Origin of the sequence: Streptomyces endocoffeicus, from assembly GCF_016741935.1 — a bacterium.
Classification (GTDB): Bacteria; Actinomycetota; Actinomycetes; order Streptomycetales; family Streptomycetaceae; genus Streptomyces; species Streptomyces endocoffeicus.
The window spans coordinates 1-52976 of the sequence record NZ_JAERRG010000048.1 but is presented as its reverse complement, the minus strand read 5'-3'; the positions used below and the strand labels follow the sequence as shown (position 1 = coordinate 52976).

49 protein-coding genes are annotated in these 52976 nt (G+C 72.0%); 39 read left to right on the top strand and 10 right to left on the bottom strand.

Annotation, left to right across the window (positions count from 1 at the left end; genetic code table 11):
- Window positions 1-54: 54 nt before the first annotated feature.
- The gene (locus tag JK364_RS49870) at window positions 55-744 is read right to left on the bottom strand and encodes a hypothetical protein (RefSeq protein WP_201858111.1); all 690 of its coding nucleotides are present in this window, start codon (window positions 742-744) and stop codon (window positions 55-57) included.
- Between the two features lie 185 nt (window positions 745-929).
- Here JK364_RS49870 and JK364_RS49865 point away from each other — a divergent pair, with 185 nt between their 5' ends.
- The 11 genes from JK364_RS49865 to nirD all read left to right on the top strand — a co-directional run bounded on the left by JK364_RS49865 (window position 930) and on the right by nirD (window position 13476).
- Window positions 930-1607, top strand: a complete 678-nt coding sequence (locus JK364_RS49865; protein WP_020871501.1) for a response regulator transcription factor — start codon at window positions 930-932, stop codon at window positions 1605-1607.
- 4 nt (window positions 1608-1611) lie between these two features.
- Window positions 1612-3078 carry a sensor histidine kinase gene (locus JK364_RS49860; RefSeq protein WP_307841657.1) on the top strand — a complete coding sequence of 489 codons (1467 nt, stop codon included), beginning with the start codon at window positions 1612-1614 and terminating at the stop codon, window positions 3076-3078.
- A 128-nt stretch (window positions 3079-3206) separates the two neighbouring features.
- On the top strand, window positions 3207-4631 hold the full coding sequence (locus tag JK364_RS49855) for an ATP-binding protein (protein ID WP_201858116.1): 1425 nt from the start codon (window positions 3207-3209) through the stop codon (window positions 4629-4631).
- Window positions 4631-5080 carry a roadblock/LC7 domain-containing protein gene (locus JK364_RS49850; RefSeq protein ID WP_121824213.1) on the top strand — a complete coding sequence of 150 codons (450 nt, stop codon included), beginning with the start codon at window positions 4631-4633 and terminating at the stop codon, window positions 5078-5080. The genes JK364_RS49855 and JK364_RS49850 overlap by 1 nt, the downstream gene beginning before the upstream one ends.
- Window positions 5077-5442, top strand: a complete 366-nt coding sequence (locus JK364_RS49845) for a DUF742 domain-containing protein (protein ID WP_201858109.1) — start codon at window positions 5077-5079, stop codon at window positions 5440-5442. The genes JK364_RS49850 and JK364_RS49845 overlap by 4 nt, the downstream gene beginning before the upstream one ends.
- Entirely contained in the window at window positions 5426-6169 is a 744-nt protein-coding gene (locus tag JK364_RS49840) for a GTP-binding protein (RefSeq protein WP_230993762.1), read from the top strand. The genes JK364_RS49845 and JK364_RS49840 overlap by 17 nt, the downstream gene beginning before the upstream one ends.
- Window positions 6166-7521 carry a cytochrome P450 gene (locus JK364_RS49835; protein ID WP_307841656.1) on the top strand — a complete coding sequence of 452 codons (1356 nt, stop codon included), beginning with the start codon at window positions 6166-6168 and terminating at the stop codon, window positions 7519-7521. The genes JK364_RS49840 and JK364_RS49835 overlap by 4 nt, the downstream gene beginning before the upstream one ends.
- 41 nt (window positions 7522-7562) lie before the next feature.
- On the top strand, window positions 7563-8834 hold the full coding sequence (locus JK364_RS49830) for a cytochrome P450 family protein (RefSeq protein ID WP_201858108.1): 1272 nt from the start codon (window positions 7563-7565) through the stop codon (window positions 8832-8834).
- 144 nt (window positions 8835-8978) lie between these two features.
- Window positions 8979-10415 (top strand): NAD(P)/FAD-dependent oxidoreductase, encoded by a 1437-nt coding sequence (locus tag JK364_RS49825; RefSeq protein WP_443732278.1) that lies wholly within the window; start codon window positions 8979-8981, stop codon window positions 10413-10415.
- 2 nt (window positions 10416-10417) lie between these two features.
- Complete coding sequence (nirB, locus tag JK364_RS49820) at window positions 10418-13066, top strand: nitrite reductase large subunit NirB (protein ID WP_201858106.1); 2649 nt, start codon at window positions 10418-10420, stop codon at window positions 13064-13066.
- Window positions 13067-13077: 11 nt separating this feature from the next.
- A complete protein-coding gene (gene nirD / locus JK364_RS49815) occupies window positions 13078-13476 on the top strand; it encodes a nitrite reductase small subunit NirD (protein WP_372462089.1) in 399 nt (132 codons plus the stop codon).
- Here the strand turns inward: nirD and JK364_RS49810 are convergent.
- The gene (locus tag JK364_RS49810) at window positions 13459-14427 is read right to left on the bottom strand and encodes a hypothetical protein (protein WP_201858104.1); all 969 of its coding nucleotides are present in this window, start codon (window positions 14425-14427) and stop codon (window positions 13459-13461) included. The two genes, nirD and JK364_RS49810, sit on opposite strands and share 18 nt — an antisense overlap.
- A 392-nt stretch (window positions 14428-14819) precedes the next feature.
- Window positions 14820-15176, bottom strand: a complete 357-nt coding sequence (locus JK364_RS49805; RefSeq protein WP_201858103.1) for a hypothetical protein — start codon at window positions 15174-15176, stop codon at window positions 14820-14822.
- 11 nt (window positions 15177-15187) lie between these two features.
- On the opposite strand from JK364_RS49805, the gene JK364_RS49800 reads away from it, so the two are divergent.
- From JK364_RS49800 to JK364_RS49775, 6 genes are all read left to right on the top strand, one after another.
- A complete protein-coding gene (locus tag JK364_RS49800; protein WP_201858102.1) occupies window positions 15188-15505 on the top strand; it encodes a hypothetical protein in 318 nt (105 codons plus the stop codon).
- Between the two features lie 259 nt (window positions 15506-15764).
- Window positions 15765-16808: a LacI family DNA-binding transcriptional regulator gene (locus JK364_RS49795; protein WP_201858101.1), complete on the top strand. Its 1044-nt coding sequence runs from the start codon at window positions 15765-15767 to the stop codon at window positions 16806-16808.
- Window positions 16809-17126: 318 nt separating this feature from the next.
- Window positions 17127-18434 carry an extracellular solute-binding protein gene (locus tag JK364_RS49790; protein WP_201858100.1) on the top strand — a complete coding sequence of 436 codons (1308 nt, stop codon included), beginning with the start codon at window positions 17127-17129 and terminating at the stop codon, window positions 18432-18434.
- Window positions 18434-19375, top strand: coding sequence for a carbohydrate ABC transporter permease (locus tag JK364_RS49785; protein WP_201858099.1), 942 nt, complete (start codon window positions 18434-18436; stop codon window positions 19373-19375). The genes JK364_RS49790 and JK364_RS49785 overlap by 1 nt, the downstream gene beginning before the upstream one ends.
- Window positions 19376-19419: 44 nt before the next feature.
- The gene (locus JK364_RS49780) at window positions 19420-20301 is read left to right on the top strand and encodes a carbohydrate ABC transporter permease (RefSeq protein WP_372462090.1); all 882 of its coding nucleotides are present in this window, start codon (window positions 19420-19422) and stop codon (window positions 20299-20301) included.
- Between the two features lie 103 nt (window positions 20302-20404).
- Window positions 20405-22798, top strand: coding sequence for a beta-xylosidase/alpha-l-arabinosidase (locus JK364_RS49775; protein WP_201858098.1), 2394 nt, complete (start codon window positions 20405-20407; stop codon window positions 22796-22798).
- A 67-nt stretch (window positions 22799-22865) separates the two neighbouring features.
- Here the strand turns inward: JK364_RS49775 and JK364_RS49770 are convergent, their stop codons facing one another.
- Entirely contained in the window at window positions 22866-24860 is a 1995-nt protein-coding gene (locus JK364_RS49770; protein WP_201858097.1) for a hypothetical protein, read from the bottom strand.
- Between the two features lie 576 nt (window positions 24861-25436).
- Between JK364_RS49770 and JK364_RS49765 the strand changes: the two genes are divergently transcribed.
- Entirely contained in the window at window positions 25437-25631 is a 195-nt protein-coding gene (locus JK364_RS49765) for a hypothetical protein (RefSeq protein ID WP_201858096.1), read from the top strand.
- Between the two features lie 207 nt (window positions 25632-25838).
- Here JK364_RS49765 and JK364_RS49760 read toward each other — a convergent pair whose 3' ends face one another.
- Entirely contained in the window at window positions 25839-26582 is a 744-nt protein-coding gene (locus tag JK364_RS49760; RefSeq protein ID WP_201858095.1) for an SDR family oxidoreductase, read from the bottom strand.
- A 99-nt stretch (window positions 26583-26681) separates the two neighbouring features.
- Between JK364_RS49760 and JK364_RS49755 the strand changes: the two genes are divergently transcribed.
- Window positions 26682-27620 (top strand): LysR family transcriptional regulator, encoded by a 939-nt coding sequence (locus tag JK364_RS49755; protein ID WP_201858094.1) that lies wholly within the window; start codon window positions 26682-26684, stop codon window positions 27618-27620.
- A gap of 42 nt (window positions 27621-27662) precedes the next feature.
- On the top strand, window positions 27663-28595 hold the full coding sequence (locus tag JK364_RS49750) for an oxidoreductase (RefSeq protein WP_201858093.1): 933 nt from the start codon (window positions 27663-27665) through the stop codon (window positions 28593-28595).
- 15 nt (window positions 28596-28610) lie between these two features.
- Here JK364_RS49750 and JK364_RS49745 read toward each other — a convergent pair whose 3' ends face one another.
- Window positions 28611-29654 carry an NADP-dependent oxidoreductase gene (locus tag JK364_RS49745; RefSeq protein ID WP_230993761.1) on the bottom strand — a complete coding sequence of 348 codons (1044 nt, stop codon included), beginning with the start codon at window positions 29652-29654 and terminating at the stop codon, window positions 28611-28613.
- A gap of 70 nt (window positions 29655-29724) precedes the next feature.
- Here JK364_RS49745 and JK364_RS49740 point away from each other — a divergent pair, with 70 nt between their 5' ends.
- On the top strand, window positions 29725-30708 hold the full coding sequence (locus tag JK364_RS49740; RefSeq protein ID WP_201858092.1) for a GlxA family transcriptional regulator: 984 nt from the start codon (window positions 29725-29727) through the stop codon (window positions 30706-30708).
- A gap of 184 nt (window positions 30709-30892) precedes the next feature.
- Window positions 30893-31681, top strand: a complete 789-nt coding sequence (locus tag JK364_RS49735) for a putative protein N(5)-glutamine methyltransferase (RefSeq protein WP_201858091.1) — start codon at window positions 30893-30895, stop codon at window positions 31679-31681.
- Between the two features lie 80 nt (window positions 31682-31761).
- On the opposite strand, the gene JK364_RS49730 is transcribed toward JK364_RS49735, so the two are convergent.
- Window positions 31762-32124: a hypothetical protein gene (locus JK364_RS49730; protein WP_201858090.1), complete on the bottom strand. Its 363-nt coding sequence runs from the start codon at window positions 32122-32124 to the stop codon at window positions 31762-31764.
- 219 nt (window positions 32125-32343) lie between these two features.
- On the opposite strand from JK364_RS49730, the gene JK364_RS49725 reads away from it, so the two are divergent.
- The 3 genes from JK364_RS49725 to JK364_RS49715 all read left to right on the top strand — a co-directional run bounded on the left by JK364_RS49725 (window position 32344) and on the right by JK364_RS49715 (window position 34073).
- Window positions 32344-32706 (top strand): hypothetical protein, encoded by a 363-nt coding sequence (locus JK364_RS49725; protein WP_201858089.1) that lies wholly within the window; start codon window positions 32344-32346, stop codon window positions 32704-32706.
- A complete protein-coding gene (locus JK364_RS49720; protein WP_201858088.1) occupies window positions 32703-33581 on the top strand; it encodes a hypothetical protein in 879 nt (292 codons plus the stop codon). Before JK364_RS49725 ends, JK364_RS49720 begins: the two co-directional genes overlap by 4 nt.
- Window positions 33582-33695: 114 nt before the next feature.
- The gene (locus JK364_RS49715) at window positions 33696-34073 is read left to right on the top strand and encodes a roadblock/LC7 domain-containing protein (RefSeq protein ID WP_201858087.1); all 378 of its coding nucleotides are present in this window, start codon (window positions 33696-33698) and stop codon (window positions 34071-34073) included.
- A 91-nt stretch (window positions 34074-34164) separates the two neighbouring features.
- On the opposite strand, the gene JK364_RS49710 is transcribed toward JK364_RS49715, so the two are convergent.
- Window positions 34165-34605, bottom strand: a complete 441-nt coding sequence (locus JK364_RS49710; protein WP_201858086.1) for a MarR family winged helix-turn-helix transcriptional regulator — start codon at window positions 34603-34605, stop codon at window positions 34165-34167.
- Between the two features lie 205 nt (window positions 34606-34810).
- Here JK364_RS49710 and JK364_RS49705 point away from each other — a divergent pair, with 205 nt between their 5' ends.
- From JK364_RS49705 to JK364_RS49660, 10 genes are all read left to right on the top strand, one after another.
- Window positions 34811-35635: a CoA transferase subunit A gene (locus JK364_RS49705; protein ID WP_201858085.1), complete on the top strand. Its 825-nt coding sequence runs from the start codon at window positions 34811-34813 to the stop codon at window positions 35633-35635.
- The gene (locus JK364_RS49700; protein WP_201858084.1) at window positions 35632-36453 is read left to right on the top strand and encodes a CoA-transferase subunit beta; all 822 of its coding nucleotides are present in this window, start codon (window positions 35632-35634) and stop codon (window positions 36451-36453) included. The genes JK364_RS49705 and JK364_RS49700 overlap by 4 nt, the downstream gene beginning before the upstream one ends.
- A complete protein-coding gene (locus JK364_RS49695; protein WP_201858083.1) occupies window positions 36450-37688 on the top strand; it encodes a thiolase family protein in 1239 nt (412 codons plus the stop codon). The genes JK364_RS49700 and JK364_RS49695 overlap by 4 nt, the downstream gene beginning before the upstream one ends.
- A 71-nt stretch (window positions 37689-37759) precedes the next feature.
- Window positions 37760-38527: a protocatechuate 3,4-dioxygenase subunit beta gene (gene pcaH, locus JK364_RS49690; protein ID WP_201858082.1), complete on the top strand. Its 768-nt coding sequence runs from the start codon at window positions 37760-37762 to the stop codon at window positions 38525-38527.
- On the top strand, window positions 38527-39171 hold the full coding sequence (gene pcaG / locus JK364_RS49685) for a protocatechuate 3,4-dioxygenase subunit alpha (RefSeq protein ID WP_201858081.1): 645 nt from the start codon (window positions 38527-38529) through the stop codon (window positions 39169-39171). Before pcaH ends, pcaG begins: the two co-directional genes overlap by 1 nt.
- 88 nt (window positions 39172-39259) lie before the next feature.
- Entirely contained in the window at window positions 39260-40510 is a 1251-nt protein-coding gene (gene pcaB, locus JK364_RS49680; RefSeq protein WP_307841655.1) for a 3-carboxy-cis,cis-muconate cycloisomerase, read from the top strand.
- 288 nt (window positions 40511-40798) lie between these two features.
- Window positions 40799-42040: a bifunctional 3-oxoadipate enol-lactonase/4-carboxymuconolactone decarboxylase PcaDC gene (gene pcaDC, locus JK364_RS49675; protein WP_230993760.1), complete on the top strand. Its 1242-nt coding sequence runs from the start codon at window positions 40799-40801 to the stop codon at window positions 42038-42040.
- Between the two features lie 88 nt (window positions 42041-42128).
- Window positions 42129-43394: an ABC transporter substrate-binding protein gene (locus JK364_RS49670; RefSeq protein ID WP_201858079.1), complete on the top strand. Its 1266-nt coding sequence runs from the start codon at window positions 42129-42131 to the stop codon at window positions 43392-43394.
- Window positions 43394-44320 carry a carbohydrate ABC transporter permease gene (locus tag JK364_RS49665; RefSeq protein ID WP_201858078.1) on the top strand — a complete coding sequence of 309 codons (927 nt, stop codon included), beginning with the start codon at window positions 43394-43396 and terminating at the stop codon, window positions 44318-44320. Before JK364_RS49670 ends, JK364_RS49665 begins: the two co-directional genes overlap by 1 nt.
- Window positions 44320-45186, top strand: a complete 867-nt coding sequence (locus JK364_RS49660) for a carbohydrate ABC transporter permease (RefSeq protein WP_201858077.1) — start codon at window positions 44320-44322, stop codon at window positions 45184-45186. Before JK364_RS49665 ends, JK364_RS49660 begins: the two co-directional genes overlap by 1 nt.
- Before the next feature lie 146 nt (window positions 45187-45332).
- Here the strand turns inward: JK364_RS49660 and JK364_RS49655 are convergent, their stop codons facing one another.
- Together JK364_RS49655 and JK364_RS49650 are read right to left on the bottom strand one after the other, a co-directional pair.
- Entirely contained in the window at window positions 45333-46454 is a 1122-nt protein-coding gene (locus JK364_RS49655) for an ArsR/SmtB family transcription factor (RefSeq protein ID WP_201858076.1), read from the bottom strand.
- Between the two features lie 418 nt (window positions 46455-46872).
- Complete coding sequence (locus JK364_RS49650; protein WP_201858075.1) at window positions 46873-47811, bottom strand: LysR family transcriptional regulator; 939 nt, start codon at window positions 47809-47811, stop codon at window positions 46873-46875.
- Window positions 47812-47925: 114 nt separating this feature from the next.
- On the opposite strand from JK364_RS49650, the gene JK364_RS49645 reads away from it, so the two are divergent.
- The 4 genes from JK364_RS49645 to JK364_RS49630 all read left to right on the top strand — a co-directional run bounded on the left by JK364_RS49645 (window position 47926) and on the right by JK364_RS49630 (window position 52597).
- Window positions 47926-49122 carry a serine hydrolase domain-containing protein gene (locus JK364_RS49645; RefSeq protein ID WP_201858074.1) on the top strand — a complete coding sequence of 399 codons (1197 nt, stop codon included), beginning with the start codon at window positions 47926-47928 and terminating at the stop codon, window positions 49120-49122.
- On the top strand, window positions 49119-50576 hold the full coding sequence (locus JK364_RS49640) for a purine-cytosine permease family protein (RefSeq protein ID WP_201858073.1): 1458 nt from the start codon (window positions 49119-49121) through the stop codon (window positions 50574-50576). The genes JK364_RS49645 and JK364_RS49640 overlap by 4 nt, the downstream gene beginning before the upstream one ends.
- Before the next feature lie 12 nt (window positions 50577-50588).
- Window positions 50589-51848, top strand: a complete 1260-nt coding sequence (locus tag JK364_RS49635) for a helix-turn-helix domain-containing protein (protein WP_307841654.1) — start codon at window positions 50589-50591, stop codon at window positions 51846-51848.
- Window positions 51849-52036: 188 nt separating this feature from the next.
- A complete protein-coding gene (locus JK364_RS49630) occupies window positions 52037-52597 on the top strand; it encodes a hypothetical protein (protein WP_201858072.1) in 561 nt (186 codons plus the stop codon).
- Window positions 52598-52976 lie beyond the last annotated feature (379 nt).

Sequence of the window (52976 nt, the reverse complement as noted above, 5' to 3'; positions counted from 1 at the left end):
GCCGTGCGCGCCGGGCCTTTTGACGGCCGACCCCCCACTTGGCCGGCCGGTGGATCAGGAGCGGGTCGCGCGGGTCGCCTTGACCGCCGTGGTCTTCGCGTCCGCGGACGACTTGGTGGCCCCGTGCGCGTCCTTGGGCAGGACGATCACGCAGACCTTGCCCGGCTTACCCGGCTTGCCGGGCTTGGTGGGCAGGGGCTTCCCGGGCTTGCCCGGCTTGCTGGGCGTGGTGGGCGTGGTGGGCGTGGTGGGGGTGGTGGGCTTGCCCGGCTTCGCGGGGAGCGCGGGGACGGAGTCCGTCTTCCCGGAGCCACGCTTGATCACCACGACCTTGCAGGTCTTCCCGGGCTCAGCCGGGAAGGCGGGGATGACGACACAGGTGTCGTCATCCCAACGGGAGCGGTCCTTCGACACCGCGGTGGCCTTCTTACCGGCCGCCTTGCCCGCATCGGTCAGCTTGACCGCCTTGGCATGGTCGACCACCTTGCCCGGCTCGGTCGGCGTAGTCGGCTTGCCCGGCTTGGTCGGCGTGGTCGGCGTGGCGCTGTCGTCGTCGGACGGGATCGCGCAGACGGCCGGACCGTGGGACGTCTTCCCCTTGGCGGCGGAGGCCGACGCCGAGGAGGCCTGGGAGGCCGAGGCCGAGGCGGGGGCCGAGGCCCCCAGCGCCAGGGCGCCGGCCGCCACGGCGAGCACGACACCGCGACGCTTCGCGGCCGAGGCACGGAGCAGGGAACGAGACATGGGCACAGCTCTCCTTGACTCAGGGGGTTGCACTGGCTGCCGAAGAACCCTTGATCCGTCGGCGCACTCACCGTGGCGCACCGATGCTGAGTCCTCGCTGAAACACCTGAGGCCCCGCTGAAACCGGTGCCGGAACCGGTGCCGGTTTCAGCGGGGCCTCAGCTTGCCCGTGCCATCCTGACCGCGTGCGCATACTGGTGGTGGAAGATGACGCCCGGCTCCGCGAGCTGCTCACCGAGGGTCTGGAGCAGGAGGGTTTCACCATCGAGACGGCGGCCGACGGGCTGAGCGGCCTGGCGCTCGCCCGGTCCGGCGAGTACGCGGCGATCGTGCTGGATGTGATGCTCCCCGGGTGCTCCGGCTATCAGCTGTGCTCGCGGCTGCGCGAAGAGGGCGACTGGACGCCGATCCTGATGCTCACCGCCAAGGACGGCGAGTACGACGAGGCCGATGGGCTCGACGTGGGCGCGGACGACTATCTGACCAAGCCGTTCTCCTTCGTCGTGCTCATCGCCCGGGTGCGCGCCCTGGTGCGGCGCGGCGGGCTGGACCGGCCCGAGGTGCTGGAGCTGGGCGATCTGCGGCTGGAGCCCGCGGCGCTGGCCTGCGCGCGCGGGACGGACGAGGTCACGCTCACGGCCAAGGAGTTCGCCGTGCTGGAGTACCTCGCCCGGCGCGCCGGGCAGGTGGTCTCCAAGTCCGAGATCGTGCAGAGCGTGTGGGACGCCGCGTACGACGGCGGGGCGAATCTCGTCGAGGTCTACATCCGCAGTCTGCGCCGCAAGATCGATGTGCCGTACGGACGGCGGTCGATCCGCACGATACGGGGCGCGGGCTATCTGCTGGCCCGCGACGGAGGGTGAGACAGTGGGGCACACAGCGGACTCGATACGCGTCGCGGACGCGGAGCACAGGGCGCACGGGCAGCGGGAGTCGGAGGACACGCGGGCCCACCGCCCGCACCTGACCTCCGGGTTGAGCGTGCGCGCCAAGGCCGTGCTGGCGGCAGCCGGGACCGTGGCCTTCGCGATCGCGCTGTGCATGCTGGCGCTGGTGCTCGCCCTCCAGCACAACCTCCGTGCCAGCGCCGACCTGGACGCCAGGAACGCCGCCGTGGCGATCAAGGGTCAGCTGGGGAAGACCCGGGCCATGCCGCAGCGGGCGTTGGTCGTCGCCCCCGGCGCGGTGACGATCAAGGACGCCGCCGGCCGGACGGTCACCCCCGCGACCCCGACGGATGCCGCCTCGCAGGCGCCGACCGGGCTCTCGACGTCCCCCGCCGAACCCACCGAACCCACCCAGCCCTTCGAACCCGTCGAGGCCGGGCAGCCGTACAGCGTGACGGTGAGCCCCTCGACCACCTCCCTCGACAGCGCCACCGGGCTGCTGCTGCGCCAGGCCGCCCCCGCGGCCGCCGGTCTGGTGCTGTTCGTGGCGGGGCTCACCTGGCTGCTGGTGGGCCGCGCGCTGCGCCCGGTCGCCGCGATGCGGCAGGAGTTCACCGAGATCACCGAGCGCGATCTGCACCGCCGGGTGCCGGTGCCCCGGGCGCGGGACGAGATCCACCGGCTGGCCCGGACCATGAACGCCACGCTGGACCGGCTGCACCGGGCCATGACCCGGCAGCGGCAGTTCGTGGCCGACGCCTCGCACGAGCTGCGCAGCCCCATCGCGGCCGTACGCGCCCAGCTCGAGCTGGTCCTGGCCCGCCCGTCGCGCACCGACTGGCCGGTCGCCGTGCACAAGGCGCTGCGGGACACCGACCGGCTCCAGGCCGTCGCCTCCGATCTGCTGCTGCTCGCCCGGCTCGACGCGCAGGAGGCGCCGCCCAAGGCCGCGGTGGACCTCGGCGCGCTGGCGGCCGAGGAGGTACGGCGCCACCCGGGCGCGCTGACGATGGACCAGCCCACGACGGCCGGGGACCCGACGACCGGGGACCCGACCGCCGGGGACCGGCTCACGAAATCCGGGAGCCGGGACCGGGCCGCCGTCGTGACCGGCAGCCGGGTGCAGCTGTCCCGGCTGCTCACCAACCTCGCCGACAACGCCCGCCGCCACACCCGTACCAGCGTCTCGATCACCGTGGCGGTCCAGGGCGGCATGGTCGAACTGGCCGTGGACGACGACGGCCCCGGCATCCCCGAAAGCGACCGCGAGCGCGTTTTCGAACGGTTCACCCGGCTGGATGATGCCCGGGCCCGCCAGGACGGCGGCACCGGTCTCGGCCTCGCCATCGCCAATGACATCGCTCACGCCCACGGCGGCACCCTTACGGTGCTCACCAGCCCGCGGGGCGGGGCTCGCCTGCTGTTGCGCCTGCCCCGGGCGGCCTAGCCGAACCCCGACCCCGGTGCGGACACGGCCGCCCAGTCGTGAGAGTTTGGCAACTACCGGACCAGACTGATCAGTTGGTCAGTAGTATCTGCCCTTTCTTGGCCGTGTCCCAGATGGAGGTGTCGAAGGTGCTGTCGGGGACGGGGGCCGTCGTGCTGGCCGCGTCCGCGGTGCTGGTACTGGTGTTATCACTGTGCCTCACCTGGGTGGTCAGACTTCGCCGCGCGCTCGCGGACGCGCGTAGGGCGACCGAGCGAGAACGAGCCGTTTCCGAGCGGGAACGAGCCAACGCGGCCGAAGGACGGGCACTGGCGGCCGAGCGCGGCGAGGAGGTCGCCCGGCTGGCCGCCGTACAGACCGATCTGGACGAGGCGGCGCGCCGGGAGCGGATCCTGCGCGACTCCGTCCAGGCGTCGTTCGAGTCCGTGGCCCGCAATATGCACGCCATGTCGATGGTGCAGCAGCAGGTGCTCGACGGCCTGGAACAGCATGTCGAGGACGCCGGGCTGATGGGCGAGGTCATGAAGGCGGACCACGCCGCCGCCCAGATGACCCGTAAGGCCCAGACGCTGCTGGTGATGTGCGGGATCTGGCCCGCGCGGCGGGAGACCCGGCCGGTGTCGCTCTTCGACTGTGTGCGGGGCGCGCAGTCGCGCATCGTGGAGTTCGGCCGGGTGGACGTCCACGGCGGTCAGACCCTCTACGCGGTGGCCCCCGCCGTGGAGGGCCTGATGCACGCGGTGGCCGAACTCCTGGAGAACGCCACCGTCTTCTCCCCCTCTCGCACCCAGGTCGCGGTCGCCATCCGCGAGGTCGCCGCGGGCGCGGTCATCGAGATCGACGACGCGGGGCTCGGGATGCCGCCGGACGTGCTGGAGAAGGCCGTGGGCCAGCTGCGGGACGGTCTTGACCTGGCCCAGCTGGGCGCGGTGCCCCGGCTGGGGCTCGCCTGTGTGGGGCGCTGGTCGCGGGAGCTGGGCTTCGGCGTCGAGCTGTCCACGGCATCGGCGTACGGCGGCACGCGGGTGGTGGTCTTCGTACCGCACCGGCTGCTGACCGAGCAGACGAGCGCCGTACGGGCGGCGGACCGCGAGCCGGTGGTCGTGGAGCCCGTGGTCGTCGGCACGGTGAACCAGGACGCGGGCGGCGCGGGGCTCGGCCCGGCCGCCGCGGACCCCGCCGGGAGCGGCCTGCTGAACGGCGCGTCCGTGGACGACATCCCCGACATCCCCGACGCGCCCGACGCCCCCGCACCCCTCGGCACCGGGCTGCCCCGGCGCCGCAACCGCCGCCGCCCGGCCTCCGGAGCCGCGTCGGCTTCCCCCGCCCCCTCAGCCGACGTGATCGACCCGGCCGCCGCCTCCGGCGCCGCGGCCCGCGCCGCGCCCACCCCGCCGGCCGCGGCGGCCCCCTGGACACCCGAGGCCGCCCGCGCCTCCATCACCAGCGTCGTCTCCGGCACCCGCCGCGGGCGCGCGGAAGCGGAGGCGGAGGCCGTACCACCCGACGATGAATCGAGTCCGGATCGAGAAGACCGAGAGGGAGGCCGGTAGTGGCCGGAACCATATCCAGGTTGCCCGACGTTGGATGGATGCTGCGTCCGCTGACCGGGATCCCCGGGGTGCGGCACGCCGTCGTCGTCTCGGAGGACGGCCTGCGCATGGGCCACGACTCCGCCGAGGGGCTGACCGGCGAGGTGTCCCGGCTCGGGGTGGCCGAGGCCGAGTCGCTGGCCGCCGCCTGTGCCGCGCTCACGGTCACCAGCCAGTCCACGGTGTCACTGCTGTTCGGCGACGAGGCCGGGGTGCGGCAGCTGATGATCGAGTCCGACAGCGGGTTCGTGCTGTTCACCTCGGCCGGTCAGGGCGCCTCACTGGGGGTGGCCACCGACACGGAGGCGGATGTCGGCCTGGTGGCTCAGCAGATGCAGTTACTGGTCGCGAAGATCGGTGCCCATCTGAGCAGCCAGCCGCGGGAGCCGATGGGCCGCCCGACGTCATGAGCCGGCCCGGCGAGGAACGCACCACGGCCGCGGTGCGCCCCTATGTGATCACACGGGGGCGTGCCGGTTCCTCACGGGATGCCCTGTCGCTGGAGACGCTTGTCGTGGCGTCCGGGAGCGCGCTGCCGCCGCATCTCCAGCCCGAGTACCGGCGGATCGCCGACTTCTGCCAGGGGCTGCTGTCGGTGGCGGAGGTCGCCGCCCATCTCGGTCAGCCACCGGCCGTGGTGCAGGTGCTGCTCGCGGATCTCATCGACTGGGGGCACATCGTGGCGCGTCCGCCGATCCGGGTGGTCAAGCGAAAACGTGCCGATTTGGACTTGCTGAGGAAGGTGCTCGATGGGCTTGAGAGCAAGCTCTGAGATCTCGATGGCCGGTACGGACGGCACAACCAGGACCGACCACACGGCCCACCCGGGCCACGCGGACCCCACGACCCGCACAGACCACACCCACGAGACAGGCGAGACGGACGAGACGGGCGATACGGACGACATGGATGACATGGACGACACCCCCGTCATGTACGTGGAGTCCAGCGTGGCCGGGGCGGCCAAGATCCTGGTGGTCGGCCCGATGGGCGTCGGCAAGACCACGCTGATCGGCACGGTGTCGGAGATCAAGCCGCTCTCCACCGAGGCGACGATGAGCCAGGCAGGGGCGCGGCTCGACACCAAGGTGCGGCCGTCGAAGACCACGACCACCGTCGCGCTGGACTTCGGGCGGATCACCCTGGGCGGCGAGCTGGTGCTGTATCTCTTCGGCACCCCCGGCCAGCAGCGGTTCCTCCCCGCCTGGAAGGACCTGGCGCGCGGTGCGCTGGGCGCGCTCGCGCTGGTCGACACCCGCGATCTGGAGGCGTCCTTCGACGCGATCGGGCATCTGGAGGACCTGGATGTGCCGTTCTCCGTCGCCGTCAACGCCTTCCCGGACAGCACGCAGCACAACGAGGACGATCTGCGCTCCGCGCTCGATCTGCTCCCGCACACCCCGCTGGTCATCTGTGACGCCCGGGAGCACAAGTCCTCGGTCCAGGCGCTGATCTCGCTTGTCTCGCATCTGATCGAGACGCTGACGGAGGCGTCGTGACCGCCCGGGCCGCCTCCCGGGTGGCGCTGCACGGGACCGCGCTCGACGGTCCGCTGACCGAGCTGTACGAGCGGATGCGGCGCGACCACGGTCCGGTGGTCCCGGTGGAGATCGCGCCCCGGGTCGAGGCATGGCTGGTCATCGGCCACCGTGAGCTGCTCCATCTCACCCGCGACGAGCAGTACTTCTCCCATGACCCGCGCCGCTGGACCCCGCTGCGCGAGGGCCGGGTGGCGGCCGACTCGCCGCTGATGCCGCTCGTGGGCTGGCGCCCGGCGCTGCTGTTCGCCGACGGCTCGGCGCACCGCCGGATGCGCTCGGCGGTGGCCGACGCGCTGGGGCGGGTCAACGGCCACGAGCTGATCCGCAGAGTGCGGGCCACCGCGGAGCGGCTGGTCGCCGGGTTCGCCGACCAGCACGCGGCGGATCTGGTGGAACAGTACGCGCGGCTCCTGCCGCTGCAGGTCGTCACCGAACTACTGGGCCTCGACGAGGAGAACGGGGCCCGGCTGGTCGAGACGCTCACCACGATCGTCGCCCCGACCGTGGCCGCCACCGGTGCCAACAAGCGGATGGGCCAGATCCTGCTCCAGCTGATCGCCGGGAAGAAGCGGCGGCCGGGCGCGGATCTGACGTCCTGGCTGCTGGAGCACCCCGTCGGGCTCAGCGACGAGGAGGTGCTGCACAACCTTGTGGTGATCATCGTCGCGGGCAACAACACCACCGTGAACTGGATCGCCTCCACGCTCCAGATCCTGCTCACCGACCCCGCGTTCCGCTCCTCGCTGGCCCGCGGCCATCTCACCGTGGACGACGCCCTGGACCTGGTGCTGTGGCGCCAGCCGCCCACCCAGAACTTCCCCGGCCGCTACGCCACCCGCGATCTGCGCTTCGGCGGCCAGGACATCCGCGCCGGGGACATGCTCATCCTGGGCCTCGCGGGCGCCAACGCGGACCCGGAGGTGCTGCCCGAGGACGGGCGTCCGGTGGTCGGCAACCGCTCGTACCTCGCCTTCGGGGCGGGCCCGCACGGCTGCCCGGCACGGGATCCGGCCCGGCTGATCACCCGTACCGCCGTGGACACGCTGCGCCACCGGCTGCCCGATATGGAGATCGCGGTGCCGGAGGAGCAGCTTCCGTGGATCACCTCGCCGTGGTCCAAGGGCCTGGCCAAGCTGCCGGTGCGGTTCTCGGCGCCGCAACTGGCCGCCGATGCGTCGGCTTCGGGCTCGGGCTCGGCTTCGGGCTCGGGCTCGGCTTCGACTTCGGCTTCGGGCTCAGTGGCTTCGGGCTCAGTGGTCTCGGGCTCAGTGGCCCCGGCCTCCGGCTCACCGGCAACGCCCCTCGACTGACCACCGGTCCCGACCCCCGACTCCCCCGCAGGAGACAGCAGATGACCGACGGCCGATGCCCCGTGCCGCACGCCGACCCCGCCGCCGCACCGCACCGCCTGGACCCCACCGGGGCGCGCCAGCACGCGGTGAACGAAGAGCTGCGCGCCCGCGGGGCCGCGGTCCCGGTCCTGCTGCCCGGTGACGTACCGGCGTACGCCATCACCCGGCACGAGGAACTGAAGGACTTCGTCACCCACCCCGACGTGGCCAAGAACGCCTGCCACTTCGCCGCGCTGCAGAACGACGAGCTCCCGCCCGGTTGGCCGATGCGGACCTTCGCCACCGTGCGCGGCATGATCACCGCGGATGGCGAGGACCACAAGCGGCTGCGGTCCCTGGTGACCCGGGCGTTCACCCCGCGCCGGGTGGAGGCGTTACGCCCGGTGGTCCACGAGCTGACCGGCACGCTGCTGGAGCGGCTGGGCGAGGCCGCCGCGGCCGATCCGGACGGGGTGGCCGATCTGCGCCGCCACTTCGCGCTGCCGCTGCCCATGAGCGTGATCTGCCAGCTGCTGGGCGTGGACGACCACTACCAGGACCGGCTGCACGAGCTGTCCAACGAGATCGTCTCCACCCAGACCGCGCCCGACCGGGTCCCGGCCGCCAACCGCGAGATGGTGGCCATCCTCGGCCAGGTGGCCGCTGCCCGGCTGCAGGACCCCGGGGACGACCTGACCAGCGCGCTGATCGCGGTCCGTGAGGAGGACGGCGACCGGCTCAGCGAGGAGGAGCTGATCGGCACGCTGATGCTGACGATCATCGCCGGGCACGAGACCACGCTCAATCTGATCACCAACGCGGTGCGGGCCCTGTGCAACCACCGCGATCAGCTGGATCTGGTCCGCTCCGGGGCCGCGAGCTGGGGCGATGTGGTCGAGGAGACACTGCGGTACGACAGCCCGGTGTCCTTCTTCCCGTTCCGCTACACCACGAGGGACCTCCCGGTCGGGGACGCGGTCATCCCGAAGGGCGCGCCCGTACTCATCTCGTACACCGCCGCCGGGCGCGACGAGCGGGCGTACGGCCCGGACGCCGGCCGCTTCGACGTCACCCGGGGCGCACGCCACCTGTCCTTCGGCCACGGCGCCCACTTCTGCCTGGGCGCCCCGCTGGCCCGCATGGAGGCCGTGATCGCCCTCGAGGCCCTCTTCACCCGCTTCCCCGCGCTGGATCTGGCGATCCCCGACGAGGAGCTGGTCCCCCACCCCAGCTTCGTCGGCAACAGCCCGCGGCGGCTGCCCATCCGGCTGGGAGTGCCTCACAACAGCTGACGAGGTGCGCTGAGGGCAGCGTTGCCTACGGGAAACGGCGGGGATGCGGTCGGGTAACAGGCGCCCCGCAGGCTTCCTGGCATGGAGTCGTACAGGGAGCCGATGAGCCCGCGCTGCCGCCGGGTGGTGATCGTCGGCGGCGGGATGGCGGGCACGAGGCTGGCGCAGCAGCTGGCCGCGCATGCGGTTGGCGTGGGTGCGGTTGGCGTGGGTGCGGGTTCCGTCGAGGTCACGATCATCGGTGAGGAGCCGCACCCCGCGTACAACCGGGTACTGCTCGCCGAGGTCCTCGCCGGGCGGTACGCGCCGGAGATCATCGCGCTCCCCGCCCCCGCCGCCGGGGTGCGGCGGCTCAGCGGGGTGCAGGTGGTGCGCATCGACCGCGCCACGGCGGAGGTGGTGTGCGACGACGGCCGCCGCGTGCCGTACGACGCGCTGGTGCTGGCCACAGGCTCCAACCCGGTGCTGCCGCCGCTGCGCGGCCTGTTCGAACCGGACGGCCAAGACCTCCCGGACGGCGTCCACGCCTTCCGCACCATGGACGACTGCCTGGCGCTCGGCGCGGCCGTACGGCCCGGAGCGCGGGCCGTCGTCATCGGCGGCGGCCTCCTCGGCGTCTCCGCCGCGCGTGCGCTGGCCCAGCGCGGCGCCCAGGTCGTCCTGGCGCAGCAGAGCGAGCACCTGATGGAACGCCAGCTGGACCCGGGCGCGTCAGGGGTGCTGCGGCGGCATATGGCGGCGCTGGGCGTGGAGGTCCACACGGAGTGCCGCGTCCGCGGTCTGCGCACCCGCGCGACGGACGCGGGGCGCTTTGTGAAGGCCGTCGAACTGGCCGACGGATACGCCCTGGAGGCGGACCTGGTCGTACTGGCGTGCGGAGTCCGCCCACGGGTCGGGCTGGCGCGGGCCGCTGGGGTGGAGGTGGCGCGGGGGATCGTGATCGACGACGAGCTGCGGACGAGTGACCCGCGGGTGTTCGCGATCGGCGACTGCGCGGAGCACGCGGGGGTCGTGTACGGCTTGGCGGGCGCGGCGCAAGAACAGGCGGACGTGCTGGCGGGCCTGCTCTCCCCCACCCCGCCCCTCCCCGAACCTATGGGGCTCCGCCCCCTAGACCCCCACGGAGACTCCGCCCCAGACCCCGCACTCGGGAACCGGTTTGTGGGCAATCGTTCCGCGGAGGGGGCACCTCCCAGCGGTAGCTGGGGGAGGAACGGGTGGGCACAAACCGGCCACCGGGCCGCACCCGGCAACGAAACCCCGCCCCGCGACACGGATGCCGCACCCCGGTACCACGGCACCCGCACGCTCACCCGCCTCACGCTCACCTCAGCGTCCGGCCCCCTCGATCTCGCCGCTTTCGGTAACCCCACCCCCGCCCCCGGCGACGACGTCATTCACCTCGCCGACGCCACCCGCAACACGTACCGCAAAGTCGTGGTCCGTGGTGACCGCCTGCTCGGGGGCATTCTTCTCGGCGATCTCGGCACCGTCGGCGCGCTCGCCCGCACCTGGGAGAGCGACGAGCCGCTCCCCGCCACTCCCTTGCTCCACCTGCTGACCAACGATGGAGGGTCCTGACGATGAGCGCATCGAATCCCCGAACCGCCGCAGCCGCCGAAAACGCCGCACCCACCATCGTGCTCGTCGGCCACGGCATGGTCGGACAGCGGTTTCTCGAAGCGCTGGCCGAGCGGAAGGTCACGGAGACCGCCCGCGTCGTCGTGTTCTGTGAGGAGCCCCGTCCCGCCTATGACCGCGTCCAGCTGACCTCGTACTTCTCCGGGCGCACCCCGGACGGGCTCTCCCTCGTCGAGGACGGCTTCATGGCACGCCACGGCATCGAGTTGCATCTGGGCGACCCGGCCGAGGTCATCGACCGCGACGCCCGCACCGTGACCGCCCGGTCCGGGCTGACCGTCGCCTATGACGCGCTCGTGCTGGCCACCGGCTCGTACCCGTTCGTCCCGCCCGTGCCCGGCAAGGACAGCGACGGCTGTTTCGTCTACCGGACCATCGAGGATCTGCTCGCGATCGAGGAGTACGCGAAGGACCGCTCGTCCGGCGATTCCGGCGCGTCCGGCGTCGTCGTCGGCGGTGGGCTGCTCGGCCTCGAAGCCGCCGGTGCGCTCAAGGGGCTGGGGCTCACCACCCACATCGTGGAGTTCAACCCGCGTCTGATGGCCATCCAGGTGGACGAGGGCGGCGGCGCCGCGCTGCGGCGCACGGTCGAGGACATGGGCCTGATCGTGCACACCGGCGTCGGCGGTAAGGAGATCACGGCGGACGGCGACGGCGCGGTCACCGCCATGACGCTGTCCGACGGCTCGTCCATCGACACCGACCTCGTCATCTTCTCGGCGGGCGTGCGCCCCCGCGATCAGCTGGCCCGGGACTGCGGCCTGGACGTCGGCGAGCGCGGCGGCATCGCGGTGGACGAGACGTGCCGCACCAGCGATCCCGCGGTGTACGCGATCGGCGAGTGCGCGCTGGCCGCCGACGGCCGGGTGTACGGGCTGGTCGCGCCCGGTTACGAGATGGCCGAGGTGGCGGCCCGCGAGATCGCCGATACGCCGGACGGCGGGGGCTTCACCGGCGCCGACACCTCCACCAAGCTCAAGCTCCTCGGCGTCGACGTGGCCAGCTTCGGCGACGCTCACGGCACCGCGGACGGCTGCCTGGACGTCGTCTACTCCGACTCCCGCTCGGGCGTCTACAAGAAGCTCGTGGTGGGCGCCGACGGCGCCCTCCTCGGCGGGGTGCTGGTCGGCGACGCCGAGTCCTACGGCATGCTGCGCCCCCTCACCGGCTCGGTGCCGCCCGTAAGCCCCGAGCAGCTCGTCCTCCCGGCGGGGCTTGGCGCGCCCGCCGCCCTCGGCCCCTCCGCGCTGCCGGACGAGGCGGTCATCTGCAACTGCCACAACGTCACCAAGGGCGCGATCCGTTCGGCCGTCACCGACCACCACCGCACCACCGTCCCGGAGGTGAAGAAGTGCACCAAGGCGGGCACGGGCTGCGGCAGCTGCGTCAAGGCGCTCACCTCGCTCGTCAACGACGAGCTCGAGGCGGGCGGGGTCAGTGTGGACAAGGGGCTGTGCGGCTGCTTCGCGTACACCCGCGCCGAGCTGTACGAGATCGTCCGCACCCTGCGCATCACCACCTACGCCCAGCTGCTGGACAGCCACGGCCGGGCGGAGGCCCGGGAGGGCGACGGCTGTGAGGTGTGCAAGCCCGCCGTGGCCTCGATCATCGCCTCGCTGGCCCCGACCCTGGGCGCGAGCGGCTACGTCCTGGACGGCGAGCAGGCGGCCCTCCAGGACACCAACGACCACTTCCTGGCCAATCTCCAGCGCAACGGGTCGTATTCGATCGTCCCCCGGATCCCGGGCGGGGAGATCACCCCGGAGAAGCTGATCGTGATCGGCGAGGTGGCCCGGGACTTCGGGCTCTATACGAAGATCACCGGCGGTCAGCGGATCGACCTCTTCGGCGCCCGGGTGGACCAGCTCCCGCTGATCTGGACGCGGCTGGTGGACGCCGGTTTCGAGTCGGGCCACGCGTACGGCAAGGCGCTGCGCACCGTGAAGTCGTGCGTGGGCCAGACCTGGTGCCGCTACGGAGTGCAGGACTCGGTGCGGATGGCCATCGACCTGGAGCTGCGCTACCGGGGGCTGCGCTCACCGCACAAGCTCAAGTCGGCCGTCTCCGGCTGTGCCCGCGAATGCGCCGAGGCGCGCGGCAAGGACTTCGGCGTGATCGCCACGTCCAACGGCTGGAACCTGTACGTGGGCGGCAACGGCGGGGCCGATCCGCGCCACGCCGACCTGCTCGCCCAGGACCTGGACGACAAGGAGCTGATCCGGCTCATCGACCGGTTCCTGATGTTCTACATCCGCACCGCGGACCGTCTGGAGCGCACCTCGGCCTGGCTGGAACGGATCGAGGGCGGCCTGGACCACGTCCGCGAGGTAGTGGTCGAGGACTCGCTCGGGCTGGGCGCCGAGCTCGAGGCGATGATGGCCGACCATGTGACCGGCTACCGCGACGAGTGGGCCGAGACCCTGGGCGACCCCGAGCGGCTGCGGCGCTTCGTCTCCTTCGTCAACGCGCCGGGCGCGCCCGACCCGTCGGTGAAGTTCGTGCCCGAGCGCGACCAGGTCAAGCCGGACCTGACGATCCTGTCAGGACCCACCCTCCCCGTCCGTACTCTCGAAGGGACTGCCAGCCGATGACCATGGCACCCATGACGCCCATGACGCCCACGGCAGCCACCGAGCGGACCGCGGTCCGCGTGGAACTCCTCGTCGACCAGCGGTGGTTCACCGTCTGCGAGCTGACCGACCTCACCCCCGGGCGCGGGGTGGCCGCCCTGCTGCCGGACGGCGCCCAGGTGGCGGTCTTCCTGGACCGCTCGGGGCGGGTGTACGCGATCGCCAACCGCGACCCGTTCACCGGGGCGTACGTCCTCTCCCGTGGGCTGCTGGGCTCGGCGGGCGGGCGGCCGTTCGTCGCCTCCCCGCTGCTGAAGCAGCGCTTCGACCTGGAGACGGGGCGGTGCCTGGACGACGAGGGGGTCGTCGTCCAGGCGTACGCCACCCGTGCGCGGGCGGGCGCGGACGAGGTGTCAGCCCAGGTCGCGTGAGACCAGCACCCCGCACTGGACGGGGTCGCTCGCACAGCCGGCCGTCCCCGCCGCGAGCACGCCCTTCGTCCCGGGGACGCCCGCGACGCCGAGCACCGTGGACATCTCGCTGTGCTCGGTGACGTCGGCGGGCAGCTCCTCGGTCGCCCACTCCGTACCGGTCCAACGGGTCAGTACGGAGTGGGGGTTGCCCGGGGCCCAGCCGGCGATCCAGGGCCGCCCGGCGCCGTCCGCGCCCGCGGCGTTCGCCTCGCCGAACGGGAGCGCGGGGAGCGACTGCCAGCGGCTGCCGGTCCAGCGGGTGGCCATGGTGGCCGTGGGCGACTGCGGGTCGTTGGTCTTCCCGACGACGTAGACCGAGTTACGGCCGGTGGCCACGGCGTGGTTGGCCACCCAGCCGGTCGGGTGCTCACCGGGGGTCGGCACCTCGCGGACCGTCCAGCCGCTGCCGTTCCAGTGGTACAGCAGCGGTACGGACACCTCGCCGGTCATGGCGCTCGCGGTGACCCAAACGTCGTCCGGGCCGGTGCCGGTGATGTCCCAGGGCTGTACCTCGCCACCGCCGGGGGCCGCGGGGAGGGACGCCTCCTGCCACGCGGAGCCGTTCCAGCGCTCCAGCCGGGACACCTGGGTGTCGCCGTTCGGATCCCAGTCGAAGCTGGTCAGCCAGGCCGACTTCGTACCGAACGCGGCCAGGTCGCCGACGAAGCTCAGCGACCCCTCGGCGGGGGCCGCGTGGCCGACCTTCGTCCACTTCGTGCCGTCCCAGTGCTGCAGCACGATCGGCGCGGAGGTGTTGTCGGCCAGGCTGCCCGCCGCCCAGGCGTCGTCGGGCGCGGCGGCGGCGACCTTCTCCAGCTGGGCCGGTTCGCCGCCGGTGGATGCGGCGGGTACGTCCGTCCATGTGCCGCCGTTCCAGTGCCTGATCAGGGGGGGCGGGCCCGTCGGCACCGTCCGTCCGGCGGCCCACCGTCCAGGCGTCCTTGGCGCCGGTCGCGGCGACGTCCCAGAACTCCCGCGAGGCGGTCTCGCGCAGCGGCGTCCGCAGCTTCCACGGGGTGTCGGCGCGGGCCGCCCGGTCGGACCGAGGCGCGGGCCGCCGGGCCGGACGAGGCGCTGGGCGCGGTGCCGGTCGCGGCGCTGGGCGCGGTGCCGGTCGCGGCGTTCGCCTGCGCCCCGAGCGTGCCGAGTGCGACCGCGCACACCACGACCGCTGTGCGCAGCCGTGTCCGGCGGGTTCCGGGCCGTCCTGTGGCTCTGTCCATGACGCTCCTTCTGCTCGGGTGGGGCTCTCAGAAGGAAATGGCCGCCACCCGGCCGTTCTTACAGCTCGTCCCGACCGGTCATTCAGGGGTCCTCAGCTGCCGGTCGGTCCACTCGGACGCCACCGTGGCGGTGTAGTTCACCACCGTGCCCGCCGTGAGCCCCGCCTCGGCGGCCTTCGCTTTCGTCCTGGTCAGCACCTCCTGGTCGGACAACAGGGCCCCGGTCGCCGGATCCACGATCAGCTCCGACCGCGCGGTCCCGTAGTCGGGCCGGGCGGTCGCGGGCAGGGCGAAGCCGGCCCCCTTACGGCCCAGCGGGTCGGTCACCTCGCCGAGCGACCGGATGCCCGGCAGATCCGCGATGACGCGGTACGCGGCGGCCCGGACCGCCGGCCTGACCGGGAGGCCGATCAGCCCGGCCGCCTGCCGCCACATCCACACCGAGCTTGCCGCCCGACCCGGACGCGGCGAGCGTCACGTCCTTCGGCGATCCGGCGGCCCGCCAGCGCGCCCTGTCACGCGCGGTGCGGGGCTCGGTGGTGGCGTCGATCCCCGAGACCCACAGGCTCCGCGTACCGGGCCGCACCCCGAAGGACCACCGCGACGTCTCGGAGGAGACCACCGCGAAGGTCGACTCGGACTGGGACTCGGACCTGGACCCGGACTCGGCTCGGACGGAGGCGACGCCGATCCAGGACGACCGCGTGGTCGTCCGCCAGTACGTGCCCTCGTCCGGTGTGCGATCCACCCGGCGGCCACGTTGAGCAGCGCCAGGCGGCCGCTCTCGGGCGTGCGCCGCGGGCCGTCCGTGGTGGGGCGTCCGTGGCCGTGCGGCGCTGCGTAAGCTGCGGCGCTACGTAAGCTGCGGCGCTACGTAAGCTCAGAAGCTTGATGGGGACGTCCCTCTCTCGTCTCTTCACGTCTGATCCGGTTTTCCGGAAGACTTCTGCAAGGTTCCGAGGGCGCGTCCCCGGGCGAGGAAGCAAGAGGCGGGGGTGGCTCCCGTCAACGGAGGAGGCGGTAATGGCTACGGAGAGCAGGGGCACCGAGGGCGGCGCCCGGCCCAAGGTGACGATCACGGCCATCGCCCAGGAGGCCGGGGTGTCGGTGCCCACGGTCTCCCGGGTGGTCAACGGCCGTTCGGATGTCTCGCCCGAGACCCGGGCCCGGGTCGAGGACCTGCTGCGGCTCCACGGCTACCGCCGCCGCCAGAGCGCGCCCGGCGATCGCGCCGCCCTGGTGGACCTGGTCTTCAACGACCTGGACAGCCCCTGGGCGGTGGAGATCATCCGAGGCGTGGAGGAGATCGCGCACCAGGACGGCGTGGGCACGGTGGTCTCGGCGATCCACGGCCGCGCGGGCTCCGCCCGGCAGTGGCTGAAGAACCTGCGGGCCCGCGCCTCGGACGGGGTGATCCTGGTGACGTCCGTACTGGAGCCGGTGGTCCACGAGGAACTGCGGCGGCTGAACGTGCCGATCGTGGTCGTCGACCCGGCCGGCTCACCGGCGCTCGACGCGCCCACCGTGGGGGCCACCAACTGGGCGGGCGGCATGGCCGCCACCGAACATCTGCTGAGCCTCGGCCACCGCCGCATCGGCCTGATCGCCGGTCTGCCCCGGCTGTTGTGCAGCCGGGCGCGGCTGGACGGCCACCGCGCGGCGCTGGAGGCGGCGGGCGTGCCGTTCGACCCGGCGCTGGTCGCGCAGGGCGACTTCTACCACGAGTCCGGTTTCCACGGCTGCGACCAGCTGATGTCCGGACCCACCCCGCCGACCGCCATCTTCGCCTCCAGCGACCAGATGGCGCTGGGCGCGATCGAGGCGCTGCGGCGGCGGGGGCTGCGGGTTCCGGAGGACGTGAGCATCATCGGCTTCGACGACCTTCCGGAAGTCCGCTGGTCGGCGCCCCCGCTGACGACGATCCGCCAGCCGCTCGCGGACATGGGGAAGTTGGCCGCCCGTACGGTGTTGCGGCAGGCGCGGGGGGAGGAGATCGAGTCCCCGAGGGTCGAGCTGGCCACCCAGCTGATCATACGAGCCAGCACGGCACCACCCACCGAGGGCTGACCCCGCAAGCCCGCACCCGCCGGGGGCTGATTCCCCACCCCGCCCCTTCCCGAATCAGGGGCTCCGCCCCCGACCCCCCGTCGGGGCTCCGTCCCGCCGAACGCCCTTCGGGCGTGTCCTCAATCGCCGGACGGGCTGGAAAATCCAGCCCGTCCGGCGATTGAGGACCGGGGGCCGGGGGTGTCCCCCGGTTCGGGGAGGGGCGGGGTGGGGAACGAAAGCCGCCCGCCGCCGCACCCCTTGACACCGCATCAGCACCCCCATACCTTCCACGCAACCACTTCCGAGAATTATCGGGCTACTTCCGGAAGGCACACGATGCGCATACCTCGGTCAAGGTCCACCCTTCGCGCGTCCACCCTGGCAGCGGCCGCGCTGCTGCTCGGAACGGCACTCGCCGGCTGCGGAAGCGGCGGGCCCGGGGGTTCGGATGACGACTCCCTCGACGTCTGGGTCTACCAGGACGCCTCGACCAAGGTGCAGCGCGAGGTCGTCAAGCGGTTCAACAAGACCTCCGACATCAAGGTGAAGCTCACCCAGGTGCCGGGTGAGGGCTACTCGGACAAGATGCGCACCTCCATGGGCACGCCCAACGCCCCGGATGTCTTCTTCAACTGGGGCGGCGGCAGCATCAGCGACTTCGTCAAGAAGGACATGCTGCTCGACCTGGACCCGGCGATGGCCAAGGACCCGGAGTTGAAGAAGGCGTTCATCCCCACGATCCTCGACGCGGGCGCGATCGGCGGAAAGCACTACGGAATCCCGATGCGCGGGATGCAGCCGGTGATCCTCTTCTACAACAAGGACGTCTTCGAGGGCGCCGGGGCCCAGCCCCCGAAGTCCTGGGACGATCTGCTGAAGCTCATCGACACCTTCAAAGGCAAGGGCGTCACCCCGTTCGCGCTGGCCGGCACCGACGCCTGGACCGAGCTGATGTGGGTGGAGTACCTGGTGGACCGCTACGGCGGGGCCGGGGTGTTCCAGAAGATCCAGAGTCAGTCCATGGCGGCGTGGGACGACCCTGCGGTGCTCAAGGCCGCGCGGACGGTCAGGGACCTGGTCGGCCGGGGCGCGTTCGGCAAGAACTACAAGTCGGTCAACTACACCGCCGACGGGGCCTCCACGCTCTTCGCCAAGGGCAAGGCGGCCATGCATCTGATGGGCAGCTGGGAGTACGCCAACCAGGAGGCCAACCAGCCCGCGTTCGCCAAGTCGGGGCTGGGCTGGACCACCTTCCCGGCGGTCCCCGGCGGCAGCGGTGACCCCAAGAGCGTGGTCGGCAACCCGACCAACTACTGGTCGGTCAACGCCAAGGTGAAGGGCGACAAGCAGAAGACGGCGATCGAGTTCGTGAAGTTCGCGGCGAAGCAGGACTACTCCAAGGACCTGATCGCCAACGGGGACGTCCCCACCACCTCCGACGCCACCTCCCTGCTCGCCGAGCACGAGAACCCCGGCTACGCGCGGTTCCAGTACGACCTGGTCAAGCAGGCCCCCGACTTCACGCTCTCCTGGGACCAGGCGCTGCCCGCCAAGTACACCCCGCCGCTGCACACCGCCGTGCAGAAGCTGTTCAACGGGCAGCTCAGCCCGGCCGGGTTCATCGACGCCCTGAAGGGCATGTGATGGCGGACGCCGCGACGAGCGGGCCGCGCCCGGCGCGCGAACCGCGCCAAAGCGTCGGGCGGGCCGGGGTCGGCCGGCCCGGCGTCGTCTGGGCTCTCCCCGGGGCGCTCTTCTTCGTCTTCTTCGCGGTGGCTCCGATGGTCCTGGTCGGCGCCCTCGCCTTCACCAACTGGGACGGCATCGGCACCCCGAGCTGGACCGGGATGAGCAACTGGTCCCGGCTGTGGGACGACCCGGAGACCCATCAGGCCATCTGGCTCAGCCTGGTGCTCACCGTGCTGACCTGGGTGTTCCAGACCCCGCTCGCCCTGCTGCTGGGCGTATGGGCGGCCGGTCGGCAGCGCAACCGGGCCGTGCTGTCCGCCATCTTCTTCCTGCCGCTGCTGGGCTCCTCCGTGGCGCTCGCGCTGGTCTGGAAGTCGCTGCTGGACCCCAACTTCGGCCTGATCGCCGACATCGGGCCCGCCCTGGGCTTCGCGGACGGCGATCTGCTGGGCAGCTCCAAGGGCGCCTTCGGGGCGATCCTCTTCGTCACCGCCTGGCAGTTCATCCCGCTGCACACGCTGATCTACCAGGGCGGCGCCCGCGCCATCCCGCGCTCGCTCTACGACGCGGCGGCGATCGACGGCGCCGGGACCGTACGGCAGTTCTTCTCGATCACCCTGCCCCAGCTGCGCAACACCATCGTCACCTCCTCGGTGATCATGGTGGTGGGCGCGCTGACCTTCTTCGACACCGTGCTGATCCTCACCAAGGGCGGGCCGGGCACGGACACCACGATCGTGCCGTATCTGATGTACAAGAACGGCTTCCAGGCGTTCGACCTCGGCTACGCCAGCGCGGTCGCCACCATCCTCGTCGTCGTCGCCACCACCGTCTCGCTGCTGCTGGTGCGGCTCACCGGCTTCGCCGCGATGCGCAGCACCCGGGAGGGGATGTGACCGACGTTCTGCACGACCACCCGAATCCTCGCCCGAACGGCCCCCTGAACGGCGTTCGTACGCCGAACAAGACCCCGGCGGCTCCTCGCCCCCGCCTCCGCCGCCGGGGTCTGCCCCGCGCCAACTACCCGGCCGGGCTCGGCTCCCTGATCTGGCTCGGCATCGTCGGACTGCCGCTGTACGTCCTGGTGGCCGCCACCTTCCAGACCCGCGACGGCTATATCGACGACGGCCCGCTGGCCCTGCCCGACCATCCGACGCTCGCCAACTACCGGCGGGTGCTGCGCTCCGACTTCCTCTCCTACCTCCTCAATACCGCGCTGGTCACGGCCGTGTGCGCGGCGATCGTGATCACGCTGTCGGTGACCGTCGGCTACACCGTCGTCCGCGCCCGCGGCCGCGCCTCCCGCCGGATCTTCCAGATCTTCCTGCTGGGTCTGGCGATCCCCTCCCAGGCGGTGGTGATCCCGGTCTATCTGGTCATCACCAAGCTCCATCTGTACGACACCCTGCTCGCCGTGATCCTGCCGACGGCCGCCTTCTCCCTCCCGGTCAGTGTGCTGATCCTGGTCGGCACGATGCGCGACATCGACGAGGAGCTGTACGAGTCGATGGCGCTGGACGGGGCGAGCCCGACCCGGGTGCTGCTCCAGCTCGTCGTACCGCTGTCGCGGTCCGGGATCTCCACGGTCGGGGTGATGTCGGCCCTGCACGCCTGGAACGGCTTCCTCTTCCCGCTGCTGCTCACCCAGTCCAAGAGCAACCGGCTGCTGACCCTGGGGCTGTACGACTACGTGGGCGAGTTCCGGGTGGACACCCCGGCGCTGCTCACCGCCGTGGTGCTCTCCATCGTCCCGATCTTCCTGGTCTATCTCTTCGCCCGCCGTCAGCTGATCAGTGGACTGATGGGCATGGGCGGCAAATAGGCCGCCCACGCGCGGTACCCACGCCGTTTCCGGGACGCACAAGCCGTTTCCGGGCACGCAAGCCGTTCTCCCACCCCGCCGTCCTCCCCCGACAAGGAGCTTCATGCCTCAGCCCTGGCAGGACACCTCCCTCTCCGCCGAGGACCGCGCGGCGGCCCTGCTCTCCTCGATGACGCTGGAGGAGAAGCTGGCCCAACTCGTCGGCGTATGGCCGGGATCCGAGGCCGAGGAGGGCGAGGACGTCGCCCCGCTCCAGCACGAGGTGTCCGAGGCCGTGGACCTCGACGGCCTCCTCCCGCACGGCATCGGCCAGCTGACCCGGCCCTTCGGCACCTCCCCCGTCGAACCGGCCGAGGGCGCCGCCGCGCTGGCCCGCCTCCAGGCCCGGATCGCCGCCGGGAACCGCTTCGGGATCCCGGCGCTGGCCCATGAGGAGTGTCTGACCGGCTTCTTCGCCTGGCGCGCCACCGTCTTCCCCACCCCGCTCGCCTGGGGCGCGTCCTTCGACCCGGCGCTGGTGGGGCGGGCGGCCGAGCTGATCGGCGGTTCGCTGCGGTCGGCCGGTATCCACCAGGGTCTGGCCCCGGTGCTGGACGTGGTGCGGGACGCGCGCTGGGGCCGTACGGAGGAGTCCATCGGCGAGGACCCGTATCTCGTCGCGACCATCGGCACCGCGTACGTCCGCGGCCTGGAGTCCGCCGGGATCGTCGCCACCCTCAAGCACTTCGCGGGCTACGCCGCCTCCCGGGGCGGCCGCAACCACGCACCGGTCTCCATCGGGCCCCGGGAACTCGCCGATGTCATCCTGCCGCCCTTCGAACTGGCCGTGCGGGACGGGGGCGCGCGGTCGGTCATGCACTCCTACAACGACCTCGACGGGGTGCCCTCGGCCGCCAACCCCTGGCTGCTGACCGAACTGCTCCGCGACACCTGGGGCTTCACCGGCACCGTCGTCGCCGACTACTTCGGGGTGTCCTTCCTGGAGCTGGCCCACCGGGTGGCCGACACCCGGGGCGGCGCGGCCGGGCTCGCCCTGGCGGCCGGTGTGGACGTGGAGCTGCCCGCGGTGCGCTGCTTCGGCACCCCGCTGCGGGACGCGGTACGGGCCGGGGAGGTGGACGAGGCGCTGGTGGACCGGGCGGCGCTGCGGGTGCTGCGGCAGAAGTGCGAGCTGGGGCTGCTGGACGCGGACTGGTCGCCGGTGCCGTCGGCGCTCGCGGAGTCGGCGGGCCCCGTCGATCGCGATCTCGATCTCGATCCCCCGGAGATGCGGGCCCTCGCGCGGGAGCTCGCCGAGGAGTCGGTGGTGCTGCTCGCCGACGACGGCGATGTGCTGCCGCTCGCGCCGGACGCCCGGATCGCGGTGGTCGGCCCGCTCGCCGACGACCCGGCCGCCATGCTCGGCTGCTACACCTTCCCCCGCCACGTCGGGGTGGAGCACCCCGACCTGCCCCTGGGCCTCGAGGTGCCGACGCTCTTCGCCGCGCTGCGCGCCGAGCTGCCCGGTGCGCGGATCAGCCATGCCGAGGGGTGCGCCGCGCCCGGCCCGGCCGCGTCCGCCGGGGACCCGGGGGGCGCGGCCTCGGCCGGTGCGGCGGCGCTCACCGCCGAGAGCCGGCTGGCGCAGGCGGCCCGGACGGCGGCGGACGCGGATGTGTGCGTCGCGGTGCTGGGCGACCGCTCGGGCCTGTTCGGCCGGGGCACCTCGGGCGAGGGCTGTGACGCCGCCGACCTCGAACTGCCCGGTGAGCAGGGGGCGTTGCTGGACACGCTGGTGGCCACCGGTACGCCTGTGGTGCTGGTGCTGTTCACCGGCCGGCCGTACGCCCTCGGCCGCTGGTCGCGCCTGCTGGCCGCCGCCGTGCAGGCGTTCTTCCCCGGTGAGGAGGGCGGCCCGGCGGTCGCCGGGGTGCTGAGCGGGCGCGTCAACCCCTCGGGCCGGCTGCCGGTGAGCGTTCCGTACACGTCCGCCGGCCAGCCCTGGACGTACCCACAGCCGCCGCTCGGGCTGCACGGCGACGCCAGCTCCATCGACCCGACCCCGCTGTTCCCCTTCGGCCATGGGCTGTCCTACACCTCGTTCGCCTGGGAGCGCCCGGAGGCCGACGCGACCGATGTGCCGACCGACGGGGAGACCACGGTCCGGCTGACCGTGCGCAACACCGGTGACCGGGCCGGGACCGAGGTCGTACAGCTCTATCTGCACGATCCGGTGGCCCGTATCGCCCGGCCGGTGTCCCGGCTGATCGGCTACGCACGGGTGCCGCTGCGGCGGGGCGAGTCCGCCGAGGTCCACTTCGCCTTCCATGCCGATCTCGCCTCGTATCCGCTGGGCGCCGATGGCACGAGGGTGGTGGAGCCGGGCGCCCTTGAGCTGCGGCTGGCCTCCTCCAGCGCCGACTCCGGCGTACGGCACACCGTGCCGCTGACGCTGACCGGGCCCGAGCGCACGGTGGACCACCGGCGGCGGATGGTGTGCGAGGTGCGGGTGAAGTAGGGGCGGGTGAAGTAGGGGGCGAGGAAGAGCGCCCGGGGCCGTTCGGACCACGAGGCGGGGGGCCTGTTCAGACCGGCCCCTCGCCCTTCTCCACCAGCGACCAGGCGTGGGCGAACAGTTCGGGCAGGGTACGGGTCGGCAGCGGCAGCGGATTCTCCAGCCGCCGGTTGTAGGAGCGCCGCAGCCCGATCAGCTCCGCCTTCCACGCCTCCATGGGCTGGTACGGCTTCTTGGCGTGGATCCACTCGCCCGGCAGGAAGACCTGGCGGCCCGCCCGGGGGCGCTTGTCCTCGATGACGAGACCGCGCTCGACCAGCGCGGCGGCGGCCTTCTGGTGCCGGGCGGTCTGCCATCCGTTCCAGGTGCGGACGTTGCGGTCGGTCGGCGCGGGCAGGGCCAGCAGCTGGAGGTGGAGCGCCGCCGCGTCCTCGTCGAGGCCGAGCGCGTCGGCGACCCGCGCGACCAGGCCGGGCGCGGAGGCCGCCGGATTGGACTCGTATGCCCCGACCGGCAGCGACGCACCCTCGACCCGCTCGGCGATGCGCGCACAGACCGGCCCGCGCACCCACTCGACCAGGGGGAGGTCCTCGCGGCCGAAGCCGGAGGTGAGGGCCGCCAGGGCCCGGGAGCGCTCGTCGTCGCCGTAGAACGCGGGGCGGAAGTACACCCTGGGCGGGGATCGATCTCCCCTGCGGCTGACCGTGCCGTCCGTGATGACGGTGAGCCCGTCGTCGATGCTCGCCACGTCCAGCCGGTCCGGGCCCGCGTACGGCCGGAACCCGAACCGCTCCTGGAGCTCGGCGACCGTACGCGCCGAACCGACGGCGGGGTGCCCGGCGCGCAGCAGCAGCCCCGGGTGGTCCAGGCGCTCGAGGAGCAGCCGCACCAGTCCCGGCAGCCCCTCGCGGACCGGGTCACCGGCGGGGAGCTCGGCGTAGACCCAGGCCAGATGCGGCACGAGGGAGTGCAGGCGGTCCTGGAACCGCACGATGTCCCACCGGGCGTCGGTGAGCAGCGGGCCGTGCTCGCTGTTCTTGATCCAGGTGTCGAGGGGTGCGCTGAGCCCGGGTTCGGCGGCGGGGTCGGTGAACGCCGCGCAGAACTCGGCCGCCGAGAGGCGGAGCAGCTGGAGCTCCACGACCGCCCTGAGGGTGCGCTCGGGCACCATGACCCGCCGGCCGCGCCGCGCCTGCCACGCCTCGGCGAGCCGCTCTGCCACGCCGCGCATCCCGTCCGGCTGCCACAGCTCGGCGGGGTCCTCGGGCAGCACGTCCGCGAGCAGTTCCAGCCGCTCCGGCGCGGTCAGCCGGGCCAGTTCGGACGCGCCGTCCTCGGCCTCGGCCACCTTGAGCCGCAGCGTCGCCCGCTCGTCGGCGTCCAGGAACGGGACGTACATCCGCTCCAGGAGCCCGGCGAGCGCGAGGGACGCGGCGGGGCGCCCCATGCCCGTGCGCTCCCGCAGCAGGGCCACGGCCTCCCGGTCCCACGGGGCCGGACCCCGCTCGCGGACCAGCGCCACCAGCCGCCGCAGCTGCTCCGGGCTCCCCCAGCCGCGCGGCACGTCCCGCGCCTCCTCGATCTCCCCCAGGCTCGGCGGCTCCGCGTCCCCCGTCCGCAGCTCGACGAACCGGCGCCGCCCCGCACGGCTCCACCCCACGCTGACGGCCGCCCCGCGCTCGTCGCACACCGCGAGCCGCTCGGTGACCACGATCCCGGTACGCAGCCGGGCGGCCGGATCGGCGAACGGGCTCTCCGCCCACATCTCCAGCAGCGCCAGCTGCCGCTCACGCCGCTCGGGGCGCGTGGACGCGACGGCGGCCCGGAGCGCCACGGCCCCGATCCGCCCGATGAACCGCACCCAGGACCCTTCCCCGGCGATCCCGGGCCCGTCCTCGCCCTCGCCCTCGGGGCCGGGCGGGTCCCACGCCCCGATCAGGAACCGGCCGGTCCGGTCCATGCAGCCCAGCGTCCCGGTCCGCCACATCCCCATGCCCTCGATGAGCCCGCCCAGCGCGGGCACCACGCGCCGGTCATCCACGGCCGTCCACGCACCGGTCGTCATCGAACGCCCCCCGTGTCCCACGTGTCCCCCGTCGCATACGCCATGGGCAGATGATCGCTCATGGGTCCGACAGCGACCCGCCGCCCATGGGGTGAGCGGGGCTACCGGGCTCGGTCGGGTGCGGCTTTCGTCTCGCGCCTCCGGCGCATGTGAGCAGCGGGGCAGGGGTTGGTTGAGGCCGACGCCGGACAGCGGAGGGGACGGGGTACCCCTCTGGAAATCGCTTGATGGATTAGTTGCGCCAGATCAAGCGTTTTTCCGAAGGGGGTACCGGGAGGGGCGGGATCAACACCTCCGGGCGTGGCCCGGCATCGCACTGCCCGGGACAGCCCGGCGGAACCCCGGCCGCCGAGCACGGAAGCCGCCACCGGCCTGGCCACCACCGGCCGGTGGACGGCGATGGCGCCGCGCCCCCGCCCCCTGCCCCGCTGCTCAATTGCGCCGAAGGCGCGAGACGAAAGCCGCACCCGACCGAGCCCAGTAGCCCCTGACCAGCTGAGGCACCCGCGGTGAGGCGGAGCGAAGTTTGCTGAGACGATCACCAGGACCGTATGAACGAATACAGGGGTGCGGAACATGACTGTTCTGGTGCTGCTCGGCGTCTTGGTGCTCGCCGTCGGCGGGTGCGTGTGTGTGGTGTGGGCGGAGCGCGGCGGGCCCCGTTGGGCCCGCGTCGTGGCGGCCGTGACGCTTGCCGCGGGGGAGCTGCTGCGCCGCTCCGCGAAGAACCGGCGCCGAAGCCGGACTACCGGTGGCGGTGGTGGTGACTAGAAACCGCGTAAGGGGCCGACGGCTCGCCCTCGGCCCCGGACAACAGCAGCTGCCACCGGCACCATGCCCCACCGGCCCGTCAGGTGGCGATACGGCCTGACCCAGGCACCCCACCGCCGCTGCTCACTTGCGCCGAAGGCGCGAGGCGGCGCCGCACCGGACCACGCCGCGCGGCCCCGGTGGGGCGAACCTGTGCGGTCAGAGCGCCTAGAGTTGCGAACCCCCTCCGTCGACTGGGAACTCCGCTCCCGTCGAGAAGGTCGCACCGAACGCCAAGTACGCCACCGCGGCGGCCACTTCCTCGGAGGCCCCCAGCCGCTGCATCGGGGTGGTGCTCCGGTAGGTGTCCTTCATCGTCTCGACGACGTCGGCGGGGAAGGAGCGGTCCAGGATGCCCGTGTCGATCGGTCCGGGGCTTACGGCATTGACGCGCACCTTGCGCGGCAGCAGCTCGCGGGCCAGGGTGCGCGTCATCGACCGCAGGGCTGCCTTGCTCGCCGAGTAGACGCTGAGCGCGTCGAGGCCCAGGACGTTCACCACCGACGTGGTGAGGACCACGCCGCTTCCCTCGCGCAACAGCGGCGCCAACGCCTGCACCGTGAAGTACGGGCCCTTGGTGTTGATGCCGAACAGCGCGTCGTACATCTCCTCCGTCGTCGAGTCGAATGGCGCGGACGCGGTGACACCGGCGTTGACGAACAGCGCGTCCACCGCGCCGAACCGCTCCTGGACCGTGCCGGCCAGCGCCTTGATGTCCCTCAGGGACGCGGCGTCGCTGCGGACGGCGATCGCCTTGTCCCCCAGCTGCTCCAGCGCGGCGTCCAGGGAGGATCGGGTACGGCCGGTGATCAGTACGTGCGCCCCACCGTCCGCGAACAACCGGGCCGTAGTCAGGCCGATACCGCTGCTTCCGCCCGTGATCACGATCTTCTTGCCGTCATATGTGGTCATGCCCTCAAGCCAAATATCCAGCGGCACACCCTGTCCAAGGCCTGTTCCGTATGCCGCCATGCCCCAGGCGTATGACGACGGGCGACGTACTCTGGGCGAATGGACGTCGACCTGCGGCTCGTGCGCTATTTCACGGTCGTGGCGGAGTACGGCAACTTCGGCCGGGCCGCCACCAGGCTCCACCTGGCGCAGCCGTCGCTGAGCCGCCAGATCCAGCGACTGGAGGCTCAGCTGGGTGTCCGGCTGTTCGACCGCTCGCCGCAGGGCAGCAGCCTCACCGACGCCGGTCAGGCGTTCCTTCCCAGGGCCCGGATACTGCTCCAAGAGGCCGAGCAAGCCGCTCGCACGGCCAGAGCCGCCGTCCAGCCCCGTACCATCACCGTCGGCTGCGCCGAGGGGCTGGTCATCACCGCCTGTGTGCAGGAACTGCGCCGCCGGCACCCCGACGGCCAGGTCCGCACCCGGCACCTCGACTGGCGGGACACGCGCGCCCTCGCCGAGGGGCGGGTCGACGCCCTCATCGCGTACCGGCCCCTGCCCATGCCCACGGACGGCCTCCGGGTGACCAAGCTCCATGAGGAGTCGCGGGTACTCGTCACGTCGGCGAGTCATCATCTGGCGCACGAGAAAACCGTCAGCCTGCGGGCTCTGTCGGACGAGGAACTGGTGGCCTGCGTCAGCACTCCGGTTGTCTGGAGCACGCCCAAGCCCGTCGACGGCCGCCGGCCACCACCCCCGCCCGCGATCGACGACAGCTACGAGGACAAGCTGGAACTCATCGCCACCGGCCACTGTGTCGCGATCTTCCCTGCCGGCGATCGACGCGCCGCCGTGCGCGAGGACATCGCCCTGGTGCCCGTCATCGACATCGATCCCTGCGAGGTCGTGCTCGTCACGCGCGCCGACGACCCCAACCCGCTGCTCGGATCACTGGAAGCCGTCGCACGCAGATTGCTCGGCACAGCCTCCCAACGGGACTCGCACCTTCATCGCCCCGCCCTTAGGCTGTCGCCGGACACCGGGGCTACCGGCGCGTAGCGCAGGCCGCGACAGACGCGACAGACCGCGAAGGAGCGCGTGATGAAGGGCTGGACCGCGAGCGACATCCCCGATCAGACCGGCCGCACCGCCGTCGTGACCGGCGCCAACAGCGGGCTCGGCTTCGTCACCGCCCGGGAGTTGGCGCGGCGCGGTGCGCGGGTGGTGCTCGGGTGCCGCGGCGAGCAGCGGGGGGCCGAGGCCGCGGAGCGGATCCGGGCGCAGGCGCCGGGCGCGCGGGTGGAAGTCGCGCCGCTGGATCTCGCGGACCTGAGCTCCGTACGGGCCTTCGCGGCCGAGCACAAGGGCGACCGGCTCGATCTGCTGATCAACAACGCGGGCGTGATGGCCCTCCCGCACCGCAGGACCGCCGATGGCTTCGAGATGCAGTTCGGCGTCAACCACCTGGGCCACTTCGCACTGACCGGGCTGCTGCTGCCGAAGCTGCTGGAGGCGGGCCCGGGGGCGCGGGTGGTCACCGTCTCCAGCTTTATGCACATGCTGGGGACGGTCGATCCGCGCGACCTGAACATGGAGCGGGGCTACCGGCGTTGGGTCGCCTACGCCCGCTCCAAGTCGGCCAATCTCCTCTTCACCCACGAGCTCGCCCACCGGCTGCGCGCGGCGGACGTCCGCCTGGTGGCGGCCGCCGCGCACCCCGGCTACGCGGCGACCAACCTCATGTCCGCCGCGCCGAAGATGGAGGGCCACCGGGCGAAGGAGCGGTTCATGGAGATCGGCAACCGCTACTTCGCCCAGAGCCCGGAGCAGGGCACACTCCCCGTCCTGTACGCGGCGACCGGGCCGGACGTCCGCCAGGACGACTTCTTCGGCCCGCCCCTCCAGGGACTGTTGCGCGGCTCCCCCATCCGCTCGGCCCGCGCGAAGTGGACGCTCAGCGATACGGCGGGGCGGGGGTTGTGGGCCGTGTCCGAGCGGCTGACGGGAGTGCGGTACGAGGCGCTCGCGAGCTGAGGCTCGCGAGCTGAGTCAGCTCCGTACGGTGATGACCAGCTTGCCCGTCGTGTGGCCCGTCTCCCCCTGGACGTGGGCCCGGGCGCCCTCGGCGAGGGGGAAGGTGCCGGAGACGTGGGCGCGGAGCCTGCCCCGTTCGACGAGTTCGGCGATGGCGCGCATCCCGGCCTGGTCGTGCTCGACGAGCAGGGTGACGGCGCGGACCTGTGCCTTCTCCGCCGCCGCCCGGGTGTCCTCGGCGCCCGGCAGCAGGGTGACGAGGATGCCGCCGGGGCGGAGCAGGCCCACGGAACGGGTGGCGGTCTCCCCGCCGAGGGCGTCGAGGACGACGTCGTAGCGCTCGTCGGTGTCGGTGAAGTCCTCGGAGCGGTAGTCGACGCAGGCATCCGCGCCGAGCTCGCGCAGGAAGTCGTGCTTGGGGGCGCTCGCCGTCCCGGTGACGTGCGCGCCGCGCTCCTTGGCGATCTGTACGGCGAGGTGGCCGACACCGCCGGCCGCGGCGTGGATCAGCACCCGCTGCCCGGCCCGGAGGTCCGCGGTATCGACGAGGGCCTGCCAGGCGGTGAGCGCGGCCAGTGGCAGAGCGGCTGCCCGGACGTGGTCGATCCCGGCGGGCTTGGCGGCGAAGGCGCGGGCGGGGCCGGTCACGTACTCGGCGTGGGAGCCGGCCCCGTACGGGTAGGGCAGCATGCCGAACACCTCGTCACCGGGCTGGAAGAGGGTGACGCCGTAGCCGGTCTCCACCACGGTGCCGGAGACGTCCCAGCCGAGGGTCAGCGGCGGGGGCGGCAGGAAGATGCTCATGGCCCGGTGCTTGAAGTCCGTGGGGTTGAGTCCGGCCGCGTGCACGGCGACGAGGATCTCCCCAATGCCGGGCGTGGGCCGCGGAAGCTCGGTCAGCCGCAGCACCTCGGGGCCGCCGAGGGCCGTCTGGTGCAGGGCGAGCATCACGGGGGCGCCGTCCGGGACGGCGGGGTCCGGGCCGGCGGGGTCCGGGGAGTCCGCGGCGGCCGCCAGGTCCGGGGAGACGGGATTCTCAGGGGTGTCCGTCGAAGTCATGCCCCGATCCTGGCCGTACCGTCCGGCCCGGGACGATGGCCAGAAGGTCAGCCTCCGATACATTCCTGCCATGTCCATCGTCCCTGCCATCCGCAGCGTTCCCGGCGCCCACAAGGTCGTCGTTCTCGCCCTCGACGGCGTCTACCCCTTCGAACTCGGCATCCCGCACCGGGTCATGGGGTCCGCCGGCGGCCGTTACGAGGTGCTGTCCGCGAGCGCGGACGGGCGTCCCGTGCGTACCGACTCGGACCTGACCGTCACCCCCGGGCACGGTCCCGAGGTGCTGGCCGAGGCGGACACCGTGGTCATCCCGCCGTACGCGATCTCCCGGGCCTCGGCCGCCGCCCCGGACCCGCGGGCCCTGGCCGCCCTGGCCCGAGTCCGCCCCGGCACCCGTCTGGTGTCCATCTGCACCGGCGCCTTCCTGCTGGCCGCCGCCGGTCTGCTGGACAGGCGGCGGGCCACCACCCACTGGGCGCTCGGCGACCACTTCCGGGAGCTGTTCCCCCGGGTCGAGCTCGACACCGGTGTGCTCTTCGTCGACCACGGTGACGTGCTGACCTCCGCCGGGGCGGCGAGCGGTGTCGACGTCTGCCTGCACCTGGTGCGCCGGGACCACGGCAGCGAGGTGGCCAACCAGGTCGCCCGCTGCTGCGTCGTGCCGCCGTACCGGGACGGCGGGCAGGCGCAGTACATCGAGCGGCCGCTGCCACCGACGGGCGGCGCCGGCACCGGGCCGACCCGCGACTGGGCGCTGCGACGGCTGGAACTCCCGCTGTCGCTGGACGAGTTGGCCGCGCACGCGGCGATGAGCACCCGTACCTTCGCCCGGCGCTTCCGGGAGGAGACCGGTCTGAGCCCCGGCCGCTGGCTGACCCAGCAGCGGCTGCGGCGGGCGCGGCACCTGCTGGAGTCCAGCGACCTGCCGGTGGAACGGGTCGCCCACGAGGTCGGCTTCGCCACCGCCACCTCGCTGCGGCGGCACCTGGCGGCGGAGGCGGGGGTCGCCCCGTCCGCGTACCGGCGCACCTTCCGCGCCCCGGACACATCGTGACCACCACGGCGCCGGGGCATCGGGTACTGTGGCCCCACCCGTACGCACCGAGGAGGTGAGACCCATCAACGCCAGTTCAGGCTGGGTGCTCGCCCTTGACGGCCGTGCGGTCGCCGTGATGTACGTCGCGGCATAGCCGACCGGCGGGAGCGCCCCAGGCATCCCGAAAGGTTCTCCGGGCTCCATGTCGGCTTCACCTTCACTTGTCACCTTTTCCGCCGTCGTCACCAGGCTCCGCGCCGCCGGGTGCGTGTTCGCCGAGGACGAGGCGCGGCTGATCCTTTCCGCGGGCCACGTTCCGGCCGAGATCGACGCCATGGTGGACCGGCGCGCCGCCGGACTGCCGCTGGAGCACGTCCTCGGCTGGGCGGACTTCCGGGGGCTTCGCATATCCATCGACGCCGGGGTCTTCGTACCGCGCCGGCGCACCGAATTCCTGGTCGAGCAGGCCGTACCGTTGGCCCGGTCCGGGGCCGTCGTGGTCGATCTGTGCTGCGGCTCGGGCGCGCTGGGCGCCGCGCTGGCCACGGCCCTGGGCGGGGTGGAGCTGTACGCGGCCGATATCGACCCCGTCGCGGTGCGCTGCGCGCGGCGCAACGTCGGGGCGGTGGGCGGCACGGTGTACGAGGGCGACCTCTACGAGCCGCTGCCCGCCGCGCTGCCCGGCCGCGTGGACATCCTGCTGGCCAACGTCCCGTACGTGCCCACCGAGGAGGTCGGGCTGCTGCCGCCGGAGGCCAGGGTCCACGAGGCGCGGGTGGCGCTGGACGGCGGGGCCGACGGACTGGACGTCCTGCGCCGGGTGACCGCCGGGGCGGGCGGCTGGCTCGCCCCGGGCGGCTCCCTGCTCTTCGAGACGAGCGGACGGCAGGCCCCGACGGCGATGGCCATCGTGGCGGAGGGCGGGATGGAGCCACGGCTGACCGAATGCGACGAGCTGGACGCCACGGTCATCATCGGCACCCGGGCCTGACGGCCGAGAGGCCGGGGGCCCGGGTGGGCAGGGGCCCGGGGGCTGGCGTCCGGGGCCCGGGGGCCCGGGACCCAGGCCGCTCAGACCTCCAGGCTCTCTTCGATCTTCCGCAGGTTATGGCGGGCCAGGGCCAGGTTCGCGCGCTGCCGGTCCAGGGCGATGTAAAGGAAGAGCGAGCCGTTGGACTGCCGCATGGGGCGGATCAGGTGGTACTGCTGGCTGAGCGTGATCAGGATGTCCTCGATGGTGTCGCGGATCTCCAGGCTGGCCAGCGTGCGGATCTTGGCCCGGACGACCTCGGTGTTGCCGGCGGCGGCCAGCTCCAGGTCGATGGCGTTGCCGCCCGAGGCGCCCAGGGTCATCCCGCTCTCGTAGTCGACGACGGCCACCCCCAGGGCGCCGTCGATCGTCATGGCCTCCTTCAGAGCGGTCTCGATGTTCATCAGCACTTCCTTCACTTCACGGTTTATGCCGGTGGGTCACGCCGCGTGGCGCGCAGGGCGGGGTGCACAGCGTGCGCGGCCGGATCAGCCGACACGTAACGCACAAGGGAACCACAGAAGTTGGCGATTTTTACGCTGTTTGTGATCAGCTGAGTTCGTTCTCGTCAAAGTTGCGATGGGAAGGTACGGTCGCCGCACTCCGGGAGTGAAGGGGGCCGGGTGTCCGAACTGGCCATGGCCATGCGCCGATTGCTCGATTGCCAGGGTGTGAGCGCTGCCATGCTGGTAGACGGCACAACGGGGCTCGAGTACGGCTTCGACGGCGACCGGTCGGCCCTTCCGCGCGCCGCCGACTCCTGCGACGACGCTCGTCGAATTTCGGACACCCTTGAAGTCGCCACGGGCGAAGTGGAGTTGGAGAACATTACGGTGACCACTACGCAGTGTCACTACCTCACCCGCGTGGTACCCCGGGAGCGGGGCGACTCCCTGCTGCTGGTGGTGGCACTGGCCAGGGAGAGCACCAACCTCGCGCTGGCGACACGTCAGATCGACGACCACGCCCGGCAATTGTTCGCATGAACGACTTCCGGAGCGATCTGACGGGGCTGTGCGAGGGGCGGTTCACCGGCGCGCTGCGGATCGAGGGCACCCCGGCGGGGGTCATGTATCTGCGCGAGGGCCTGATCGCCGCGATCACCACCCCCGGCGCCCCGGGGCCCGAGTCCCTGTTGCTGAAGTCGGGGCGGATCACCGAACGGGAGTGGTCGGCGGCGTTCGCCGCCGGGGCCGCCGAGGAGCGCGTCGGCGAGGAACTGACGAACGCCGCCGGGGTGAGCGCGGCGGAGCTGGAGGTCGTCGCCGTCTCGGCGCTGTACGACGCGGCGTTCGTCCTCGGGCTGAACCGCCCCGAGCGGTGGCACGCCGAGCCCGGGACCACCCCACTGCCGCTTCCCGTACGGCCCGGGGTGCACCCCGGGGAACTGCTGCGCGAGACCCGCCATCGGCTTTCGTCGCTGTCCCAGCAGTGGGGTTCCCCGCAGCACTTGGCCGCCCAGCGGGTGACGGCGACCGGCCGGGCCACCCCGAGCGCCGTGCCGAACACCCGCTTCCGCGACATCCTGCTGCACGCCAACGGGCGCCACACGCCCCGGGACATCGCCTTTCTGCTCGGCCGCGGCACCTTCGCCGTCACCACCGACATCGTCTCCATGGCCCACCGCGGACTGCTCGACGGCCGTCCCGCACCGTCGTCGGCCGGGGCCGCCGGGGCCGCGATCAGACAGCCGACGCGACAGGAGGGCGAAGGTCACCCCGCCGTGGACCACCCCGGCGTGGACCACCCCGGCGCGGCGCCACCGGCCCAAGCCCCGGCCCCGGTGCCGCCCGCCGCACTGCCCCGCCGCCGCCCCCGGCACGGCCGCCCCGGAGCCGGACAGCACGGGACCGGCGCCTGACGGTCGGTCATGCCTCCCCACATCCGCCCCTACTCCCCCACGCCCCCCACGCCACCACCCCCGACCGAGCAGAGGCGCGGCAGTTCGCCGCACACGGCGCAAGGAGTCCTCGCAGTGAGTGATGAAGGATTGATCCAGGAGCTGAAGGATCTGCGGGAGCGGGTGCTGGGCGTGAGCGACACCATCGTCGCCACGGCCGACGGCCTGCTCGTCGCCTCCGACAGCTACGAGATCCACGCCGAGTCGGTGGCGGCGCTCGCGGCCGCCATGCTCGGCCTGGCCCGGCGCACCACTGGGGAGGTCGGCGTCGGCGGGCTGCGCGAAGTGGTGACCCGCGCCCAGTCGGGCCACCTCATCGTGTACGCCATCGGCGAGCAGGCGCTGCTCGCGGTCAGGGGCGACGAGGGGCTCGACCTGGACGGGCTCCATGTGCAGTCCCGGAGTTCCGTCGAACGCCTCGCCGATCTGATGTCCGTGGACCTCGACGCCTGAGCCGTCCGGAGACCTGAACCGCCCGGAAGAACCACCCGGCGCGCCGGCCCATGCGCCGAGCGCTTCCGCGCCACGCGCCTCCGCCACCTCCCTACGCGCGCAGTTCCTCCGCCGCGTCCGTCACCCGGGCGATCAGGCGCAGCAGGGTCTCCCGCTCCGTCTCGTCCAGCGGGGCCAGGAAGACCCGGTTCATCCGGGACGTCCGGGTGACCAGCTTCCGGTGGACCCGGATGCCCTCCTCCGTCAGCCGCAGGACGTTGCGGCGGCCGTCGTTCGGGTCGCGCACCCGCTCCAGCAGGCCGCGCCGGGCCAGCCGGGCGACCAGGTCGGCGATGGTGGAGCGGTCGAGGTGGACATGTTCGCTCAGCGTCCGCTGGTCGATCTCCGGCTTCTCGATCAGCGCGTTGACCACCGCGAACTGCGGCGAGGTGGTCTCCTCGGAGACCATCGCGCCCCACAGCAGGGAGTGCGCCTGCTGGAAGCGGCGGGCCAGATGCCCGGGGTGCGTGTTCAGATCCACCGCGCCGCCCATGCCGTGCCTCCCGGCTTCCGCTTCCGCTTTCTTCCCCGCTGCTCACTTACTCCGTGCACTGAATGATTCTGCCCTGTGGAAGACCCCATGTCGAGAGGCCGACATTCGACCTAGACTCCCTTGACGAGCGCACCAGCCAATGACACCGTGCGAAATCAAGAACACATTAGTCAGCATACTGAGCATCCCGACCCATGGAGTGACGATGGCCGACATCCGAAGCCTCCAGGACGCCGTGGCGGACCTCGTCCACGACGGGGACACCGTCGCGATGGAGGGATTCACCCACCTGATCCCATATGCCGCCGCGCACGAGGTCATCCGCCAGGGCATCACCGATCTGACCCTCGTCCGGATGACCCCGGACGTCATCTACGACCAGCTCATCGGCGCCGGACTCGTCCGCAAGCTGGTGTTCTCCTGGGGCGGCAACCCCGGCGTGGGCTCGCTGCACCGCTTCCGTGACGCCATCGAGAACGGCTGGCCACGGCCGCTGGAGCTGGACGAGCACAGCCACGCGGGCATGGCGAACCGCTATGTGGCGGGCGCCTCCAAGCTGCCGTTCGCCGTGTTGCGCGGCTATCGCGGCAGCGACATCCCGACCCGTACGGACACCGTCTCCACCGTCGTCTGCCCCTTCACCGGGGAGGAGCTGGCCGCCGTCGCGGCGCTCAACCCGGACGTCACCGTCATCCACGCCCAGCAGGCCGACCGGGCCGGCAATGTGCAGATGTGGGGGCTGACCGGGGTGCAGAAGGAGGCGGCGCTCGCGGCGGACCGGGTGCTGGTGACCGTGGAGGAGATCGTCGAGGAGCTCATGCCACGCCCCGGCGGGATCGTCCTGCCGACGTGGGTGATCGACGCGGTGTCCGTCGTCCCCGGCGGCGCCCACCCCTCCTACGCCACCGGGTACTCGACCCGCGACAACGACTTCTACCAGGCATGGGACCCGATCGCCCGCGATCGCGAGGCGTTCGCCCGATGGATCGACGCGTACGTGCGCGACAGCGAGGGAGCTCTCACCCGATGACCGCGACCCCTGCCGGGACGGCGGACTTCACATCCGACGAGCTGATGGAGGTCAACGCCGCCCGCGCGCTCGCCGACGCCACCACCTGCTTCGTCGGCATCGGCCTCCCCAGCACCGCCGCCAACCTGGCCCGCGCCACCGTCAACCCCGGCCTCGTGCTCATCTACGAGTCGGGCACCATCGGCTCCAAGCCCACCCGGCTCCCGCTGTCCATCGGCGACGGCGAACTCGCCGAGACGGCCGACGCGGTGGTCCCGGTGCCGGAGATGTTCAACTACTGGCTCCAGGGCGGCCGGATCGACGTCGGCTTCCTCGGCGCCGCCCAGGTCGACCGCTACGCCAACATCAACACCACCGTCGTGGACCGCGGCCCGGACAAGCCCGAGGGCCGCCTCCCCGGCGCGGGCGGCGCCCCCGAGATCGCCTCCAACTGCGGCAAGGTGCTCATGGTGCTGCGCCACTCCACCCGCAACTTCGTGGAGCGGCTGGACTTCGTGACGACCCTGGGTCACGGCGGCGGCCCCGGCGACCGTAAGAAGCTCGGCATGCCGGGCGCGGGCCCCACCGCCGTCATCACCGATCTGGGCGTCCTGCGCCCCGACCCGGCCACCGCCGAGCTGGTGCTCACCGAAGTCCACCCGGACGTCACCGTGGAGCGGGTACGGGCCGCCACCGGCTGGGAGCTGACCGTCGCCGGCACCGTGGGCACCACCGAGCCGCCCACCCCCCAAGAGCTGGCGGCGCTGCGCGCCCTCAAAGCCGCCGGAAAGCCCGAGCAGCCCGGAAAGCCCGAACAGCCCGGGAAGGAGACCCGATGACCACCTCGCGTGACGTCTGTCGTGACGTCTATATCGTCGATGCCGTCCGCACCCCCATCGGCCGTTACGGCGGCGCCCTGGCCGGGGTGCGCCCCGACGACCTGGCCGCCCATGTGGTGCGCGGCCTGCTCGCCCGCACCCCCGCCCTGGACCCGGCGCGCATCGACGACGTCTACTTCGGCAACGCCAACGGCGCGGGCGAGGAGAACCGCGATGTCGCCCGCATGGCCGTGCTGCTGGCCGGGCTGCCCGTCACCGTGCCCGGCGCGACCGTCAACCGGCTCTGCGCCTCGGGCCTGGAGGCCGTGCTCCAGGCCGCCCGCGCGATCGCGGTCGGCGACGCGCACATCGCCCTCGCGGGCGGTGTGGAGTCGATGAGCCGCGCCCCCTGGGTGCTGCCCAAGCCCGAGCGCGCCTTCCCCGCCGGGCATCAGCAGATGTACTCCACGACTCTGGGCTGGCGGATGACCAACCCGGACATGCCGCCCGAGTGGACCGTCGCCCTCGGCGAGGGCGCCGAGCTGATCGCCGACAAGCACGGCATCACCCGCGAGGCACAGGACGCGTTCGCGCTCACCAGCCATGAGAAGGCGGCGCGGGCGTGGAAGGACGGGGCGTACGAGGCCGAGGTGCTGCCGTATCCGGACACCGAGCTCGTCCGGGACGAGACGATCCGCGAGCCCGTGTCCAACAGCGGCTCCGCCGCGGGCTCACTGGAGGCCCTGGCCAAGCTCAAGCCCGCCTTCCGCAAGCCCGGCGGCACCGTCACCGCGGGCAACTCCTCGCCCCTCAACGACGGCGCGGCCGCGCTGCTGCTCGTCGACGAGGAGGGCCTGAAGGCCACCGGGCGCGAACCCCTGGCCCGGATCGGCGCCTCGGCCGTCACCGGTATCGAGCCGCGGTACTTCGGGCTCGGCCCGGTCGAGGCCGTACGCCGCGCCCTCGCCAAGGCGGGCCGCTCGTTCGCCGACCTGACCACCCTCGAACTCAACGAGGCGTTCGCCGCGCAGGTGCTGGGCTGCCTCGCCGAGTGGTCGGCCCAGGACCCGGGCTTCGACCCCGGCATCGTCAACCCACGCGGCGGCGCCATCGCCATCGGCCACCCCCTCGGCGCCTCCGACGCCCGGCTCGCCGGGGCCGTCGCCCACCAACTGGCCGCCCGCGGCTCGGGGACGGGCCTGGCCACCTTGTGCATCGGCGTCGGACAGGGCCTCGCCCTCGTCCTGGAGAGGTAGTCCCGGAACGGCAAGACCCAGACGTCAAAGCCCGGAACGGCAAGGCTGGAAAGGTAAGGCTGACCGCAGACATGGCTCTCACCCAGTCCGACATCGACAGCGAACTCGCGCACATACGGGAGTCGTACGACAAGGCGCGCGCCGAGGGCGCTCCCGCCACCGACCACCCGCCGCGCGACTTCCCCCCGTACCGCAGCAGTGTGCTGCGCCACCCCAAGCAGCCGCTGGTCGCGGTGCACGGCGACCCGGAGACCGTGGAGCTGCACACCCCGGTCTTCGGCCACACCGACATCACCGCCATCGACAACGACCTCACGGTGCGGCACCAGGGCGAGCCGCTCGGCGAGCGGATCACCGTCTCCGGACGGCTCCTGGACAGCCGGGGCCGCCCCGTCCGGGGGCAGCTCATCGAGCTGTGGCAGGCCAACGCGTCGGGCCGCTACGCCCATCTGCGCGATCAGCACCCCGCACCGCTCGACCCCAACTTCACCGGCGTGGGGCGGACGTTGACCGGCGACGACGGTTCGTACCACTTCACCACCATCAAGCCGGGCGCGTATCCGTGGCGCAACCACGAGAACGCCTGGCGCCCCGCGCATCTGCACTTCTCCGTCTTCGGCGCGGCGTTCACCCAGCGGCTGGTCACCCAGATGTACTTCCCCGGCGATCCGCTCTTCGCCTACGACCCGATCCTGCAGTCGGTGACGGACGACTCGGCGCGGCAGCGGCTGGTCGCCCGTTACGACCACGGGCTGTCGCGGCCGGAGTGGTCGCTGGGCTACCGCTGGGACATCGTGCTGGACGGGCCGTCGGCCACGTGGATCGAGGAGGGCCGCTGATGAGCGAGAGGCTTGAACGCGCGCAGGGGTCCGAACCCGCCGAAGGGCTCGCATCCGCCGAGACACTCGCGCCCACTCCCTCCCACACCGTGGGCCCCTTCTACGGCTACGCCCTGCCCTTCCCCGGCGGTGGCGAGATGGCCCCGGCGGGCCACCCCGGCGCCATCACGCTGCACGGCCAGGTCCGCGACGGCGAGGGCGCTCCCGTTCCGGACGCGCTGGTGGAGCTGTGGCAGGCGGGTCCGGACGGCTCGCTCGCCGGGGCGGGCGGGTCGATGCGGCGCGACCCGGTGACCGGCGGCTTCCTCGGGCGCAACGGCGTGGACTTCACCGGCTTCGGCCGCATCGCCACTGACGCGGACGGCCACTGGACGGCCCGTACGCTGCCGCCGGGCGGCCCGGCCGCGCCCGCCGCGCCGTACATCAGCGTCTGCGTCCACGCCCGGGGGCTGCTGCACCACCTCTTCACCCGCGTGTACTTCCCCGAGAACGCCGAGGCCAACGCCGCCGACCCGCTGCTCGCCTCGCTGGATCCGGCGCGCCGCGAGACGCTGGTGGCGACGGCGGCGTCCCCACCGGGGACCTATCGCTTCGACATCCGTCTACAGGGCGAAGGGGAGACGGTTTTCCTTGAGTTCCGGTAGTTCCGGTAGTTCCGGTAGTTCCGGTAGTTCCGGTAGTTCCGGTAGTTCCGGTAGTTCCGACAGCCAGGACCTAGGGCTGCTGTCCCCGGTGCGGGCCGGGTCGGCGGTGGAGGCCGCCACGGGCGACACGGCGTTTCTGCGGGCCATGCTGGACGCCGAGGCCGCGCTGGCGAGGGTGGTGGCACCGGCCGGAGCGGCGGAGGCGGTGGCGGGCGCGGCCCGCGCCGAGCTGTACGACGTACGCGATCTGGCGCTGCGCGCCCGCTCCGGGGGCAACCCGGTCATCCCGCTGGTCGCCGATCTCACGGCGGCGGTGGCCCGTACGGACGCCGAAGCCGCGTCGTACGTCCACCGGGGTGCGACCAGCCAGGACATCGTGGACACGGCCGCGATGCTGGTGGCCGCGCGGGCACTGCCGCTGATCGTGGCCGATCTGGAGCGTACGGCGGCGGAGCTGGCGCGGCTCGCCACCGCGCACCGCGACACCCCGATGCCCGGCCGCACCCTCACCCAGCACGCCGTACCCACCACCTTCGGGCTGAAGGCGGCGGGCTGGCGGGCGCTCGCCCTGGACGCCCGCGACCGGCTCGCGGCGCTCCGGCCGCCCGCCCAACTGGGCGGTGCGGCGGGCACGTTGGCCGCCTTCGACGGCGGGGTTCCGCTGCTGCGCCGGTTCGCCGAGGAGACCGGTCTCGCCGAACCCGAACTGCCCTGGCACACCCTGCGCACCCCCGTCGCCGACCTGGGCACCGCGCTCGCCTTCGCCGTGGGGGCGCTGGGGAAGATGGCGGCGGATGTGCTGGTGCTCTCGCGGACGGAGATCGGTGAGGTGGCGGAGGGGGCCGGGGGTGGTTCATCCGCGATGCCGCATAAGTCGAACCCCGTGCGTGCCACGCTGATGGCCGCCGCGGCCCGCCAGGCCCCGGGGCATGCCGCGACCCTGCTCGGCTCGCTCGCCGCGGAGGACGAACGGCCGGGTGGGGCGTGGCACGCGGAGTGGCAGCCGCTGCGGGAACTGTTGCGGCTCGCCGGGGGTGCCGCCCGCGATGCCGTGGAACTCGCCTCCGGGCTGCGGGTCTTCCCTGACCGGATGGCCGCGAACCTGGGGCTGACGGGCGGCCTGATCGTCAGCGAGCGCCTTATCGCCGCGCTCGCGCCGGTGGTCGGGCGGGCCCGTGCGAAGGAGCTTCTGGCGCAGGCGGCTCGGGAGGGGAGGGGGCTGGCCGAAGCGCTGTCGGGCGTCCTGCCGCCCGACCGCGTACGCGAGCTGACGGACCCGACCGCGTATGTGGGCTCCGCCCCCGCGCTGACGGTGCGGGCCCTGGCCCGCGATGCGTAACCCCTGCGGGGGCCCGTTCCCCACCCCGCCCCTTCCCGAAACTGGGGGCTGCGCCCCCAGCCCCTGCTTCGGGGGCTCCGCCCCCGGACCCCCGCTCCTCAATCGCCGGAGGGGCTGGAAGATGCCCCGAGGTGCCCCCTGGCTGAACGGGTGGGCCCCCGGGTCCAGGGGCAGAGCCCATGGTTCGGGAAGGGGCGGGGTGGGGAACAACCGCCGGCCCGCACCCGGCCACCAACCCCAGCCCACGCCCCAGCCCACGCCGCATACCACCCCCGGAGCACCCACCCCATGACCAACAACCCCCCGCACCACAACCTCACCGGACCCCCCACCGCCCCACCCCTCATCCTCGGCCCCTCCCTCGGCACCTCTCTCACCGTCTGGGAGCCCCAGCTTCCCGCGCTCGCCCGACGCCACCGCGTACTGCGCTGGGATCTGCCCGGTCACGGCGGCTCCCCCGCCGCGCCGCTGCCCTCGGACGGGTCGGCCACCATCGACGATCTCGCCGCCCTCGTGCTGCGGCTCGCCGACGATCAGGGGTGGGAGCGGTTCGCGTACGCGGGGATTTCGATCGGCGGCGCTGTCGGGCTGTATCTCGCCGCACACCACCCCGACCGGATCAGCCGCCTGTCCGTCGTCTGCTCCTCGGCCCGCTTCGGGGAGCCCGCCGTCTGGCGTGAGCGGGCCGCGCTCGTACGGGCCGAGGGGACGGAGGCGATGGTGGCGAGCCGTCCGGGCACCTGGTTCTCGCGCGACTTCGCCCGTACGCCCGTCGGCGCCGCGCTGATCGAGGATCTGCGGGCCACCGACCGTGCGGGCTACGCCGCCTGCTGCGACGCTCTCGCCGCGTACGACATGACGGCCGACCTCGAGAAGATCACCGCGCCCACCCTCGTCGTGGCCGGTCGCGACGACCCCGCGACCCCGCCCTCCCACGCCCGCCACATCGCCGATGCGGTGCCCGGCGCGAGCCTGCTCGAGGTCGCCGGGGCGGCGCATCTCGCGGGTGTGGAGCGGCCGGAGGCGGTCACCGGGGCGCTGCTCACCCACCTCAACGGCCCAGCACCGTCGCGACCACGGGACGACGCCTCACGCCACGACGCCGGGATGGCGGTGCGCCGGGCCATCCTCGGGGACGCGCACGTGGATCGCGCGGTGGCCCGGACGACCCCGTTCACGGCCCGCTTCCAGGACTTCATCACCCGCTACGCCTGGGGCGAGATCTGGACCGGCGACGGGCTGGACCGGCGGACCCGCAGCTGTATCACCCTCACCGCGCTGATCGCCCACGGCCATGACGCCGAACTGGCCATGCACATCCGGGCCGCGCTCACCAACGGGCTGACCCGTGAGGAGATCGGCGAGGTGCTGCTGCAGTCCGCGATCTACTGCGGCGTCCCGGCCGCCAACTCGGCCTTCGCCACCGCCCAGCGCGTCTTCGACGACATCGACGCCGACGTAGACACCGAGGTCGACGTAGACACCGAGGCCGACGTCGACTCTGCGTCACATTCCGGTACCGAAAAGTGACATCCCCCCGCAACACCTCTGTCGTAATCCGCCTCCATCGTTGATCGTTGGGTCGTACGGAGACCGGGAGACGAGGGGGCGCACGCCAATGTCCATGAGTCGCCGAAGGCTGCTGAGTGCGGGCGGAGGGCTGGCCCTCACGGGGGCGCTCGCCTCCGCCTGTGGGTCCAACACCGGGCGGGACGGCGATGACCACGCCGGCCAGCCGATGATCGAACAGTGGTACCACCAGTACGGCGAGCCCGGCACCGAACAGGCCGTCAGGCGCTACGCCGACGCGTTCGAGAAGGCGAGCGTCCAGGTGCAGTGGCGGCCGGGCAACTACGACCAGCAGACCGCCGCCGCGCTGCTCACGAAGTCCGGCCCGGACGTCTTCGAGGTCAACGGCCCGACGCTGGACCAGATCCAGGGCGGCCAGGTGGTCGATCTCACCGATCTCCTCAGCGAGGCCAAGGACGACTTCAACCCGGCGGTGCTCGCCCCGAAGACGTATCAGGGCAAGATCTGGGCCGTTCCGCAGGCCATCGACACCCAGTTGCTCTACTACCGCAAGAGCATGCTCGAGGCCTCGGGGGTGGAGCCGCCGCGCAGCCTCGACGCGCTGATCGACGCGGCGAAGGAGCTGACCACCAAGGACGTCAAGGGGCTCTTCCTGGGCAATGACGGCGGCCCCGGCGTCCTCGGCGGCACCCCGCTCAACGCCGCCGGGCTCACACTGGTCACCGAGGACGGCAAGGTCGGCTTCGACGATCCGGCCGCCGCCCGGACGCTCGGCAAGCTGCGTCAGCTCTACGCCGAGAAGTCGCTGCTGCTCGGGGCGCCCTCCGACTGGTCGGACCCGGCCGCGTTCACGCAGGGGCTCACCGCCATGCAGTGGTCCGGGCTCTGGGCGCTGCCGCAGGTGAAGAAGGCGCTGGGGGAGGACTTCGGGGTGCTGCCGTTCCCCCAGGACGGGGCGCACGGCGCGCCCGCGGTGCCGGTCGGCGCGTACGGGGCGGCGGTCAGCGCCCGGTCCCGGCACAAGGCGCTGGCGAAGGCGTATGTGAAGTGGCTGTGGGTGCAACGGACCGACTACCAGGAGGACTTCGCGCTCCGCTACGGCTTCCACATCCCCGCCCGGATCTCGCTGGCCACGAAGGCGGCCAAGCTGCGGCAGGGCGCGGCCGGTGAGGCGGTGCGCTTCGCCACCGACCACGGCCGTGCCGAGCCGCTGCTGTGGACCTCCGCGAGCCGTACGGCGTACCAGGACGCGCTGAGCCGGATCATCAAGGGCGGGGCCGATCCGGACGGCGAGCTGCGGTCGGTGGTCCGCAAGACCGAGGCCGAGCTGCGGCGCGTGCAGAAGAAGAACTGATGCGGGGGGCGTTCGTCCGCAGGCTCCTGGGCCCGCAGAACCGCCATCTGTGGTTCTGGATTTTCGTCGGCCCGTTCGTCCTGGGGCTGACCCTCTTCACCTATGTCCCGCTGGCCTGGAGCGTCTACCTCAGCTTCTTCGACGCGCACAACACCGTCTCGCCCACGGACTTCGTCGGCTTCGACAACTACGCGGCGATGCTGGGCGACGACGCGTTCACCGGCAGCCTGGTGACCTTCCTGGTCTTCACGGCGTTCATCGTCCCGGCCACCTACGCGCTCTCGCTCGCGCTGGCGCTGATGGTCAACCGGCTGCGCTGGGCTCAGGCGTTCTTCCGGTCGGTGTTCTTCCTGCCGGTGGCGTGCTCGTATGTGGTGGCGGCGCTGATCTGGAAGATGTCGATCTTCAACGGGGTGCGGTTCGGGCTGGCCAACACCGTGCTGGACCGGTTCGGCGCCGATCAGATCGCCTGGCTGTCGACCACGGACCCGCCCTGGTACTGGCTGGTCATCGTGACCGTACGGCTGTGGCTCCAGGCGGGGTTCTACATGGTGCTGTTCCTGGCCGGGCTGCAGCGCATCCCCCCGCGGCTGTACGAGGCGGCGGCCGTGGACGGGGCCCGGCCCGGCTGGCAGGTGTTCCGGCACATCACCTTTCCGCAGCTGCGGGCGACCTCGGTCGCGGTGGTGCTGCTGCTGGTGATCAACGCCTTCCAGGCGTTCGACGAGTTCTACAACCTGCTGTCGGACTCGCGCGGCTATCCGCCCTACGCCCGCCCGCCGCTGGTCTACCTCTACTACACGGCGCTGGGCCAGGGGCAGAACCTGGGCCTGGGCAGTGCGGGCGCGGTGATCCTGGCGCTGATCATCGCCGTGGTGACGGTGGTGCAGGCCCGCTGGTTCGGCCTGGGCCGGAAGGAGGACTGATGCACCCCCGCTCTCGCGACTCGCGTGACGTACGGGACGCCCTGGTCGGCGTGGGGCGCGCGGTGCGGCTGGTGCTGCTCATCGCCCTCGCGCTGCTGTTCCTGATCCCCTTCTATCTCCTCATACGCAACGGCCTGTCCAGCGAGGCGGACATCACCTCGCCCGGCTGGACGTTCTTCCCGGGCGAGCTGCACTGGTCCAACGTCCGCGAGCTGTTCGACGACCCCAATGTGCCGATGGCGCACGCGCTGCTCAACTCCTCGCTGATCGCGGTCCTCACCACCGTGGGCACCCTGCTGCTGGCCTCGCTCGCCGGGTACGGTCTGGCGCGCATCCCGTACGCCTACGCCAATGTGGTCTTCTACTGGATCCTGGGCACCCTGATGGTCCCGGCGGCGGTCACCTTCGTGCCCAGCTTTGTGCTGGTCAGCTCGCTCGGCTGGGTGTCCACGCTGCGCGGTCTGGTGGTGCCCACGCTGTTCAGCGCGGTCGCGGCGTTCATCTTCCGCCAGTACTTCCTGGGCTTTCCCCGGGAGCTGGAGGACGCGGCGCGGGTGGACGGTCTTGGCTACTGGCGCACGTACTGGCGGGTCGTGGTGCCGAACTCCCGGCCGGTCTTCGCGGCGGTCGGCACGATCGTCTTCATCGGCGCCTGGAACTCCTTCCTGTGGCCGCTGGTCATCGGCCAGGACCGGGACGCGTGGACGGTGCAGGTGGCGCTGTCGACGTTCACCACCGCCCAGACCGTCAACCTCCATGAGCTGTTCGTGGCGGCGGCGGTGTCGATCGTGCCGCTGCTGGTGGTCTTCCTGGTGCTCCAGCGCTATATCGTCGCGGGCGTCGAGCGCACGGGCATCGACGACTGAGGACGACTGAGGCCGGTGCGGCTTATCCGGCAGCCGGGCCGTCATCCGGCGGCCGGGCCGTCATCCGGCAGCGGGGCGTACCGCCGCAGCCAGACCTAGCGGAGAGCCGGGAAGCGGAGGGTCGGGAAGCCGAGGGCCGGGAGACCTCATCCGCGCCCTGACGGCCCCCGCCCACTCGTGGCGACCGGCGGCAGCGCCGCCGGTACCCCGAAGACCCGCTCCCCCGGCGCCCCGCCCCGCAGCAGCGCCGCACCCAGCGGGGTCAGCGTGTGCAGGACGGCGCTGCCCTGGCGCAGGGTGTGCACCAGGCCCGCCTCGCGCAGCACACTGGCGTGCTGGCTGGCCGAGGCCAGCGATACGCCCACCCTGCGGGCGAGTTCACTGGTCGTACAGCCGCCGCCGACCTCCAGCAACACCGCCGAGCGGGTCTGCCCGACCAGCTTGCCGAGCGTCTGGGCGGACCCGGACCCGGACCCGGAGCCGGACCCCGACCCGGGCCCGGCCCCCGACCCGGCTCCGGACCTGACGGCGGGCCGCTGCTCGGGGCGGGGAATCAGACCGCACCGGGCGTGTTCGACGGGGTAGACCAGAACGGGCGTCAGATCCGGGTCCCGGAAGGTCACCGGCGTCCCCCGGCAGAAGAACGACGGCAACAGCAGCAACCCCCGCCCCCGCAGCCACAGATCGCGGTCCACCGGATAGTCGACCTCCAGCACGGGCGCCCGCCACCGCATCGTCGGCGGCAGCGAGGCCAGCAGCCCGTCGGCGCCCCCGTCCAGCAGGGCACGGCCCCGGGCCACCCGGTCCGCCTCGATCCGGGCCTGGATATGCGGCCAGTACGGGGCGACGGCGGCCTGATGGTAGGCGCGCAGCGTCCTGATCAGCCGGTCCAGCGATCTTCGCTCGCCCTGCGCCAGATCCCGTATCCACCCCGGAAGCGCCCGGGCCGCCGGAAGCCCGGCCAGCTCCGTGTGCAAGCGCTCACCCGAGATGGCGCGCAGTGCGGACATCGCGGCATCGCAACCGATTACCCCTTCGGCGGGTGTCAGGAAGTCCGGGAAATAGCCGCGCGACGGAATGAGCGGCGCAAGGAGCCGCGCTTCGCCGTTGAGTCGGTTTCGAGCCTCCGAACGCCATTTCCCGTATACGGTCTCGGCCCGGTTCTCCCGCAGCCTATGGAAACTTAAAACGGTTTCCCAGAGCGCGTCCGGGCGGACCGCCATCCGCAGCCGGGCCAGATCGAGTTCACTGAAATGAACACGGAGCACCAGACCCCCACACGTGACATTGCGATCGCCCCCCGATCACCGATGAGTATGCACGCTGGCACGGTCAGTCACCACGCCCTTTTAGCCAGATGTGAAACGGGGAGCGGCGCGGAGCCCGGAAGAGGAAAGCTGTTCCCCAGGAAAACCGGGGGCCACCGGGAAAAACTTCCGAGGGCCGTCCGGAATTCAACAGGCGGTGCTCAGAGCCAGTTTGCTCGTTCCCGTGGGGGGTGACGAGTACGTTACGGCGACTGGGCACTTGTGTTGCCGCACGTAGCCGATGCGCGTGGCAACAGCTCCCGTGGGGGGAGTGAGAGGGGGCGGCACCTCCGCACAAGGTGCCGCCCCCTTTGAGATCCGGAGGCCCCGGGGCGCGCTGACGCCCTGAAGGCGCCGCGCCGCCGCCTTCGTTCGTGGTTCAGGAAGACGGACGGTGACCGGCGCCCCCGCCCGCGTCCAGCCGCCAGGCCGCCGGGCGGACCTGGGTGGTGGCGAATTCCCCGAGGCGGGCGACGAAGGACTCGATCGCGGAGGCCGCGTAGTGCCGAGTGGACCAGCAGGCGTGCAGGGCGAGCCGCAGCGGATCCCCGTCCGAGGTGGTGATCAGCAGCGGATGGGCGGAGAAGTGCGGCAGGTCCGTGACGACGCCGACGCCTGATCCAGCGGCGGCGAGGGCCTGGATCATCCGCGCGGTTGAGCTCTCCTCCACCTGCGCGAAGGCCAGACCCGCCGCCACGACCGCCTGGTCGAGCACTGCCCTGGCCGGGTGCTCGCCGGTCAGCAGCACGAGTGGCTCCCGGACCAGCTCGGCGAGCTCGACGCTTCCGCGCCGCCGGACGGCCCAGGGGTGGGTGGCGGCGACATAGGCGCGCAGTGGGACATCCGTCAGCGGCTGCCAGCTCAGCCCATGGGCGACCGGCGCGGTCGCGGCGACGCCGAGGTCGGCGCCCTCGGCAACCGTATGGGGCACCTGCTGTGCGGGCACTTCCCGGACCGAGACGAACGGATCGGTGGACGACAGCCGGGCCACGAAGGGGGCGACCACTTCGTGGATCGTGGTCTCCGATGCCGCCACGACCACGCGGCGCAGCCCGCCGTGCGCCATGTGATGCGCCACCGACTCGATCTGTTCGGCGCGGCTGACCAGGTCGGTCGCACTGTCGATGAGCTGCCGGCCGGCGCTGGTCAGCCGCAGGCGCGGGCCGGAGCGGTCGAACAGCGCGACCCCCAACTCGTCTTCCAGATGGCGTAGTTGCCGGGAGAGCGCGGGTTGGGCGAGATGGAGCCGTTCGGCCGCCGCGGTGACGGTACCGGCGCGGACCACGGCCAGGAAGTACCGAAGGCGCTTGATCTCCATCGCGGCATCATGCCATATCGGCATGGCAATCCCGGCATTTTTGGTATTAGACAGCATGCTTCGAGCTCACGACGATGGAGGCCCCTCACCGTCGACTCCCCGGAGCGTCCGCCCATGTCCGCGATGGCACCCGCCTCTCCGCCTCCCACACTCGGGGACTGGCTCGAACCGCCGGTCAACCGGTGGGCCTTCAGCCATGTCGAGGAGTTCCTGCCGACGGCCGTGATCTCGCGGGGGCGCGGCGAGCACCGCACCTTTGCCGAGGCGCCCCTTCCGCTCGAGGACGCCGAGGTCGATCTGGCCGGGGCGCGCAGCACGGTGGCGGAGTTCCTGGAGCGGACCCGGACCGACGCGATCGTGGTGCTCCACGGGGAGCACATCGTCTTCGAGCGGTACTTTGGCGAGGGGCGGCCGGACCGGCGGCATGCTCTGATGTCGATCTCGAAGTCGATCGCGGGCATGGCCGCGGGCCGTCTGGTGGACGAGGGCCGCCTCACGCTGTCCGCCCCGGTCGAGTCCTATGTGCCCGAACTCGCCGCCTCGGCGTACGGGACCGCCACCGTGGGCCAGGTCTTGGACATGTCGGTCTCGCTTCGGTTCAACCATGACTACCGTGATCCGGCTTCCGAGGTGCAGGCGCTGGACCGCGCCTCCGGCTGGCGCCCGCGCGGCCCCGAGGACCCGGCCGTGCGCGCCTTCCTTGCCGCCCTCGAGCCGGGCGACCGGCCGCACGGCCGCTCCACCCAGTACTGCTCGGCCACCACCGACGTCCTCGCCTGGATCCTCGAACGAGCCGCCGGACAGCCCTACCCCGAGGTGATCGCCGACCGGATCTGGTCCCGCATCGGCGCCGAACACGACGCCCTGGTCACCACCGACCCGGAGGGCACCCCCTACGCCTGCGCCGGGATCAACGCGACGGCGCGCGATCTGGCCCGCTTCGGACGCTGTGTGCTGGACAACGGCTCGGCCGGCGGCACTCAGGTCATCCCGGAGGCATGGGTCCGCACCACCCGTGGTGGTGCGCCGTCCGGGGTGGTCCCGGACGCGGACTTCCGCGAGGTCCACCCGAACGGGTCGTACCGCAATAAGTGGTGGATCACCGGCGACGCCGCCGGGAGCTTCCTCGGCCTCGGCATCTTCGGCCAGTACCTCTGGCTCGATCCCGAACGGGACGTGGTCATCGCCAAACAGTCCAGCCTGCTGGGCCCCCGCGCACAGCGCGCCGAGCACGCCTCGTGCCTCACTCAGATCGCGGCCGCGGTCGCCGCCGCCCGCCGGTCCTCCCACCCCGGCCAGGAGGCGCGATGAGCGGCGACGCCGCGGTGCCGGGCCCGGACCCCGCACCGACCCTCGAACAGCACGGCATCGAGCACATCCCCGCCTCCGAGCGCCACGGCAAGCCGTGGCATCAGCTCACCCTCTGGTTCTCCAGCAACGTACAGATGACCGCGGTGGTCACCGGGGCGGTGGCCGTCACGCTCGGCCTCGACCTGAAGTGGGCCATCGCCACGATCGTCATCGGCAACCTGGTCGGTGGCGTCTTCATGGCCTACCACAGCGTGCAGGGGCCGGAGCTCGGCGTCCCGCAGATGATCCAGAGCCGGGCCCAGTTCGGGTTTCTCGGCGGGGCGCTGCCCTCCTTCATCGTCGTTCTGATGTACCTGGGCTTCGCGGTCGAGGGCGGCCTGGTGGGCGGCGGGGCACTGGCCGGCTGGACCGGCCTGCCCAAGTCCGCGGGCATCGTGATCTTCTGCGTGCTGCACCTGCTGGTCGCGCTGGTCGGCTACAAGCTGATTCACGCCACCGCGCGGGTGATCTCCGTGCTCTCGGGAATCGTGTTCCTGGCACTGTTCGCGCAGCTCGCCACCCACCTTCCCGCCCACCTGCCGAACTCCGGCTCCCCGGCCACACCGGGCACGGTGCTGCTCGCCGTCTCGATCTCCATCTCCTGGCAGGTCACCTGGGCGCCCTACGTCTCCGACTACTCGCGCTATCTGCCCGAGGACACCCCCAGAGCAACCACCTTCTGGTACACCTACCTCGGATCGGCGGTGGGCGGCACGCTCACGATGGTCATCGGCGCGATGGCCGCCGCGGTCAACGACCAGGCACTGGACGCGGACGCGATCGGCTTTCTCGCCGACCGCTACCCGGCGATCAGCGGCCTGGTGGTCTTCGCCCTGTTGATGTCCATGATCCCGGCCGGAGCCGAAGGCGCCTACGGTGCCTTCCTCTCCACCCTCAGCATCTTTTCCCGGAAGGACAGACTGCGCTCCCCGGCACTCGCCCGCGCGCTCTTCGTCATCGGCTTCACCCTGGTCGGGGCGGTCCTCGCCATCCTGTCCAGCGGGAGCATGATCACGACCTATACGAACATCACGCTGTTCCTGCTGTATCTGCTCATCCCGTGGACGGCCATCAACCTCACCGACTACTACTTCGTCCGGCGCGGCCACTACGACATCGCCGCCCTCTTCGAACCGGACGGCCGCTACGGACGATGCAACTGGGGGACGCTCATCCTCTACGCGGTGTCGATCGCGGCGGAGCTGCCGTTCGTCAACAGCAGCCTCTACGTCGGCCCCTTGGTGAAGCCGCTCGGCGGTGCCGACATCGCCTGGCTGGTCGGCCTGGTGGTGGGCGGAGTCGGCTACTGCGCACTCGCCCGGGCGAACCGCGGCGGCGGGGCCGGGCCGGAGGCCCCGCCCGCGGCCGGTACCGCCCCGCCGCGGGAGCAGCACGGTGCGAGCTACGGTCGGTGATCAGCCGTACGCGTGGCGTCGGGCGCGGGCACCGTTCTGAGTGTCGAGGCCAGAACGGAGTTCACCATGCCGCAGAGCAATGAGGAACACACCGGCGCACGCATCGCGGACTACCGGAAACTGCGTCAACTCACCCAGACCGCACTGGCGCAGCGCTCGTTCCTCTCCCGTGGCACCATCGCCAAAGTCGAGCGCGGCCTGGCTCCGGCCACACCCTCCGTCGTGGCCGCCGTCGCCCGCGTACTTCAGGTGGACGTGGCCGTGCTCAATGGCCAGCCGTACATCTCCGAGTTACGGCAGGACCATCTCGACCGGCTGATCTCCCCACTGTCCGAGGCGCTCGACATGTACGACCTCGGGCCGGACCCGCACATCACCCCCCGGCCCATCGACCAGGTGGAGAGCGACGTGCGAGCGCTGTGCGCCGGGGCCTCCGCCACCGAGTACAAGGACATCGGGTCGAAGCTGCCCGGCCTGCTCGGCGAACTCGCCACCATGGTCAGCCTGCTGTCGCCGGGCGAGAGTCACCGGCGCGCTACCTCGTCGCTGAGCTGGTGCTACTGGGTGGCATACGAGTTCACCTACCGGGTCGGCTACCACGATCTTGCCTCGATCGCGCTGGAGCGCATGGGGTGGATGGCGGAGCAGGCACAGGACCCGCTGCTGCTCGCCATCCGCCTGAACAAGCGGTCGAGCATGCTGCTCCGACGCGGGAACAACCAGATGTCGCTCCAGATCATCACGCGCGGCCATCGGCTCATCGGCCAGGTCGAGCAACCCGAGTCCGTTGAGGCGCTCGCAGTGACGGGCAGCCTGCATCTCGCGTCGGCCATCGCGGCCGCCCAAGCCAAGGACGCTGACGCCGTTACCGGCTACATGGGCCTGGCACACGAGATGGCCAAGAAGATCGGCCGGGATGTGCCGAACGTGTACTGGTCATCGTTCGGCCTGACGAACGTGCAGCACTTCGACGTCGCGACCAACGTGGAGCTCGGCGAGCTCGGCGAGGCGGTGAAGTTGTCCAAGAAGCTGCACTTCCCGGAGACGCACCCCCGCGTGCGAGTGGGCCGGTACTACATCGAGATGGCCCGTGCCTACGCGCAGATGGGCAAGACAGAAGCTGCTGAACGGTTCTTGGTACGGGCGCGGAAGGTAGCGCCGCAGCAGGCCCGATATCACCCGCTGGTGCGTGAGACCGTCGGCGTCCTGGTGCGCCGTCAGCGACGGGCGCCTGAGTCTCTGTCGTCGTTGGCTGCGTGGGTGGGTATGTAGCATCGCCAAGGCGCCCCATTGTTCCGCGTCTGGGAACACTGAGCGCCTTGTCGGTCGGCACGATGTGACGGTCGGAACACAGACCGTGCACGGAGCCGCCTATGACGACCAACGCCGAGCAGTGGACACCACCTACCGGGTCACAAGCCACAGCCTTACCCACGGGCACATGGTGGGACGCGGTCCGCGTGCCGGAGGAGATCGGCGAGCACGCCCTCGGTGTCCTCGGCGCCCAGTCCGGCGCCGTCATCAAGGACCGCTGCAACACCCTCTACTGGCTCATCGTCCCTGGGGCCGCCGCAACCTGGAACCTCTACTGCGTCCACGTCCTCGGTGCGGTCGAAGGCGTCGCCACCTACCTCGGCGTTCCTCCCGTGGACCGGCTCGCCCCGCCCGGCTCGCACTGGCGAGTCCCGTTCACCCGCGACGGGTACCTGACCGACCCGCGGCTGCGAACACGCCGCGGGTTGCCTGTCCTGCCGGACGCCCAGCGCCAAGTGCGAGACCGGGGAGCGACTGTTGCACGCCTACGAGGAGGCCACGCGGCAGGCCCGGCCGGAGGAAGCCAGGTGAGGCACCACCGTCGCGCCGTGCCCCGTCACCACAACCGATGGGAGAAGACCTTGACAACACCTTCGGACCGCGATGCGTTCCCGCTCAGTGCCTGTGTCAGATCCTTCGGTTCCAAGGCAACGGCTACCGCCGAAAGGATCATGTCGACGGTAGCCGTTCAGTACCGCGGATATTGATGACCCTCCGCGCGGCGTTGGGGGGGCACGGACAACGATCCCGGGATGGCTGTCTCGGCTCCTGCTCCGAACCACAGCGGTACCTCGGCCTCGCCCTCGGCTTCCTCGGGCCCTCCTTCACTCGCAGGGGCGAACCCGCACCCGAGGCCCAGGCACGCGTTACAAGGTGTCCTGTCGCAGCGCATCTGGCAGATAGCAGCTCGCTGACCTGCGGAGGCGGCAGGTGCTTTGAGAACGTCGACGGTTGGCGTTTCTCAAACCACCTGGCTTTCACAGAAATAAGGTTCGTGGTTGAAGGAGGGGGCGATCAACGGTGATTCCATACGAGCGTGTAGCGCCAGAACAGCCGACGGCGTAGTCGTGCGCCGGGCAGGATCGT

Bases quoted from the DNA above. Each gene is read 5' to 3' on its own strand.
- JK364_RS49870 (WP_201858111.1), bottom strand. From the start codon at position 744: ATGTCTCGTTCCCTGCTCCGTGCCTCGGCCGCGAAGCGTCGCGGTGTC.
- JK364_RS49845 (WP_201858109.1), top strand. From the start codon at position 5,077: ATGAGCCGGCCCGGCGAGGAACGCACCACGGCCGCGGTGCGCCCCTAT.
- JK364_RS49830 (WP_201858108.1), top strand. From the start codon at position 7,563: ATGACCGACGGCCGATGCCCCGTGCCGCACGCCGACCCCGCCGCCGCA.
- JK364_RS49825 (WP_443732278.1), top strand. From the start codon at position 8,979: ATGGCGGGCACGAGGCTGGCGCAGCAGCTGGCCGCGCATGCGGTTGGC.
- nirB (WP_201858106.1), top strand. From the start codon at position 10,418: ATGAGCGCATCGAATCCCCGAACCGCCGCAGCCGCCGAAAACGCCGCA.
- nirD (WP_372462089.1), top strand. From the start codon at position 13,078: ATGACGCCCATGACGCCCACGGCAGCCACCGAGCGGACCGCGGTCCGC.
- JK364_RS49805 (WP_201858103.1), bottom strand. From the start codon at position 15,176: ATGTGGCGGCAGGCGGCCGGGCTGATCGGCCTCCCGGTCAGGCCGGCG.
- JK364_RS49795 (WP_201858101.1), top strand. From the start codon at position 15,765: ATGGCTACGGAGAGCAGGGGCACCGAGGGCGGCGCCCGGCCCAAGGTG.
- JK364_RS49790 (WP_201858100.1), top strand. From the start codon at position 17,127: ATGCGCATACCTCGGTCAAGGTCCACCCTTCGCGCGTCCACCCTGGCA.
- JK364_RS49785 (WP_201858099.1), top strand. From the start codon at position 18,434: ATGGCGGACGCCGCGACGAGCGGGCCGCGCCCGGCGCGCGAACCGCGC.
- JK364_RS49775 (WP_201858098.1), top strand. From the start codon at position 20,405: ATGCCTCAGCCCTGGCAGGACACCTCCCTCTCCGCCGAGGACCGCGCG.
- JK364_RS49770 (WP_201858097.1), bottom strand. From the start codon at position 24,860: ATGACGACCGGTGCGTGGACGGCCGTGGATGACCGGCGCGTGGTGCCC.
- JK364_RS49765 (WP_201858096.1), top strand. From the start codon at position 25,437: ATGACTGTTCTGGTGCTGCTCGGCGTCTTGGTGCTCGCCGTCGGCGGG.
- JK364_RS49760 (WP_201858095.1), bottom strand. From the start codon at position 26,582: ATGACCACATATGACGGCAAGAAGATCGTGATCACGGGCGGAAGCAGC.
- JK364_RS49755 (WP_201858094.1), top strand. From the start codon at position 26,682: ATGGACGTCGACCTGCGGCTCGTGCGCTATTTCACGGTCGTGGCGGAG.
- JK364_RS49750 (WP_201858093.1), top strand. From the start codon at position 27,663: ATGAAGGGCTGGACCGCGAGCGACATCCCCGATCAGACCGGCCGCACC.
- JK364_RS49745 (WP_230993761.1), bottom strand. From the start codon at position 29,654: ATGACTTCGACGGACACCCCTGAGAATCCCGTCTCCCCGGACCTGGCG.
- JK364_RS49740 (WP_201858092.1), top strand. From the start codon at position 29,725: ATGTCCATCGTCCCTGCCATCCGCAGCGTTCCCGGCGCCCACAAGGTC.
- JK364_RS49735 (WP_201858091.1), top strand. From the start codon at position 30,893: ATGTCGGCTTCACCTTCACTTGTCACCTTTTCCGCCGTCGTCACCAGG.
- JK364_RS49730 (WP_201858090.1), bottom strand. From the start codon at position 32,124: ATGAACATCGAGACCGCTCTGAAGGAGGCCATGACGATCGACGGCGCC.
- JK364_RS49720 (WP_201858088.1), top strand. From the start codon at position 32,703: ATGAACGACTTCCGGAGCGATCTGACGGGGCTGTGCGAGGGGCGGTTC.
- JK364_RS49710 (WP_201858086.1), bottom strand. From the start codon at position 34,605: ATGGGCGGCGCGGTGGATCTGAACACGCACCCCGGGCATCTGGCCCGC.
- JK364_RS49705 (WP_201858085.1), top strand. From the start codon at position 34,811: ATGGCCGACATCCGAAGCCTCCAGGACGCCGTGGCGGACCTCGTCCAC.
- JK364_RS49700 (WP_201858084.1), top strand. From the start codon at position 35,632: ATGACCGCGACCCCTGCCGGGACGGCGGACTTCACATCCGACGAGCTG.
- JK364_RS49695 (WP_201858083.1), top strand. From the start codon at position 36,450: ATGACCACCTCGCGTGACGTCTGTCGTGACGTCTATATCGTCGATGCC.
- pcaH (WP_201858082.1), top strand. From the start codon at position 37,760: ATGGCTCTCACCCAGTCCGACATCGACAGCGAACTCGCGCACATACGG.
- pcaG (WP_201858081.1), top strand. From the start codon at position 38,527: ATGAGCGAGAGGCTTGAACGCGCGCAGGGGTCCGAACCCGCCGAAGGG.
- pcaDC (WP_230993760.1), top strand. From the start codon at position 40,799: ATGACCAACAACCCCCCGCACCACAACCTCACCGGACCCCCCACCGCC.
- JK364_RS49670 (WP_201858079.1), top strand. From the start codon at position 42,129: ATGTCCATGAGTCGCCGAAGGCTGCTGAGTGCGGGCGGAGGGCTGGCC.
- JK364_RS49665 (WP_201858078.1), top strand. From the start codon at position 43,394: ATGCGGGGGGCGTTCGTCCGCAGGCTCCTGGGCCCGCAGAACCGCCAT.
- JK364_RS49660 (WP_201858077.1), top strand. From the start codon at position 44,320: ATGCACCCCCGCTCTCGCGACTCGCGTGACGTACGGGACGCCCTGGTC.
- JK364_RS49650 (WP_201858075.1), bottom strand. From the start codon at position 47,811: ATGGAGATCAAGCGCCTTCGGTACTTCCTGGCCGTGGTCCGCGCCGGT.
- JK364_RS49645 (WP_201858074.1), top strand. From the start codon at position 47,926: ATGTCCGCGATGGCACCCGCCTCTCCGCCTCCCACACTCGGGGACTGG.
- JK364_RS49640 (WP_201858073.1), top strand. From the start codon at position 49,119: ATGAGCGGCGACGCCGCGGTGCCGGGCCCGGACCCCGCACCGACCCTC.